Source organism: Albibacterium profundi (assembly GCF_042159835.1).
GTDB lineage: Bacteria > Bacteroidota > Bacteroidia > Sphingobacteriales > Sphingobacteriaceae > Albibacterium > Albibacterium profundi.
On sequence record NZ_JBBVGT010000002.1, the window covers coordinates 1,902,253 to 1,959,923 of the forward strand.

Sequence of the window (57,671 nt, forward strand, 5' to 3'; positions counted from 1 at the left end):
GTTTTCTGGATACACTTGTAAAATTCATTAACGATGATACAAATATCAACGTTGACGATAAAGATTATACACGCTAGGTTTTCCACATTTGGCGATTTTTCAACAACCACCGAGTTTGTTGAAAAGAGTTGTGGAAAAGTGGTAATATTACATTAGAATAACTGAATAGAAATAAAAATAGTACAGAGCTCGATGAGAGTTAAATGATAAATTGATATGGCAGAATTAAAGTTCGAAATGATTAAAGAGCAAGCATCGATTATCAAAGTAATTGGTGTTGGTGGTGGCGGTGGAAACGCAGTCAACCATATGTACAGGCAAGGAATTAGTGGAGTAGATTTTATTATCTGTAATACTGACGCACAAGCGCTGGAACTTAGCCCCATTCCTAACAAGGTTCAATTGGGGTCGAGTCTGACCGAAGGGATGGGAGCAGGCTCTGACCCAGACGTTGGTGAAAATTCAGCGATCGAGAGTATAGAAGATATCAAACGTATGCTCGGTGTAAATACCAAAATGTTGTTTATTACAGCAGGCATGGGCGGTGGAACGGGTACCGGTGCAAGCCCAGTCTTAGCGAAGGCAGCAAAAGAGTTAGGTATATTAACGGTTGCGATTGTCACGACGCCTTTTACTTTTGAAGGAAAACGGAGAAAGATTCAAGCAGAGGAAGGCTTGGAAGAGCTGAAGAAATACGTTGATTCTTACTTGGTGATATCAAACGATCGCCTTCGTGAGATATTTGGTAACCTGACGATGGGTGCAGCCTTTGCTAAAGCGGATGATATTTTGACTACCGCGGCAAAAGGTATCGCAGAAATTATAACCATTCCGGGTTATGTTAATGTGGATTTCAAAGATGTTCGTACGGTGATGAATGATAGCGGTGTAGCTATCATGGGTAGTGATAAAGCGGAAGGGGAAAATCGTGCGCAGAAAGCAGTTGAGGGTGCACTTGCTTCGCCATTATTAAAAGATAATGAAATTGAAGGTGCTCGATATATTTTATTAAATATCACTTCTGGTCAGAAGGAAGTAACCATGGACGAAGTTTCAGTCATAACTGATTTTATTCAGAGTCAAGCTGGAATGACCGCCGATTTGATCTGGGGTAATTGTGTGGATGAAACGCTGGAAGAGTCGCTCTCGGTTACGATTATTGCCACCGGGTTCCAAACTGCAGAAGACAGGTTGAAAGAGAAAGAAAATCAGCGCATCGAAATTCCTTTAGAGGAGGTTCCTTTAGTGCGTCCGGTAAATCAGATTAACACCGCGGCTAAAGAAACAGAGAATATTTCATCTTCGGATGTAAAAGCCGAACAGCAAATCAAAGCGGCCGAGGCTGATTTAGCTACACCTAAAAACGAAAAGATAGAAGCGACACCAACAGACTTGTTCAGTCATTCTTCAAAAAAGCCTCATTCAGAATCAGCTGAGCGTCCCATTGTTCGACATACCTTAGTTGAAGAGGACTTAGAGGATCGCGAAGATGATGAGACGAAAAATGACGAGTATGTGTTGAAGGAAAGCGAAACGCAGTTTTATTTTGACATTCCAAAGGAAACTGAAGAAAAAGAAGAGCTGCAACAAGCACATCGTGCACCTGTTGAGTCGGAGCGAAGGATAGCAAATCCCGATGCTGACAGAACAGAAGAGTCGGTTGAAGAACAGTTAAGAAAGGCTAAAGAACGAATTTTACGTTTACGGGATTTAGGTATTAAATTGCGTTCTGCTAGTGGTTTGCAAGAAATCGAAAATGAACCAGCTTATAAGAGAAAGCAAATGGCATTAGAAAACGTTGTCCATTCGTCAGAGTCGCACGTGTCTCGATTTACCTTGTCAAAAGACGGTGATAACGATGAAACGGGGATACGCCCAAATAATAGCTTTCTGCATGACAATGTAGACTAAGCAGCTAGAATACCTAAGACAAAAAAAGCTGTGATGTATTCACGGCTTTTTTTGTCTGTCATTCTTTTCTTTATGACAGGTTTTTTTTCCGGAGCCGTCCGGCTCGGATGTTTTGATTAAAAAAACCTATATTTGTACAGAATTTTTATATTGTATTAACAAAAAATAACTATACTTTGGATTTATTTGAGAAGATATCAAAGAACCTGGGACCTCTTGGCCAACACCATAAATGGTCGCACGGGTATTTTTCTTTTCCTAAACTAGAGGGAGAGATTGCCCCACATATGATCTTTAGAGGAAAGGACCATTTGGTGTGGAGTCTTAACAATTATTTGGGACTGGCCAATCACCCTGAAGTCAGGGAAGCGGATACACAAGGCGCAATTGAGTATGGTCTGGCTTATCCGATGGGGGCTAGAATGATGTCTGGTAATTCGAATCAGCATGAAATGTTGGAGCAAGAGTTGGCGGAGTTTGTTGGGAAGGAAGATGCGTTTCTGTTAAACTATGGTTATCAAGGAATGGTTTCCATTATTGATGCGTTAGTTGATAGAAACGATGTAATTGTTTACGACGCTGAGTCTCATGCTTGTATTATTGATGGAGTGCGCTTGCACATGGGTAAACGTTTTGTTTATCAGCACAATGATATAGAGAGTTGCCGGAAGCAGCTAGAACGTGCAACAAAACTAGTTGAACAGACCGGAGGAGGTATACTCTTGATTACAGAAGGAGTATTCGGTATGTCTGGTGCTCAAGGTAAATTAAAAGAACTTGGCGAGCTTAAGAAGGAGTTTCCTTTTCGAATGTTGGTAGATGATGCGCATGGCTTTGGAACAATGGGTGCAACAGGAGCGGGAACACATGAAGCGCAAGATTGTAATGAGGCGGTAGATATCTATTTCGGTACGTTTGCTAAGTCTATGGCTGGTATTGGTGCTTTTGTGGCCGCAAAAGAGGAAATTGTTACATTCCTTCGTTATAATATGCGTTCGCAGACCTTTGCTAAATCATTACCGATGCCAATGGTTATTGGTTTGAGAAAGCGTCTGGAACTCTTAAGGAATCATCCTGAGCTTCGTGAGAAGTTATGGGAGATTGCAAGAGCTCTACAGGACGGCCTACGTCAGCGAGGATTTGATATCGGTGATACCAATACAGTTATCACGCCGGTATTCTTAAAAGGTGATTTAACTGAAGCAACTTCACTGACAATGGATTTGAGAGAGAATTATGGGATTTTCTGTTCGATCGTAGTTTATCCGGTTATTCCGAAAGGGCAGATAGAACTACGTATGATTCCTACTGCAACTCACTCCTTAGAAGACGTTCAAAGAACACTAGAAGCTTATACCGAGATTAGTGAAAAATTGAAACAAGGATACTATAAACAGCAAAATGTAGTGTCTACGTAAAGAAAAAGCGATTTTTAATGTAATTTATAGCGTTTTTAGTTTTTTTTTTCGAAAAAAGATTCTACTTTTAGGCATACATTCATTATTAACTTAATTTATAAATTTAAAAGGAGTAATTAATTATGGCAAGTATCGAAAAATTCAATGAATTAAAAAGTCTTTTAGAAGGACTAGAACCTGATGCAGATAAGTTTTTTAACAAAGGAAATAGCGCTGCAGGTACACGTGTAAGAAAAGGTCTTCAAGAGTTGAAGAATCTTTCACAAGAACTTCGTTTGAAAATTCAAGAAGCTAAGAACGCTGGAAAATAAGAAATTAATAAATAAGAAGGTCAATCATTACGATTGACCTTTCTTATTTTTAAGTTGTTCTACCTCTTGTTTAATCTGCTGTCGCGTAGGTTCCGTTACTGGGATCAGTGGCAGTCTTGTTCGTTCAGAACACTTTCCTATCTGATTTAGAATCGCTTTAATTCCAGCCGGATTGCTTTCCGTGAAGCATAATTCAAATAGCGGACTCAATGCAAAATGGATCACTCTGGCTTCGCTCCACCTATTTTCTAAAGCAAAGTCCGTCAGTTGCTTAATTTCTTTAGGGAAAGCGTTCCCCGCAACTGATATCAAACCAACAGCTCCTAAGGAGACCATCGGTAGAAAATTTGCATCGTCACCTGATATTAGATGAAAGCCAGCTGGTTTCTCCCGCATAATCATATTGTATTGTTCGAAGTCTCCACTAGCATCTTTAACTCCGACGATGTTATCGAAATCATTAGCTAAGCGCACAATAGTCTTGGCATTTACGTTGCTGCCTGTTCGGCCCGGTACATTATATATAATAATAGGTGTATTCGTTGCTTCAGCTATAGCGGCATAATGCAAATAAATTCCCTCCTGCGTCGGTTTGTTATAATAAGGGCTCACGGAGAGGATGGCTGCATAGGGCGATAAGTCAATTTCGTTTATGCTATTTAGCAACTCTCCAGTGTTGTTGCCGCCGATTCCCGCTACCAGAGGAATCCTGCCGTTTACCTTCTTTGCTACATAGCTAAAGATTTCTTTCTTTTCATTCATCGATAAAGTAGCAGTTTCTCCAGTGGTACCTAATATTACTAAGTAATCTACCGCTCCTTCTATCTGAAATTCAATCAGCCGTCCTAACGTATCAAAATCAACCTTATTATTTTCATCAAATGGAGTAACTAAGGCAACTCCAACGCCGATAAGTGTATTCATTAATTTTTTTATTATTATTCTGCAAATATGGCTATTTTATTATCATTTTTAATAGCTGTTCGTAGGAAATTATATCAATATTCAATTTTTCGGCCTTAGCGAGTTTGCTCGGTCCCATGTTATCACCCGCAACTAAATAGTTTAATTTGCTTGATATGCTGCTTAGCATTTTGCCACCGTGTTTTTCAATCTGTTCTTTCAGTTCGTTTCTACTGATAGTCTCAAAAACCCCTGATATAAGAAATGTTTTACCGTTTAGTTGATCGCCCAATATTTCCGTTTGTGTTTTCACGGTTTCAAAGCGAAGCCCTAAGGCTTTTAGTTTTTCTATTTCGTTTAAATGCTCATCATCACCGAAGTAGTTTACTAAACTGTCAGCAATTCGTTCGCCGATTTCATGGATACCCATTAACTCTTCAATGCTTGCTTTGCTTAGTTTTTCTATCGTTTCAAAGTGATTGGCAATTTTTTGTGCGACGGTAGAACCAATATGGCGGATTCCTAGACCGAAAAGAATCCTTTCGAAAGGTTTTTCTTTCGATTTCTCAACGCCTCTTAACATATTTTGTATTGACTTTTCACCCAGTCTCTCTATTCCGGACAACTCTTTAGTATGTTCCTTCAGTGTGTATAAATCACTAATTTTTTTTACTAAGCCGGCGTGATATAAGGTAACGATGGTCTCGTTCCCGATTCCGTTAATATCCATAGCTCCTTTACTCACGAAATGTTGGAGCCTACCTAGAATTTGTGGGATACAATAACGATCGTTAGGACAGAAATAGATGGCTTCTCCCGCTTCGCGTATCAGGGTAGTGCCACATTCGGGGCAGCTCGAAGGATAGATAACAGGTTTTGCATTTTTTTTGCGCTTTTCTGTGTCAACAGAAATTATTTTCGGTATGATTTCACCACCTTTCTCAATTAATACCGTGTCCTGTTCGTGTAGATTGAGTCGTTCAATTTCGTTCGCATTATGTAAAGTTGCCCTTTTAACCGTTGTGCCAGCTAGCAATATCGGTTCGAGATTGGCAACGGGGGTCACCGCACCCGTCCGTCCGACCTGGTATGTTACTTCATTTAGTACTGTGTATACTTCTTCGGCCTTATACTTGTAGGAAATTGCCCAGCGGGGTGATTTAGCCGTAAATCCAAGATCATCTTGCTGAATATAGTTGTTTACTTTAATAACGATTCCATCAATATCAAAGGACAGCGAACTCCGATTTTTTTCCCAATATTCAATAAACTCCCAAACTTCATCCATGTTTTGACATACCGACGTGTGTTTGCTGGTATGGAAACCCCAATTTTGAAGTGCTTTCAAACTTTCGGAATGGGTTTTAAAGAGTTTTTCACGATTATCAGCGTATAAAAAATAAAGGAAGCAGTCTAACGGCCTTTTAGAAACCTCACTTGAGTCTTGTAATTTAATTGTCCCGGCGGCAAAATTGCGAGGATTCGCAAAGGTTTGTTCTCCTCGCTCCCTGCGGTCATCATTGAGACGCAAGAAAGCAGCTCGATGCATAAAAATCTCACCTCGTATCTCAAAAAAATCAGGGAATTTGTCGCCTTTTAATTGTTGAGGAATACTACGTATTGTTCTGACATTGGCCGTTACATCGTCACCTTGTACGCCGTTGCCTCGGGTAACAGCTCGAGTCATTTTTCCATACTCATAGCGTATGCTGATAGAGAGGCCGTCAAATTTAAGTTCGCAAACGTATTCTACTTGATCGCCTATCGCCTTTCTTACTCTTGTGTCAAAATCTTTTAGTTCCTGCTCATTATAGGTATTGTTCAATGACAGCATGGGCCAAGTATGTGTTACCACCTTGAATTTTTTAGTTATCTCTCCGCCCACTTTCTGTGTAGGTGAATTAGGGTCAAAAAGTTCTGGATTTTCGTTCTCTAGCTTTTCTAAGGTCTTTAATTTCTGATCGAAATCGAAATCTGAAATCGAAGGTTGAGCAAGTACGTAATATTCGTAATTATATTGATTTAGTTCTTTCCGTAGAGCGTCTATTTTTTCCCTAAGTGATGTGTTTGCCATATCACGAAGTTACAACATTCGCATGAAAATATATTATATAGGATTCTTGGAAACTTTGACCTTTTTGGACGATATTCTCCCTGCTACGATAAGTACCAAATAGCTTGATACGGCACAAAACGCCATAATTGCTGTCATTGGGACTGAGGTGTTGTTATGCAAAAGACTAACCATTGCTGAAGCGACCGCGCCAATCGATAGCTGAATGCTTCCAAGCAGCGCAGATGCGCTACCCGTTGATTTGGTGAACGGGTTCAAGGCTAATGCCGATGTATTTGGAAACACAAAGCCTTGACAGGCTAAAAAGCAAAAGATTAATGCTATGATACCAAATAAGCTTAACATATCAAGTACTGCGAACAGAAATAAAGCAAAACCAATAAACGCTTGCATCATCAATGCGTAATGGGCGACGCTAGCGCTGCTATGCCTTTTAAGAAGTAAATTGTTTAATTGACTCGCCGTAATTAACCCAGCAGCTACCAAGCCAAATACCCATCCATATTGTTGTTCGGTTAAACCGTATACATCCATCATGACAAAGGGTGATCCTGATAGATAAGCATACATCCCGGAAGATGCTGTACCTCCAGTCACTGCATATATTATAAACTCTCGAGTTTTTAAGACTTGCCAAAAGCTTGTGATGATGGGTTTTGGCATCAGCGACAGATGAGGGTTAGGTTTGCTTTTTGGAAGAATAAAAATCACACCTAAAGCGATAATTGTTGTCAGGATGGCGAGAAATGCAAATATGAAATGCCACCCCCAAAGGTGTATAACATATCCACCCAATGTTGGCGCTAGAATGGGGGAAACTCCGATAACCAACATCAACATGGAAAATATCTTTGCCGTTTCAGATGCCGGAAAAAAATCACGTACCAAGGCTCTAGCGGCTACCATTCCGGCGCAGCTTCCTAAGGCTTGTATAAAACGAAGCAGAATAAGTCCCTCTGCCGTTTGAATAAAAACGCAGCCAATAGACGCTGCTACATATATAAATAAACCAATCACAAGAGGAGTCTTGCGACCGAAACGGTCTAACAGAGGCCCATAAATAATTTGCCCCGAGGCGATGCCAATAAAAAAACTTGTCAGCGACATTTGTATCTGCTCGATATTCGTACCCAAGTCTGTGGCGATAGCCTGAAAACCGGGCAAATACATGTCAATAGAAAATGGGCCGAGTGCAGAAAGCAACCCGAGTAATAATATGATAATAAATCTCTTGTTTTTTTCTATCGTCATTCGGGGTTGCTTAATCCTGTAATTTTATTAGTTGTTCATTAATAAAATTGGCTAGTTCCTTTACGTACATTTCGTCGAAATTAAACTGGATGCCTGCGGCCCGATATATTTCAGGGATCGTTTTCGTGTAACCTAATTTCAAAGCATTCATATAACGGTCTAAACCTTGTTCGGGGTTTTCGAGATATTGTTTCCAAATAGCAATTGCACCCAATTGAGCCATTCCGTATTCAATGTAATAGAATGGGACTTCAAATAAGTGTAATTGTTTTTGCCATAAATTTTTACGAGCGTCGTCCAAGCCAGTCCAATCAGCAAAGTGATGACCGAATCTATTAAATATAGATATCCATTCTTGTTCCCTTTCTTCTACCGTGTGTTCTGGATTTGTATAAATCCAATGTTGGAAGCGGTCGATTGTTGCAACCCAAGGCAAGGTTTTCAGTACATCGATCAACTGTTCTCTTTTAGCTCTTTTTAAATCTTCGTCATTGTCAAAGAAAACATCCCAGTACGACATGGAGATTAACTCCATCGACATGGAAGCTAGTTCTGCCACTTCGCTCGGTAAGTGTTTAAAATCATTAAGCTCCAGGTGGGATGAAATAAAGGTGTGTAACGCATGTCCACCTTCATGAACCATCGTTGTAAGATCTCGGAACGTATTAGCAGAGTTCATGAAAATGAACGGTGCACCGCTTTCAGAGAGTGGGTAGTTATATCCTCCGGGTGCCTTACCTTTTCGGCTCTCGACGTCAAACAAGCCATTGGCTTCCATGATTTCGATACGTTCACCAATGTATGGATGTATTTTTGTAAAGCAAACCTTTGTTTTTTCTATTAGTTCATTTCCGCCATGGAATGGACGTAGAGGGGGTAGTTTGTCTGGGTCGACATCCATGTCCCAAGGTTTCAGTGTTTCGACATCCAAGCTGTTTTTCCGCTTTGAAGCATTCTCTTTTAAAATAGGAACGATATTCCGTTCTATAGCATCATGAAATTTGAAACAATCTTCAGGTGTATAATCAAATCGGCCCATTACCTGAAATGCATAATCTCTGAAGTTGTCATAGTTAGCGTTCAAAGACACCTGATGGCGTAATGATCGCAGCTTATCGAACAAGGTATTTAGTGCATCTCTATCTTCCAATCGCCGGTTTGTAATTGTATCCCACGCGGATTTTCGTTTAGATCGATTTAAATCTTTCATGAAAACTGCTGCTTGTTCCAACGTATACTCCTTTCCATCCAAGCGAACCGACATCGCACCAGTAATTGATTGGTATTTTTGTTGTTCAATTTGAATTTGCGTCTGTAAGGGAATGTTTTCTTCCCTAAAGAGTTCTAATGATTTCTGAACACTGCGCAGGTAGATAAAATACTTCTCTTTGTCAAGTTGGTGAATAAATGGGCTGTTAATCAATTTCTTATTGAGCTCATTATTCAGAGGGGCGATTTTAGGCTCTATTTCCGTAGCAAAGTATTGAAAATTTTTCAGAAGAGTTTCATCGCTTGTATTACAGGTCATTTTGATATACCGCCATGCCGCGTCCTCTTCGAGCATCGCTTCAAGTTCGCTACGATCTGCCATCCATTTTTCCAGCTCCTGTACTGTGTGGATTTCCCTTGCCTTTAAATCTTCAAAAAGTGGGGCTAGATCTCCCCAAACGACGTCTAATTTTTCTGGGACAAAGGTTCTATTCTTTTTTACGATTTTTAGTTCTTTCATTTTTCTATTTTTGAATCCAAATGTCTAGTAAAAAGAAGATAGCGAATACGACAGAAGCGATTCCATTAGTAGTCATAAATGCTCGGTTCACTCTTCTTAAATCGGTAGGGCTAATTATAATATGCTGATAAGTCAGTAAGGCGATATAGAAAATAACTCCTAGGTAATAAAGCCAGCCAAAGCTCATATAATAGACTGGGATAATGACAAAGATAGCGGAGAATACGTGGAAAATTTCTGATATTCGTAGTGCTCTCTTTTTACCGAAAAAAGCGGGTATTGAATACAAATCTTTCGCTTTATCAAACTCTTCGTCTTGTAGAGCATAAATAATATCGAATCCACTAACCCAAAAGATGACCGCTAATGAGTACAGTACAGGTACGATATCAAAGGAGCCGGTTACCACAAGATACGCTCCTAAAGGAGCCAGCCCGAGTCCAAGTCCTAAAACCAAGTGACAAAGTGCCGTAAAACGTTTTGTATAACTATAACCTAAGATAATCAAAAGCGCAACAGGAGAGAGGTAAAAACAAAGAGGGTTGATGAAATAGCACGCAATGACGAAGCCTATGCAGTTTATCATGGTGAAAACTATTGCTTGTTTAGGTGATACCTTTCCCGCTGGGATATCTCTATTCGAAGTTCTGGGATTTAAGATGTCGATATCCCGGTCGATATACCGATTAAATGCCATAGCTGCATTACGAGCAAAGACCATACAAAGTAACATCAATATAAACTTGATTAGACTGAAATTCAGATCATTGCTTGTTGTCGCTAGAAAAAAACCAATAAATGCAAATGGTAATGCGAAGATGCTATGAGCAAATAAAACCAAAGAAAAATACTTCTTCATTTCAGATAATAAATAATTATATTCTAACTTTCATTTGGGTTGTACCCTTGATTGATATGCTGGATTTCCTTTAATAACTCCTCACATCCTTCTTGAGTTTCTGACGAGGTTAAGAAGACGGGCGGGACTTCTTCAAACCAATTCAATAGTGCTTTTTTAAATTTTTCAATATTTTGAGTTGACTTTAGGGTTGATTGTTTATCAGCCTTTGTGAAGACAAGTAGAAAGGGGATACCGTTCTCACCCAACCACGTGCAGAATTCCAGATCTAACTTTTGTGGTTCGTGACGACTGTCAACGAGTACAAAAATGCATTGTAAATTTTCACGTGCTCGTAAATAACGTCGAATGAATTTTTCCCACGCTGCCCGGTTCGTTCTAGAGGTTTTCGCATAACCATAGCCAGGGAGGTCCACAAGATACCACGTGTTATTAATTAAGAAATGATTAATTAACTGTGTTTTTCCGGGCGTTTGTGATGTTTTAGCTAAATTTTTTTTATTTGTTAGTGCATTTATCAATGAAGACTTGCCCACATTGGAGCGGCCGATAAAAGCATATTCTGGTAAGTTTGGCGGCGGTAGTTTGTCTGTTCTTGTATTACTACATAAAAATTCGGCGCTTTTGATAATCATTGTACAAAGTTAAACATTAAAAACTAGGAAATCTTTATACTAATTTATAATTTGGGCTTCGTATCTTTGTGTAGTATATGTCAAAAACGGTTACACCTTATGGACAGTCTGATACTGGTAAAAAGCAACAGGTCGCTGTCATGTTCAATAACATATCAAAGGAATATGATTTTTTAAATCATTTTTTATCATTTGGAATTGATAGATTATGGCGACGCAAGGCTATCTCAAGCTTGAAGAGATTGAAACCTGAAAGAGTTTTAGATGTGGCGACCGGTACCGGTGATTTTGCATTGGAGTCTATTAAGGTCTTAAAACCGAAGCAAGTCGTCGGGGTCGATATTTCAGAAGGTATGTTATCTATTGCAGAAGAAAAGATCAAAAATCAGGAGCTAGAAAACGTGTTTACCGTGGAGCATGGCGACTCAGAGAACTTAAGGTTCGAAAATAACTCTTTTGATGCGGTAACCGTCGCCTTTGGTGTTCGAAATTTTGAAAATTTACATCACGGTTTGACAGATATCTGTCGTGTTCTTAGACCAGGGGGACAAGCTGTGATATTGGAGTTCTCGAATCCGAAGAAATTCCCCATCAGGCAGCTATATTCTTTTTATTCTAAATATGTACTGCCCACGATTGGCAAATTGGTGTCGAAAGATAATCGTGCATATACCTATTTGCCGGAGTCTATAGCCCAATTCCCCGATGGTGCCGAATTTACGAATTGCTTAAAAGAGGCAGGTTTTCGGGAGGCGTTGAGTCGGCCGCAAACTTTTGGTATCTGTACGATATATATAGCAACTAAATAATAAGAATATGTCGAAAATTGCAATGATTACCGGAGCAAGTGCTGGAATAGGGGAAGCTTGTGCAAGAATTTTTGCTGAGAAGAAGTACAATTTATTGTTAGTAGCGCGTCGGCGCGACAAGCTTGAACAGTTAAAGACTAATCTTGTTGACACTTTCGGTATCGAATGTAAAACTATCGAGCTCGATGTTAGAGAGAGAGAACAAGTGCAATCAGCTTGGGATAACTTGCCAAAACAATGGCAGCAAATTGATGTTTTAATAAATAATGCCGGATTGAGCCAAGGATTAGATCCTATTTACGAGGGTGATTGGGGCGACTGGGATCGGATGATTGATACGAACGTTAAAGGATTATTATATGTGAGCAGACTAGTTCTTCCGGGTATGAAAGAAAGACGAAAGGGGCATATCATTAACATTGGATCAATCGCCGCAAAAGAAGTATATCCTAATGGTAATGTTTACTGTGCTACAAAGCATGCGGTAGATGCCTTGAGTAAAGCCATGCGTATAGATCTTCTTCCTTATGGAGTAAAAGTTTCGACCTTACATCCCGGTGCAGTTGAAACTGAATTTTCGGTCGTTCGTTTCAAGGGTGATGTCGAGCGGGCTGAACAGGTTTATCAGGGTTTCGATCCGTTATTAGCAGTTGATATCGCTGATGCTGCGTGGTATATCGTTTCAAGGCCAAAGCATGTGAATATTAATGACTTGCTGATTATGCCAACAGCTCAAGCCAATGGAACTATGTTCAATAAGGATAACTGTCAATAGAAATAAGTAATTTCGCTTATATAAATCATAACGAAATGTCATTAAAAGATACAATTGATCAAGATATAAAAAGTGCAATGCTAGCTAAAGATCAAGCCAAATTAAGAGGGCTTCGAGCTATTAAAGCAGCAATTATTGTAGCGGAAACAGAGAAAAATGCTGGTGTGTTCGGATCGGAGGAAGAAATTAAAGTATTGCAGCGGCTCGTTAAGCAACGCAAGGAATCTGCTGAAATTTATGAACAACAACAGCGTGATGATCTCCTTGCCATTGAAAGGGAAGAGATAGAAGTAATTGAAAATTATCTGCCGAAGCAGTTGAAAAGAGAAGAAGTTGAATCTAAAGTATTGGCGGTAGTTGCGCAGCTCGGTGCTAGTTCGATGAAAGATATGGGTAAAGTGATGGGCGTGGCAAATAAGGAGCTCGCTGGAAAGGCGGATGGAAGGACCATCTCTGAAATTGTTAAAGAAGTTTTATCTGTATAAAAACAGCATGTTTTTCTGATGTAAATTATTACATTTAGAAAAATTATGTAAATATTTTTAAGTGATACATCATAATATAAGGAATAGCGAAAATAAACCCTATGGATTTTACCATAAAAGAAGATAAAGAATACAAGTATATTGACGAAGGCGAAGGGGAAGTTATCGTGCTTCTTCATGGTCTGATGGGAGCATTGAGTAATTGGGAAGCAGTAGTCAATGAATTTAAAGGACAGTATAGGGTTATAATTCCCATGTTGCCTGTATATGAGATGCCTATTATAACTACGGGTGTAAAGACGTTATCGAAATTCTTAGCGAAGTTTATTCGACATATGGGATTAAAGGATTTTGTCCTTGTTGGTAATTCACTTGGAGGGCATGTCGGTTTAATGTACTGTGTGGCATCTCAGGAGAATGTCAAATCCCTCGTATTAGCAGGAAGTTCAGGCCTATACGAAAACTCATTCGGTGGTAGCTTCCCAAAACGCGGAAGCTACGAATATATTAAAGAGAAAGTTGAATTCACATTCTATAGTCCATTGACTGCAACTCCAGAATTGGTGGATGACGTGTATGCGACTGTTAATAATAGAGAGCGTGTTATTCGAATATTGGCGATGGCAAAATCCGCTATTCGTCATAATATGGCGAAGGACCTTCCAAAGATCAAGATACCGGTTTGTATAATCTGGGGAAGACAAGACCGCGTTACACCTCCTGATGTGGCGGAACAGTTTCATGAGTTAATTCCAAATTCAGAACTGCATTGGGTAGATAAATGTGGGCATGCACCTATGATGGAACAACCTGAAGAGTTTAACGTTCTGCTTAGAGATTATCTGAATAGATTAAACTAATCGCTGTAATAAGCGTTTAATATATAAAGAACGATATGGTTGCACAAGATATGATTTCCGATACGATTTATCCAGCGAAGGCTTCCGATAGCCTTCAGTCTGTGCTGAATCGTATGAATGAATACAAGGTAAAGCAGCTTCCATTTGTTCGTTATAACCAATTAGTCGGCCTAGTTCAGGAAGCGGAGATCAGATCGGCACTTAACGAGGATGAAACACGTAAACTTAAAGACGTAGCTCACGACCTGGTGTTTGTTTTCGGTAGCCAGCATTTTTACGATGTTGTAAGACTTTTTTTTATACATCAATTGGATGTTTTGGCAGTCGTTGACGAAAAGCATAACTATTGCGGCTGTATTACTGTACATGATGTTATCCAGACCATGGCACGGATCACTACATCTGATGAGCCAGGAGCTATTATCATTTTAGAGGTCAATAATAGAGATAATTCCCTTTCACATATCGCGCAAATCGTCGAGTCTGATAATGCACAAATCCTCAGCTCTTATGTAAGACGGTTTCACGACTCTACACGCATGGAGGTTACCATAAAGCTGAATCGTACGGACGTGGCATCTATTGTTGCGGCTTTTTTGAGGTATGACTACCATGTAAAAGCAACCTTCAATGAGCTTAAAGTAAATGATTCTTCGAGTGATCGATATGAACAACTTATGAACTATTTAAATATGTAAATGAAAGTTGCAGTCTACGGTATCGAATTTCAATCTTCAGTAATACCTTATGTCGAACAGCTGTTTAAACTTCTCAAGGAAAGAAGAGTGGAACTTTGGGTATACAAGCGATTCGATACATTTCTTTCTTCGTCGGTTACATCCGGCGCATGGCACGTGTTTGACAACAAGGACGAGCTTCCCAAGGATATTGATTTTATGCTAAGTTTGGGCGGAGATGGAACGATGTTATCAGCCGTTTCTATCATTCGAAATTCTGAGATACCGATTACCGGAATTAATTTAGGTCGCCTTGGTTTTTTGGCCAGTATTAATAAAAATGATATAGCGACAGCCTTAGACAGACTGTTAGAAGGTGATTATGGAATTGAAAAGCGTACCTTGTTATCGGTAAAAGCAGAAGGTAAAAACCTGTTTAATGGTGATAGTTTTGCATTGAATGACATTACTGTTTTGAAAAGACGTTCATCCGCGATGATTACCACTAGTGTTTATTTGAATGGAGAGCTTCTCAATGCCTATTGGGCAGATGGTATTATTATAGCAACACCAACCGGATCCACGGCATATTCATTGAGCTGTGGAGGGCCTATAATTTTACCCGATTCAAATAACTTTGTAATTACCCCCATTTCGCCTCATAATCTAAATGTACGACCCCTAGTTATTTCAGACCGTGACGTTCTGACGCTCGAAATAGAAAGTCGTAGTAATGAATTCCTGTTATCATGTGATTCTAAGACGACCGATCTCCATACGGATACGAAGTTGACCGTAGCGAAAGCAGACTTTCTAGTCAACCTGATCCGATTAAAAGATGAGAATTTTTTGTCTATCTTAAGACAAAAGCTGCTATGGGGTATCGATAGCCGAAACTATTAAATATTTTAAGAATTTAGAACATTCTACTATCTTTGTTCCTGATTTTTCCGGTTTCAGAAGAGGAAATAATAAGAATATCTGACACTTACCGACCGGCAACAAAAAAATAAATGGAACTCAAGGAGAAGCTTAACCTAGATAAATTACCGCAACATGTCGCTATTATTATGGATGGTAACGGGAGATGGGCGAAAGAAAAAGGTAAATTAAGAATCTTTGGGCACAATCAAGGCGTGGAGTCTGTAAGACAAGTTGTTGAGGCTGCGGTTGAAATTGGAGTGCCTTTTTTAACTCTGTACGCTTTTTCAACAGAAAACTGGAAGAGACCTAAGTTTGAAGTCAGCGCATTGATGGAAATTCTTGTCAACGCCATTAATAAGGAAACCAAAACCTTGATGAAGAATGGTGTGAAGCTCAATGCTATTGGTGATATCGATCAGTTGCCAGCCTCATGTTCACGGCTTTTGCGTAAGACAATCGAGAAAACTTCAACTAATAAGAACTGTACCTTGACCTTGGCATTGAGTTACAGCTCGCGTCAAGAAATCGTAGAAGCCACAAAAAGCATTGCAAAGCAAATATTGGATGGTAAAATTGAGTTGTCGGATATCGATGCCGATCTTTTTGCCGGTAACTTACAGACAGCTAACATCCCAGATCCGGAGTTGATGATTAGGAGCAGCGGAGAGCAGCGTATTAGTAATTTCTTACTTTGGCAAGTAGCTTATTCAGAATTGTATTTTGTAGATAAACTTTGGCCAGATTTCAATAAGCAAGACTTTTACGAAGCCATTATCGCATATCAAAAGCGAGAGAGACGGTTTGGCTTAACGAGTGAACAGCTCTCTTAAAAAGATATACGTCAAAACATGCAGGATTGTGGATTTTTTCCACTTTTTTTGCAAAAAAATATTTTAACAAAAATTAACAACTGTTTGCGCTACATTAGCAGCGTTAAATTACATAAATGAAGCATCTACTAATTATACTCTGTTCACTACTACTGGGAAGCACTTTTTCTTTTGCTCAAATCCAAATGCCTACCAATACCAATTCTTCTGGAAGTTTATTACAACAAATCCAAGATGAGGATATTAGTTATTTGCGACCTAAAGAATACACGATCGGTGGTGTTAAAGTGACAGGAACGGAATACTTAGAAAATGATATTTTGATCACGATTTCACGACTAAATGTAGGTAATCGGATCGAAGTTCCTGGAGAAGCTATCACATCAGCAATTCGGAATCTCTGGCTGCAGGGACTTTTTGACGATGTTGCAATCAATGTTGATCGAATCGAAGGTAACCAGATATTCCTAGAAATCGCTGTCGTAGAAAGACCGCGTTTAACACGTATCGACATCAATGGGCTCAGTAAAACACAAACTGAGGATATTAAAGAACGGGTGGATGGGAGCGCAAACAAAATCATAAATGAAAACTTGTTAACAACCACCGAGGGGACTATCAAACGCTATTTGGCAGAAAAGGGATATTTATATCCTACAATAGAAATGACCCAAGTGAAAGATTCTACGGAAGCGAACAATCAGATATTGGTAGTGGATGTGGATCGTAATAAAAAGGTTAAAGTTAACCAGATTAACTTCGAAGGCAATGAGGTTTTCTCTGATCAGAAACTTCGTAAGTTTATGAAGAAAGTAAAGCAAAGAACTTGGTGGCGATTCTGGGGGCCAGGGAAGTTTACTTACGAAAAATACGATGAAGCAAAGGAATCTTTGATTAGCAAGATCCATGCTGAAGGCTATCGCGATGCCAATATTATTTCGGATACAGTGAGAAAGGTGAGCGATAAACATATTGAACTAGATTTGGAGATTTATGAAGGGAAGCAGTATTATTTTGGTAATATTAATTGGTCTGGAAATGCCAAATATTCAGATACGGTATTAAATCAAATTCTTGGAATCCGAAAAGGAGATATATTTTCTGAAGAGAAATTAATGTTAAAACTGTACGGGCCATCACGATCAGAGGCGGATGTCTCTACTCTGTATATGAATGATGGTTATTTGACCTTCAATGTGGATCCGGTCCAAACAAAAGTATATGGAGATACGATCGACCTGGAATTGCGGATGTACGAAGGGCCACAGTATACTGTTAGTAAGGTGACAGTAAAAGGAAATGATGTAACGAATGACCGTGTAATCCTACGTGAAATTGCAAATAAACCAGGTCAGAAATTTTCGAAAGATTTGGTGATGCGGACAGTGCAAGAAATTGCACAATTAGGTAACTTTGATGAAACCAAAACCAACCCTGTTCCTATACCAAATCCGTTAGAAGGAACGGTTGATATGGAATACCACGTGGTTGAGAAGCCATCCGATCAGATTGAGCTTTCCGGTGGTTTTGGCGGGAATCGCATTATAGGAACTTTGGGTCTAACATTTAATAACTTCTCTACGCGTAAATTATTTGATAAAGACGCTTGGAAGCCTCTACCTAGAGGAGATGGTCAGAAGCTGAGTCTCCGTGGTCAAACCAATGGGAAGCAATATCAATCTTATAGCTTCTCATTCTCCGAACCCTGGTTGGGTGGAAAGAAACCCATTTATTTTGGTCTGAGTGCATTCACCTCTTCGTCATCTTATGGATACAATCCTTGGACGGGACGTCAAACGGTACCTGACGAAGATATGCAGCGGATTCAAATGGATGGAGTATCTGTTAGTTTAGGTAAGCGATTAAAATGGCCAGATAATTTCTTCAGAATCAACTATGCGCTTAATTTCCAACGCTATAAGCTTCAAAACTGGCGAAATTATTTATTTGAGACAGGAACGTCGTATAACGTCAACCTTACTCAAGAAATCAGCCGTAACTCATTAGATGCGTTAATTTATCCGACCTCCGGTACGAACCTACGGTTTAGTGTACAAGTTACGCCACCTTATTCGTTATTCAATAAAACAAATTATGCAACGGCGCCCGATTCCGAACGTTATCGTTGGACGGAATATCATAAATGGAAATTTGACTCACAATGGTTTCAACGTATATCAGGGAAGTTAGTTTTAAAAGCACAGGCACAATTTGGTTTCTTAGGAACTTACAGCAGTGTAACCGGTCAGCCAGCGTTTGAACGCTTTAAGTTGGGGGGCGACGGGATGCAAGGTTTCGATTTCATCCAAGGTTCTGAGATTATCGCCATGCGTGGTTATGCCAACGGTTATGTAATTCCTGAAGGAGTTGATGTCAATACGGCGATCAATTCGGGTAGCCCTATATACGCTAAATACCAGTTAGAGCTTCGTCATCCAATCATGTTGAATGATCAGGCAACTGTATTTGGTTTGGTCTTCGCCGAAGCGGGAAATACATGGAATAACTTCAAAGATTTTAATCCTTTCAATGTTCGTAGAACTATTGGGGTTGGTGCAAGGGTGTATCTGCCAATCTTTGGAATGCTTGGGATCGATTATGGTCATGCATTTGATCCAGTTCCATTACCAGCAAGTATTAGAGATAACTGGCGACAAACCTTTACGTTTAGTATTCAGCAAAATATTGGTGGCTTCTAAAAACATTAGAAGTGCTTAAAAATAAAAAGGAGGTTGTATCATGGTGCAACCTCCTTTTTATTTTGGATCATGTGCGAGCGGATTGTTGATGGATTGTATCCGCATTGTATCCGCATTTTTATAGGAAAAATGCGGATACAATGTAGGTAAAGTGTTCAGCGAATTAGCTTGGGAGGAGAACAAGTGTACCTTGTTTTAAAGTTAATACTTTTCTGAATTTCTTTATTATTTAAGGTTATAATTTCGTACTTTAGGCATTATTTCAAAAGCCTTGAGGGCTTTGGTGCTAACCCTTTGTTAAATTGATCTAAAATATGATGCAAAGACTACTCTTATTTACTCTTAGTTTCTTTATTCCGATTGCTGTTTTTGCGCAGTCACAAGTTACGGGGACCGTGACCGCTGCAAATGGAGATCCACTTATAGCAAGTGTGCAAATAAAAGGAACAACACAAGGACTTTCTACGGATGCGGAAGGTCGCTTTGTCTTAACAGATGTTCCTGATAACGCTGTTCTCGTAATTTCTTCCGTTGGTTATCACAGCCAAGAGATAAGTGTCAATGGTCGAAATGTTGTTAACGTTGTCCTCGAAATTTCTGATCAAGCACTGGATGATGTTATTATTGTTGCCTATGGTACATCAACTAGGGGCACCTTTACAGGATCGGCATCTACCGTAGACCAAGAAGATATTAAAGACGCTCCGTATACATCATTTGAAAGCGCACTAATCGGAAAGGTTCCCGGGATGCAGGTTACAAATTCATCGGGGCAAGCTGGTTCTGTATCGAGTATTCGTGTTCGGGGAATTGGTTCGATGAACGCATCTAATGAGCCTTTGTATGTGATCGACGGTGTGCCAATGGTATCTGGAAGTAGTGGTCAATTAGGTAGCTATATCTATACGACCAATAATATAATGAATTCAATTAACCCGGCGGACATTGAATCTATAACCGTTTTGAAAGATGCTGCTGCGTCTTCATTGTATGGATCGCGAGCAGCTAATGGGGTTATCCTTATCAATACAAAAAAAGGGAAGCTAGGAACACCAACTATCAACTTTAGATCATCGGTAGGCTTTACACCTTCATGGGCTACTGATAATTATGAACCTGCTGGGGTACAAGAACAGGTAAATATGTTATACATGGTTTTTCATGATTATAACACATCTAATGGTGAATCGGATGCAGATGCCAATAGTGATGCATTACGAAGATTGAATGGCAAATTCAACAAACATGGCTACTATTTTGAAACAGCAGGTACGGGCCTTTACGATAATGTGAATATCTTGGGAATGACTGATGGAATTGTCAATAGGGAAGGACGGTATTATGACTGGGATGATGCTCTCTTCCGCACCGGGATGTACCAGACTAACGACCTTTCTGTGAGTGGAGGAACCGATAAAACAAAGTATTATTCATCTTTATCATATAGTAAAAATGAAAGTCGTATTAAGGTGAATGCATTTGACCGGATTACAGGTCGTGTGAACCTCTCTCAAAAAATAGGTGATTATGTTGAGTTTTCATCTAATATTAATATCGCTAGGACTGAGCAAGAAGGTTTTAACGATACGAGGAATACGAGTTCTAATTATTTTATGCAAACTCGAAATCTACTTTGGCCATTATACTGGCCAACGGATTATATGACTGGAGACCCATGGATGGCTCGTTATGGGAGTTACGCTCAGAACAATGTCTTTTATGATGACGAGTGGGAAAATACATCGAAGACTTTTCGTGTTTCCGCCATTGAAACATTGAATATTCAGTTGCTGCCTGAGCTTAATTTTAAGACTGTATTTTCTTATGATGAGTCTGAAGTTAAAGATCATATCTATTATAGTGCTGTTCATTATAATGGTTCGAATACAAATGGCTCCGTATCTGAACTGAGTACGAATATTAAGAAAATTGTTTCTTCAAATACCTTGACCTATGATAAGCAATTTGGCCTGCATGGTTTGAACCTCTTGGTTGGTTTTGAAGCAGAAAAAAATCAAACTGATTTTTCAAGAGCGTCAGGGACAGATCTTCCTTCCAGTGCTTTGCATACAGTTGCAACTGCTGGAGAAACGACTGCGAGTGCATATTTTTGGGGCGGTAATATGCTGTCTGTCCTATCGAGAGCAGAGTATAATTATGACCAAAAGTATTTAGCTTCTGCGTCGTTTCGTCGCGATGGTTCATCTAGACTTGGTCCAGATACTCGCTGGGGTAACTTCTGGTCGGTCGCCGGATCATGGCGGTTGAGCCGAGAAGCTTTTTTGCAGGATGTTGACTATCTGAGTGATCTTAGACTGAGAGCCTCTTATGGAGTCAACGGTACATTGCCATCTTCAAACTATGGATGGCGGTCTATGACTTCATATACTTCTAAATATATGGAGCAAGCTGGTGGTGGTATAAGTACAATTGCAGATGCAAATTTAACTTGGGAAACCAACTACACGTTTAACCTCGGGCTGGAATTTGGATTGTTAGACCAGCGAATTTATGGTACGATAGAATATTTTAATCGCGACTCCAGAGATTTATTACAAAACGTTCCGATTTCACGAGTTACGGGCTTTGGTAGCACGTTGAAGAATGTTGGAGAAATGAATAATCGTGGTATCGAGCTCGAGCTTGGTGGTGATATTATTCGTAACGAGGATTTTCGTTGGAGTGCTAGTGTAAATGGCTCATTCATTAAATCAAAAATCACGAAACTGTATAGCCCGGAAGGCGAGGGTGCTCAGGATATTGTCTGGTGGGATCCAACGGGAAGCGATTCCCGAGCCCAGTATATTTACCGCGAAGGAGAGCCTGTATTATCTTTCTACGGTTATGAGTGGGCGGGTGTAGATCCTGAAAACGGCAGGAATGTTTGGTATGTGAACGATCCGTCGAATCCTGGAGGCGACTTTATGTTCAACGGAAGAGGTGCTAGTTATGATTATGGAAACGCCCAAGATGTAATTTTGGGTAGTGCCCTTCCGGATGTATACGGTGGATTGAATACGGATCTGGTTTATAAGAATTTTGCTTTGAGTATTAACTTCAATTATAAAGTGGGAGGCTATATCTATGATGGGGCTAACCGAGATGTTGCTGATGATGGTTACTACTGGGAGCGTATACGTTCGCAAAACTATTACGATAACATGTGGACCGAGTCAAATCCGAATGGTAGTCTGCCAAAAATTGACGGAAATGACTTGACGGACGCTATACAATATAGTAGTAGACAGATGTTTGATGCTAGTTATTTGCGATTAAAGAATTTAAGTTTAGCATATAACCTACCGAGTCGTTTGATAAATAGAATCGGTGTGTCGAATGTTAGAGTGTACGCAAATGGCACAAATTTATTAACTTTTTCGAAGTATAAAATAGCTGATCCGGAGGTAAATCAATATGGCACGCGTGGATGGGAAACACCGTTTGGAAAAACATACACGTTTGGTGTTGAATTTAGTTTTTAAAGAAAATAGTCATGAAAATAAGAATATTTAATATACTAATGCTAGCTCTGCTGGTATCAAGCCTGTCGTCATGTGAAGGTTTTTTAGATGTAGAACCTAGTAATTCTGGAGATTCAGAGACGTCAGTTTTGACTCCTGCCGATGCAGAGGTAATGATAAACGGACTCATGAGTAAGATGACCGACTTTGACTATTATGGTCGCAACTTTATAATGTATGGTGATGCCAAGGGTGGTGATTTGACTATTTACTCGGCAGGTCGTGGACTGGATGGGCTATATACATTCAACCATTCTGCTTCGAGTGGTAGCTATTCGGGGTTTTGGATCCAGATGTATCATTGCATATTGCAAGCTAATAGTCTTTTAGCAAGTATAGAAAGTTTAGAAGCAGAGGGCACTGAATATGACTTCAGTGACTATAAAGGACAGGCACTTACGGCTCGTGCTTTGATGTATTTTGATCTTGTTCGCTTGTACGGTAAAGCTTATAGTGATGATAAGTCAGCTTATGGAGTGCCGAATGTTACTGAACCTTTAGACGCTTCTGCCCAGCCGCTTCGAGCGAGCGTTGAAGAGAATTACACGCAAATTATTTCTGATTTAAAGGCAGCAGAGCCATTGTTATCGACATCTAAATCAAACGGCTATCTGAATTATTATGCAAATCTTGCATTACAGGCGCGAGTATATCTATACATGGAGGATTATACTGCGGCACTCTCAGCAGCACAAACAGTGATCAATGAGGGACCTTATGAGCTTTATGAAAATGGCGAATGGGTGGCTTCATGGACTGAGCAATTTGGTTCTGAATCTATATTCGAACTAGCGATGTATCCAAGTGAAGGTGACCTAGGGACGGCATCTCTTAGTTTTTACTTACGGAGAAAAGGCCATGGCTCCAGTAGTGCAATGGGCTGGTTTATGGCAAGCGACTATTTTCTTGATCGCCTCGGCGCAGATATGGATGATGTACGATGGGGGGTAATGAGTTACGATGAGAGTGGGGAAGATCGTTTGGGGGCATGTTACAAATATAGCGGTAGTGTGAACCTTGACGGAGATGGCAAAGCTACGGCAACTGCTGTAAATATTAAGGTAATCCGTCTATCAGAGATTTATTTAATTGCCGCCGAAGCTGCATTTCATACTAATAAAAGTTTAGCTGCGGAATATTTAAATGAGATCCGTAAGAGATCTCCTAATCTGGCACCGGCAACAGCGGGCTCTATTACGATCGATATGATTTTGGAAGAACGCAGCAAAGAGCTTTTTGCCGAGGGACACCGATTCTTTGATATGATTCGCCTTGATAAATCGATTACTTTTAACGATGATTTTCAAGGAGTACCGGTAGCACACCGAGAGAAAACGATCGACCGGAGCTTTTTCAAAACCATATTGCCGATTGCTGATTCGGAAATAAAAGCTAATCCCGGTTTGAAAAGTCAGCAAAATTCGGGTTATTAAAATATCCAAAAACTATCTGGCATATAGACCGTAGTGATGTTATGTGAATCGTAATGTCACTATGGTCTTTGCAGAGTTAAGTTGGCGCGATCGAATGACAACTTATAGAACGATCGTTGTTGTTGTCAGAATTTTATTAACATTTATTAACAAGAATTTAGAAAAAATAGCATTACTTTTGCTTTCATTGCTTATTATGGGGAAGGATAAATTATGAGAAATAAGAAGATTTGGATTATTATATTGTTAATGGCAGTATCGTCATTTACATTCGCTCAACGTTTTGCCTATGTTGACAGCGAGTATATTTTTCAGCGCATTCCTGAGTATACTGCTGCACTAAAGCAATTGGATGAACTGTCAGTTAAGTGGCAGAACGACGTAGACGCGCAGTATGCAGAAATAGAAGAGATGTATCAAGCATACCAGGAAGATCAAGCGAATATGAGTGAACAGATGCGTCGCCGGAGAGAAGATATAATTGTCAATAAGGAAAAGGAAGTGAGAGAGCTGCAGCGCTCCAGATTCGGATTGGAAGGCGATTTGTTCAGGGAACGTGAACGACTACTAAAACCTATTGAAGAACGAGTGGAAAAAGCTATTCAGGCAATCGCTGAACGACAAGGTTTGGATCTTATTTTAGATAAAGGAACCGAATCCTTCTTGTATTCAAATCCGAAGTTGGATCGCAGCGATGATGTTATAAAACAACTTGGTTATTAACCGAAATAGAATAAATAAGAAAAACAATTAAACTAAAAAAACAGACAATTTGAAGATGAAAAATGTAGTAAAAGCGATAGCTATAGTTGCCGTATTTTTTTGTACGATAGGAGCAGTAAGTGCTCAGCAGAAGGTAGCGCATATTAACTCAAATGAAGTGTTGCAGGCGATGCCAGAGGTGACAGCAGCTGACGAGTCTTTTGAAGCATTCCGTAAGACGAAATTGGGAGAGCTTGAGGCGGTAGACAAAGAGCGTCAGGCTAAGATTGCAACTTTTCAAGAAAAATATCAGACATTGAACGAGGAGAATCAAGAAGTTTTAGGAAAGGAATTAGAAGGGTTAAATCAAGAAATTCAAGCAATTGAGCAACGCATTGGCGAATTGGATCAAAAGGCACAACAGGAATTGGCTCAAAAAAGAGAAGAGTTATTTAAGCCAATTTTAGCGAAAGCACAGGCTGCCATTGCTGCCGTTGCAAAGGAGCAAGGTTATGCTTATGTGTTTGATACCCAAAATCAGGCCTTAGTTTATTTTGAAGGCGGAGAAGACATTACTGACCTTGTTAAAACGAAACTTGGTATTCAGTAGACATTGCTAAGCGAAAAATAAAAAGAGCCATTTCACAGTGTTGAAATGGCTCTTTTTATTTTTATTGCGGTTGTTATTAAATAATACTTTTCTAGGCGTTAATAAATACTTAATTTTGCACTTCAATTGATGCTATGAGTGACTCAATCAAACACGAATGCGGAATCGCACTAATTCGTCTTCTAAAACCACTATCCTTTTATCAAGAGAAATACGGAACTTCCCTCTACGGCCTTAATAAGCTGTACCTTTTGATGGAAAAACAACACAACAGAGGACAAGATGGAGCTGGTATTGCTACGATCAAACTAGATGTTAAGCCCGGCCATCGTTATATAAGCCGGTATCGAGCATTAGGTAAAAACGCGATATCTGAGATATTCGAGTATGTGCAACGGAAATTTGCAGTTGTCCAAAAGTCGAACCCAGAGGAGTTTTTAGACAGCCAGTGGCTAAAAGAGAATATGAGTTTCACCGGTGAAGTACTCATGGGGCATTTGCGTTATTCTACTCAAAGTAATAATAGTCTGGAGAATTGTCATCCGTTTTTGCGTCAAAATAACTGGAAAACTAGAAATCTTGTTATCGCTGGCAATTTTAATATGACGAATGTGGACGAGCTATTGGAGCAGTTATTCGAACTCGGTCAACATCCCAAAGAACAGGTGGATACAGTTACTGTTTTGGAGAAAATAGGTCATTTTTTGGATACGGAAAATAATGCACTCTTTGATCAGTTTAAAAAGCAGGGCTATTCGAATGTTGAAATTAGTGAGCTAATTGCACAAAACTTGGACGTCGCTAATATTTTAAGACGGTCGGCGAAGACATGGGATGGGGGGTATGCAATTAATGGTATTTTTGGACATGGAGATGCTTTTGTGATGCGCGATCCGGCTGGGATCCGTCCGGCGTATTACTATCAAGACGATGAAGTTGTCGTAGTAACATCTGAGCGACCAGCTATTCAGACAGCCTTTAACATTCCAATCGATGAAGTTAAAGAGATAGATCCCGGTCATGCATTGATCATTAAAAGAGATGGACGTGTTAGTTTAGAGCAGTTTATTACTCCTACTGAAAAGAAAGCATGCTCATTCGAGAGGATATATTTTTCAAGAGGCAGTGATGCGAGTATTTATAAGGAGCGGAAAATGCTAGGTCAATTGCTTTGTGACTCGGTACTTAAGTCAATTGATTATAATATAAAAAAGACAGTTTTTGCTTTTATTCCAAATACAGCCGAGATCGCTTATTATGGACTTCATGACGGTGTGAATAAATATGTGAAAGAGTTGCAGGGAAGAAAACTGTTACGTCGTTCAGATAAAATATCTGATGATGAGATGAGCGAGATGCTCAATATCTCTCCGCGCTTTGAAAAGCTTGTGATAAAAGATGCTAAGCTGCGAACGTTCATTACTCAAGATGCCGACCGGCAGGATATGGTCGCTCACGTTTATGATACTACGTACGAGGTGGTGAAACCGCATGAAGACACCATTGTAGCGATTGACGACTCGATTGTACGGGGAACGACCTTGAGACAAAGTATCCTTAAGATCCTTGATCGTTTATCACCGAAGAAAATTATCATTGTTTCTTCTGCGCCTCAAATACGATATCCCGATTGCTATGGTATTGATATGTCTAGAATGGGCGAATTCGTTGCATTTGAGGCAGCTATTTCATTATTGAGACAACGTGGTATGGGCAATATCATCGAAGAAGTTTATCATAAATGTATTCTTTCGTTAAGCCAGGAGAAAGAAGAGGTCATCAATCATGTAAAAGAAATATACGAACCCTTCACTTATGATGAAATCTCGAAAGAGATAGCTCGTATCATTACACCTCACGATATCAATGCAGAAGTTGATGTCATATACCAAACGCTCGAAAATCTTCATGTAGCATGCCCAGATCATCGTGGAGATTGGTATTTCTCAGGGGACTACCCAACCGCCGGTGGAAACAAAGTTGTTAATAGAGCATTTATGAACTGGGTTGAGGGTAAGACCACGCGCGCTTATTTCTCAGCTTAAACATGAAAGAGCCTCATCATGATTAAGCCGAGCTTTGACAAAATTTTTATGAATCTGGCTGAAGAGCTATCGAAAAGATCACACTGCATCAAAGCTCAAGTTGGTGCAGTTCTTTCTAAAGATACGCGGATTATATCGATCGGTTATAATGGACCTCCGTCAGGCACCCATAACTGTGATGAAGAGTGGCCGGATAAAGGATGTGCTAGGGATAGTAAGGGGAGCTGCTCTCTGGCACTGCATGCTGAACAAAATGCAATCTTGTATGCAGTTAAAAATGGAGCATATCTAGATGGTGCCACACTTTATACTACCTTATCGCCTTGTTTACCTTGTGCACGTTTAATTTATTCAGCAGGAATCGTGCAAGTGTTTTACCGACATTCGTACGCAGAATATAAGGGCCTTTTGGAGGACGAAGGGGTTTCTTTTCTTCAAAAATTTGGCGTAAAAACATCACGAATATAATTTCTTTGCAGTTTTATTTAGGTTATCTTTACCCTTATTTAAAAGGTAAACATGGCGTATAAAAGCTTAGAGGCCTGTGTTCAGGATTTAGAGAAAAATGGGCACCTAATTCGAATAAAAGAAGAGGTTGATCCATTTTTGGAGATGGCAGCTATCCACGTGCGAGTATATGAGAATCAAGGCCCGGCACTTTTCTTTGAGAACATCAAGGGAAGCGACTTTCCTGCAGTGTCTAATTTATTTGGAACGATTGAGCGTTCACGCTATCTTTTTCGCGACACCTTGGAACATGTTAAACACTTGGTGGAATTGCGATCTGAACCGTTGAAAGGCGTAAAGTCTCCCTTTAAATCATTACGTTCACTAGGAGTAGCTCTTGGCGCACTTCCATTGAAATATCGATCTAAAGCACCGATTTTATTCGGCAAAACACAAATCGATAAATTGCCTCAAATTGTTAACTGGCCTGATGATGGAGGAGCATTTGTGACGATGCCGCAAGTTTATACCGAAGATGTTGGAAGGCCAGGTCCAATGAATGCTAACCTCGGAATGTATCGCATTCAACTGGGTGGCAATGATTATATTCCTAATGAGGAGATTGGCCTACATTATCAATTGCACCGCGGCATCGGTGTTCATCAGACGAAAGCTAATCGACTTGGAAAGCCATTAAAAGTGAGTGTTTTTGTCGGTGGTCCCCCCGCTCACCCATTGGCGGCGGTTATGCCGCTTCCTGAAGGGTTGCCTGAATTAACCTTTGCTGGCGTATTAGGGAATAGGAGGTTTCGGTATTTCTATGATGAGGATGGTTTCTGTATATCTGCTGATGCCGACTTCGTAATTACTGGCACCGTGTATCCCAACGACAATAAGCCGGAAGGGCCTTTTGGGGATCACCTGGGTTACTACAGCTTAGTTCATCCTTTTCCGGTTATGAAAGTGCATAATGTCTATCATAAGAAAAATCCGATCTGGTCATTCACGGTAGTAGGTAGACCGCCCCAGGAAGATACCAGCTTTGGAGCGCTAATCCATGAAATAACCGGTTCGGCGATACCAAAAGAGATTGACGGGCTACGTGCGGTCCACGCTGTCGATGCAGCTGGTGTGCACCCATTGCTTTTTGCGATTGGAAGTGAGCGTTATACCCCGTATCTAAAAGAAAAACGCCCACAGGAAACATTAACGATAGCGAATCAAATATTGGGCAAGAATCAATTGAGTTTAGCCAAGTTTCTTTTTATTTCTTCCTATGACGATAATCCTAGTTTGGATATTCACGATGTTCCGGCGTTCTTTCAACACATTTTGGAAAGGATAGACCCGACAAGAGACTTACATTTTCAAACAAGGACAACAATTGATACACTTGATTACACCGGTGATGGGTTAAATTCCGGATCTAAAGTCGTTATAGCGGGCGTTGGCGATAAAAAACGAGAATTGACCATCGAACTTCCTGGAGACTTCCCGACGATTAGAGGCTTTAGTGATTCCAGGTTCGTCATGCCCGGCGTTCTGGCGGTAGAGACTGTCCCATTCACAAGTTATGAAGACGCAGAGACGAATATCAGTGCTTACGCTGATATTTTGAAGGATAAGATGTCTATATTAAGAGGCATCACTCTAATTGTATTGTGTGACAACGCAGATTTTGTGGCCGAAAATGTAAATAATTTTGTTTGGGTAACTTTTACTCGAAGTAACCCTTCTCATGATATATACGGTGTCGATAGTTTTACAGAGCATAAGCATTGGGGTTGTCATGGCCCGGTAATCATTGATGCACGAAGGAAACCTCATCACGCCCCTGAGTTGATAAAAGATCCGGTTGTTGAAAGCCGGATTGATAAACTGGGAGCCGCAGGTGGATCTTTATATGGAATAATATAGATTTTTATTTGGACTCATTACAAATAAACTATATATTCGCACCCAGATAATGGGAATATATGTGCATCCAGTTTAATCAACTAGAAGAATTATATAAGTCGGATATTGGTGAATTCTACCAGTGTAGTTTTAATAATTGCTATTGTCTCAAGTTTAGAGGCGAACAGTTCGCGCTTACAGTATCCGATTTCCTTTGTTTCAAAAAGGAAATAGACGCCATTGATATTGTTTCTCTCTTAAACGACTCTACAAGTCGGTCTGACGTTGTCATTATTCATTCGTTTCGAACGAAACGGTTTCTCCTTTTGAATACATTAGAGCTTATACAGCTGAAAGAACTCTTGGCTGCTGCGAAGTTTATGATTGAGTTGAACAGCGTGATTCACGAATGTTTCAGCACACCATTTACTTGTCCTTTGGTTGATCAGCATCTTCATGCGAATCAGTAGAATGTAAAAACAAGCGTTTTCTTAATTAGATTGAATTTGTATTACGTTTATAGTTAACAAATTAGCTTGTTGTTTGTTATTTTTGTACTATACAAACACGATGTAGTGTTGTAGTTAATAAATAGCAATCATGAAAGATTTACTTCGTTTAAAAACGTCACTTCGAGAAGATATAGAAAATTTATTGAATGAGCAGATCCAACTAGAGGCCCATTCTTCATCGGTTTATCTAGCTATGTCCTCATGGTGTGATGATCAAGGCTTGGACTTTAGCTCTGGTTTTTTTGAAAGACAGTCTGCCGAAGAAAGGCAACATATGTTGAAGATTTTCAAATATGTTAATGATCGCGGAGGTAGAGCTGTCTCGCCAGAAATAAAAAATATTCCTAACGACTTTGAGTCATTTAGGTCTGTATTTGAATCGGCTTTGGAACAGGAGATGCATGTAACACAACAGCTGAATAATATTGCTGACAAATGCATGAAATCCAAAGATTACGTGACGTTTCAATTCTTACAATGGTTCTTAGAAGAGCAAATTGAAGAAGAATACGTTGCAAGACGAATTTTGGAGATGTTTGATGTCATCGGCGAAGAAGGGACTGGTCGCTGGGAAATTGATAAACATGTACAAAAGGTTGCTTACGAGGAAGAGTAATCAGCAATACCTAATACAAAAGAAAAGGGGCGTTATTTTCGAATGACGACCCTTTTCTTTTGTATTAGAACAAAGAAAGTTCTATATTTCGACAAATTCGATAACGCTAAATATTTTTACCATATGATGAAATCTTGACCTAATTTTTGATACTCTTTATGCGTTTCAGTATATGTTTCTTTTTAATCTCTTTGTCGTTTCTGAGCTATGGTCAGCAAACGAGATCGGTTAGTGGAACTGTACAGGATACCGCGAATGTGAACTTAGATGGGGTAACAGTCAGACTAGTATCGGTTTCTGATACATTAACTACAACTACTGATGCGGATGGAACGTTTTATTTTGATCGTGTAACTTCCTCTGAATTTCGTTTAGTCTTTAGCTTATTTGGTTTTCAACTGCAAGACAATTTTTACAGGGTGAATCCATTATACCTAACTAACCAACTAATAACCGTTATATTACAGCCACAGCGGAATATTTTAAAGGAGGTTGTAGTATTCGCGGTTCCCATAGAGATAAGAGGAGATACTGTTCAGTATAATGCGGCAGCCTACCAATACGGAGAGGGTGCGTTATTAGAGGAGCTATTAAAAAAACTGCAAGGTGTTGAAGTAAAACGATCCGGGAGAGTGGTTGCCCACGGTGTTCCAGTCTCACGTATAAAAGTTAACAATAAAGAGTTTTTTGGTGGTGATGTGTTAACTGCGACAAGGAATTTACCCGCTGAAATCATTGAGAATGTTCAAATAATAGACGATTATGGCGATCAAGCTAATTTTACTGGAATAAAAAATTCGTCACCAGAAAAAATCATCAATATTACAATAAAAGAAGATCGGAATCGCGGAATGTTTGGTCAGGTGACGACCGGTTTGGGTACCGATCATAGGTATATTGGAAGTGTATCAGCAAACAGTTTTGATAATGACAAGCAACTATCCGTTTTAGGATCTGTAAATAATACCAATGCGAGCTTATTCAGTTTCGGTGATATAACTGGGGCTGGCGGCCGAGAAAGTAGTAGTTCAGATCTAAGCAGTATGATAGAAATGGATGATGGAATCAACAGGACTAATTCCGTGGGTATGAATTTCCGAAATACACTTTCTGAAAAAATCACCATGTATGGTGGTTACGTCTTTGTAAACCGGACTAATGAAACATACGGGACGACTGATATTACGAGTAATTTTCAATCTGGAGCAATTGTCAGCGAAGAGACCAGCAACTTACATTCTGTTAACGATCGTCATAGCCTTACGTGGAATGTCGAATCTAAATTATCTGATCGTACCTATCTGAAAATTAGTCCTACACTAACCTATCAGACGAATGATGGAGATTCAGATGGAGTCAGTACAGTTGAAAACGGACTTCTGACCACTTCTGGACAAATTTCGAGTATTGATGAATCGTTTACTCCTCGAGGTGAACTAGATATGTTTTTTAACCATCGATTTAAAAAAGAGGGTCGGCGTTTTAGTATGACAGTGCACGGGGACCTAAGCGAAGATGATAAAGAAAATAGTGTTAGTGAATATAACGTTCATATAGATTCAAGTTATGCTGCTCCGTTGAGAAGAATAGAACGGTATAGTCAGTCGCTATTTAATGATCGAGATGTGAAGAATTTTTCCTTGCGGGCTTCTTATATTGAGCCGATTGGTGAAAAAAGTCTTATTGAGATAAACTATGAACATACTTATGCGTCATATAAGAATAGTAGAAAGACGTTTAACATAGGTAGCTTTGGTGCGAATACGCCGGTGTCTGACTCTACGATATTGGACTACGCGTATCAGTACCAACTAAATCGCGCCGGCTTTAATTTTCAATATAATGATGACCGAACAACCTATACAATAGGCTTTGGACTACAACCAACAAGGCTCGTCGGTTATTATACTCATAGTCCAGATACTGCTACAAATAAGAATTATCTGAATTTTGTTCCCAGCTTGCGGGTGGCCTACAAAATCAATAAATTCAGTAATTTTTCTATCCATTATCAGGGAAGGAACAATCAGCCAGATTTTGCTCAAATACAACCAGTCCAAGATCGCACGAATTCGCAAAATATTATTTTTGGTAATCCATTATTAAAGAGTGAGTTCATTAATCAATTAAGCTTGCAGTATCGAAGTTTTGCACTTAAATCAGGAAACTCTTTTTTTAGCAGCCTTACGTTTCAAAATATTAAGGACAAAATTGTCGTTAATCGAGTATCGGTTCCGAATACTACAAAGCAATGGACCAGCTACCAGAATACCTCTGGGTATTTTGATGCGAATGCCTATTATTTGTATTCACTTTCATTAATTGAAGAGGTATTAAATGTAAACTTTAGTGGTTCGGCGATATACACCAATAATATATCCTATATTAATTTTCAAAAAAACAAAGGAAGATATTTGGTGTATACTCAGGGGCTCCAAGCTTCCGTGATGCAAGACGATTGGCTCGATATCGATTTTCGAGGATCCTATACTCTTAACCACACTAGTAATTCACTCGTTTCTCTACATGATAATGTTGCTAGTACGTGGATGTTCGGTGTAGGGGGAAAGACGTATTTTGGGAAATGGGCATTCAGCTTTGATATATCGCAACGCGTCAATAATGGGTATAGCGACTTTATTAACGCTAACCCAACCTTGTTGAATGCATATTTTGAGAGAACATTCTTGAAAAACAATCGAGGAGCAATACGAATTCAGGCTTACGATTTGTTTAATCAAAACACGGGCTTTAGTCACGATGTTTATGGGAATGAGACTTATCAAACAAGAAACAATAGGTTGGGAAGATATTTTTTGGTTTCATTGAATTTCCGATTGCAAAAGTTCCCAGACCTTAAATAACATGAAAGTTATACCACATGAAAGTAATACAATATGACCGACCGGGTGAGGCGGATGTTTTATATGTTGCTGAGCTAAGCTCCTTAATATGTCAGCGAACAGAAGTATTAATTCAAGTGATGGCTTCAGGCATCAACCGGCCCGATATCTTTCAACGACGAGGGAACTATAATGCACCTGAGGGAACTGTGCAAAATGTGCCTGGGTTAGAGCTGAGCGGGATTGTGACAAAAGTTGGGGATGGCGTCAGCCGGTGGAAAGTCGGCGACGAAGTATGTGCTATTGTCAGTGGCGGAGCGTATTCTAGTATGATATGTGTGGACGAAAGCTTATGTATGCGAAAGCCATCCAATCTCTCATTTATTGAGGCTGCTTCATTGCCTGAGACCGTATTAACGGTATGGCATAATTTATTTCAGCGCGGGAGGCTGTCGGCTGGTGAACATGTTTTAGTGCATGGTGGTAGTGGTGGAATCGGAATTACAGCTATACAATTAGCCCAGATTTTTGGAAGTTACGTATACGTTACAGCTGGATCCGCTAGAAAATGTGAGATATGTATGGAGTTAGGTGCTACCGAAGCAATAAACTACAATGAAGAAGACTTCGAGGATGTATTGAACAGTCAGCGAATCGATGTCATATTAGATATCATTGGCGGTGCTTATTTTGAAAAAAATATACGCATCCTTCACGATGACGGAAGACTCGTCAATATAAACGCTGTCGACGGTGCCCGGGTGACGCTTAATATCATGCGAGTGATGCAAAAACGACTATCAGTTTCGGGGAGTACGCTAAGGAATCGTGATATAGAATTTAAAAGCTCTCTTTGTCGAGAAGTAGAGAAGTATGTGTGGCCAAAAATAATTAATGGTCAATTTAGGCCGATTGTTGATCGTGTATTTTCATATGACCAAGTCGTAGAGGCACATCGGTATATGGAGAGTGGACAACATTTCGGAAAAATTGTATTGACATGGTAAGTGAATCAATAGGATTTCCTAACTTTGAGCCCATGCAAGAAAAGATTATTATCCTCGATTTCGGGTCGCAATACACCCAGTTAATAGCTCGTAGAGTAAGGGAGTTAAACGTCTATTGTGAGATTCATCCCTTTAACAATCCACCTGCAATAGGAGCGGATGTGAAGGGTGTTATCTTGTCCGGGAGCCCGTATTCAGTTCATCAGGAGGATGCTCCTGCATTTGATTTTTCACACGTTCACGGTAGCTTACCATTATTAGGTGTGTGTTATGGAGCTCAGTACATGGCGAGTCATTCAGGGGGGACGGTCACGCCTTCTGAAATTCGGGAATATGGTAGAGCTAACTTACAGTTCGTTGACGATACCAATCCTCTTTTTAGTAATATTCAATCAAACTCACAAGTATGGATGTCACACGGTGACACGATCTCCGAACTTCCTTCGAATTTTAGTATTATAGCGAGTACGAATCATGTTCGCGTTGCGGCATATCAAGTTGACGGTACACAGACTTATGGTATTCAGTTTCATCCCGAAGTCACCCATAGTATGGATGGAAGAACATTGCTAGAGAATTTCTTAGTTAATATTTGCAAATGTAGCCAGGATTGGACACCGGATGCTTTTGTAGAGGAGACTGTTAGTACGCTAAAAAAGGAATTGGGAAATGATCATGTGATTCTTGCTTTATCTGGCGGGGTTGATTCTTCTGTTGCTGCCGTGTTATTACATCAGGCAATTGGCGAACGTTTGCATTGTGTATTCGTCGATAATGGATTGTTGAGAAAGAATGAATTCGAACAAGTGCTTGATTCTTATAAACATATGGGTCTAAACATCAAAGGTGTTGACGCAAAAGAAAGATTTTATAAGCAGTTAGAAGGCGTTAAAGATCCAGAGAGAAAAAGGAAAATTATCGGCGGCATGTTTATTGATGTGTTTGACGACGCAGCGCATGAGGTTGATAGTCAATTGGCGGACGGTGAGACGGTGAAATGGTTGGGACAGGGCACAATTTACCCTGACGTTATTGAGTCTATTTCAGTAAACGGTCCTTCAGCGACGATCAAATCACACCACAATGTAGGTGGCTTACCTGATTTTATGAAACTGAAGGTTGTTGAGCCGTTGAAAACGTTGTTTAAAGACGAGGTAAGAAGAGTTGGTAAAGCTTTGAATATGGATCCTAGTATATTGGGTCGACATCCTTTTCCTGGTCCTGGTTTAGCAATCCGTATATTAGGAGATATTACGGCAGAAAAGGTGAGAATTTTACAGGAAGCAGATGCGATTTACATTCGCAACTTAAAGGAATCGGGTTGGTACGATCAGGTCTGGCAAGCTGGAGCTATTTTCCTCCCAGTCCAATCTGTAGGGGTTATGGGTGATGAAAGGACCTATGAACACGTGATTTGTTTACGAGCGGTGGGCTCTACAGACGGAATGACCGCCGATTGGATACATTTGCCTTACGAGTTGCTATCGAAAATATCTAATGAAATAATTAATCATGTCAAAGGGATCAACAGAGTTGTATATGACATCAGTTCAAAACCACCAGCTACGATCGAGTGGGAGTAGAGTACTTGTTGTTTTTGTACTGTTAGCATTTTTAAGCAGTTGTTCAATTTTCAAACCAACGCCCCCTCCGGTAATACCAGAACCAAAAGAGGAACCGATAGAGCCGGAAGAACCAGTAGATACTGAGGAAGAGGTTGGAGTTGAGCCTGAAGTGAATTCGGTAGTTTTGCTGTTACCTTTTCAGTTGAATCGGATTGCCGGTGAGCCGAGTCGTGAAGACATACAGCGAACTTCGGTTCCTTTAGATTTTTATCAAGGATTTAAACTGGCAATGGATAATCTCACACAGCGTGGGAACAATTTCAAGTTAACCGTTTTAGATTCTAGAGATAATGTAGCAGAAAATAGGCGTATTGCAGTCAGCCCCGAAGTACAGTCTGCTGATTTAATAGTCGGACCGATATTCCCTCAAGAGATTTCTGCATTTTCCAGTGCTTCTAAGTTAGGTTATGCACTTCAGGTATCTCCCTTGGCCGCGACGAGCCCGTCTCAGTTCATGTCTCCAAATTTAGTGAGCTTAATTGCTCCTATCAATTTACACAGCTTCGGTATAGCCGACTATATAGAGGAGATATACAAACGGGATGATCATATTATTTTGATTAACAAAGCGGATGAAGAAAGTATCGAATTTCTTAGCCCGTTGAAAAGAAGTTTTTCGGAAAAGGGTATAAACTTTAAGGAAATTAATGATGTGGACCAAATTCGTGACTTGGTTAATCTCATTGGAAATAACATCATTGTGGTAGGATCCACGAATAAATATACGGTGAATTCAATTCTAACAGCGCTCGTTGATCTTAAAAATGAGCTAGATGTCAACATTGACCTATTTGGGCATCCGAGCTGGAGTAGGGGTTCTTTTGATACGTTTAACCTGGAGGTTCTAAATGCCAAAATATCTACATCTTTCTATGTGAATTCGGCTAAAGGAACTGTTCGAGATTTCCAACGTAAATATAAGGAACAATTTAAAATTGAACCAACGGAGTATGCTTATAAGGGTTTTGATACCGGTTACTTCTTTGGCTATATGCTTGCCAAATATGGCCCAGAATATCCCGAACATTTATTAGAAGAAACCTATGCGGGAGTGCAAACCGACTATCGGTTCGAGAAAGATTCACGGTGGGGTTATGTAAATACTTTCGTGCGAATATTGGAATTTAATGGCTTTAAATATGTTCCGGTTAACTAAAGGCCTAAACCCTGATTCATGAATGAGAAGCGGTTAGGTCAACAAATCAGTATCTTTAAAAATATACTAGGTCAGTATCATCATGAGATCCCCTTAGCTCGTTTCCTTAGTAGTTATTTTCGACGAAACAAGCAAATGGGATCCAAGGATCGAAAGATAGCAAGCCGGTTAATATATAATTATTTTCGATTGGGGGCCGGTTTGCCCAATCTGCCGATTGAGCGCCGTTTGGCTATAGCTGAATTTCTTTGCACTACTTCGAGTGATTTTGTTGCGCTGTTAGAACCATTACTTCTTCCTCATATCCAGAAGAACATAGAAGATAAAATGATGCTTCTGGAAACGGAGTATCAGTTTAAGCTTGAGCAGATATTTCCTCTATCACATAGAATTTCCCCGAAGGTGAATAAAGAAAAGTTCTTGCAGAGTCATTTTCAGCCGCGGGATTTATTTATCAGACTACGTTCGGGACATGAACGTTTTGTTCAGGAAGTACTTGTCAAAAATAACATTGAGTATAAGTCGATTGGGCAAAAAACCCTGCAATTATCGAATGGCAGTCAATTAGATAAAATTAAAGAGATTGCCGGATATTATGAAGTTCAAGATTTAAGCTCACAGCAAATTATTAACCTCTTGAAGCCGAACGATGGCGAAAGCTGGTGGGATGCTTGTGCAGCCTCAGGTGGTAAGTCGCTACTGTTAAAGGAGGTAAACCCGAATATAGAACTAATGGTTTCGGATAGTCGCTTAAGTATACTTAGAAACCTAGATGAGCGTTTTGACAAAGCTGGAATCAATTCTTATCGAAAAAAGATAATCGACTTAACGAAGAATACCGCCAATGTAATTGGTTACGAAACGTTTGATGGAATTATTGTCGACGCTCCATGTTCAGGTTCGGGAACCTGGGGTAGGGCGCCCGAGCATCTGTCCGTTTTTGACAATGATAAGCTGATGTATTATCAACAACTTCAACGAGATATATTAAATACAGTTGTAAAGCACGTCAAACTTGGTAAGCCACTAATTTATATTACCTGTTCCGTTTATAAATTAGAAAATGAAGACCAAGTTGCACATCTTGTCGAAAAGGGTTTTCAGGTTGAGTCAATGGATTACTTTGAAGGTAGTACAAACGGAGCAGATACATTATTTGCCGCTAGGTTGACGATCCCCCGTTAAATTCCCGTATTCGAACGAAATAATTTTATAGCAATTGCCAGTAGGATAATCCCGAAGGCTTTTCTAAGTACGCTCAACCCGTTTTTGCCGAGCATTCTCTCAAGTCGATATGTGTTTTTCAACACTAAGTATACGACAATAAAATTTAAAATAATTCCAATAATAATATTTTGAGTAGCAAACTCTGCCTTGAGTGATAAGAGTGTTGTTAAGGTGCCTGCACCGGCAATTAAAGGGAATGCTAATGGTATTATTGAGGCCGTCTCATGACTGTCTTCCTTGAAGACCGTAATCCCCAGTACCATTTCCATCGCTATGAAAAAGATGACTAATGAACCTGCTATAGCAAAAGACGCTACATCAACGCCAATTATGTTTAGAAGCTCTTCTCCAATAAAAAGAAAAGCCAACATGATTCCCATGGCTACCAAGCACGTTTTTTCTGATTGAATCTGTCCGACCTTTTGCCGCAGATCGATAATGATAGGTATCGATCCTAAAATATCAATTATCGCAAACAGTATCATTGACACTGACAGAATCTCTTTGAAGTTGAAATACATATAACCTATTGACGAATAATATTATTCTTTTGTAACTATTTATGCATTAGATGATTTGATATTACCGCTGTTTGTTTCTTATCTTACTATGTTTTTTACCGTAAAAGAGATAAATAGCAATTCCAAGCGCCATCCATATTCCTAATCGTTCCCAACTTTCAATCGGAAGCGATCCCATCAAAAGCACACACACTATCACTCCTAATATTGGTATTACAGGAACAAAAGGTGTTTTAAACGGTCGATGCGCATTGGGGTCTGTTTTTCTTAGAATAACAACTCCGATACAGACTAATGAGAAAGCAAAAAGCGCACCAATACTAACCATGTGTCCGAGGTCGGATATCGGAACAAAGCCAGCAAACGCGCTCACGAAAAACATAAAGATTAGGTTAGTTTTCCAAGGAGTTTGCTTTCTAGATAAATCTGAAAACAATGATGGAAGCAATCCATCCTTACTCATACTATAGAAAACACGACTTTGCCCCAAGAGCATTACGAGTATTACTGACGTATAACCCGTCAAGATTGCAATCATCAGAAATTGATTTAAGAAGGTATAACCCGTAACTGCAAAAGCTGTAGTAACCGGGCTAGCATCATTTTCGAATTGGGTATAATTTGCAAGTCCGGTCATTACGAACGAGAACAGGAAATAGATAATTGTACATACAATTAAAGAGCCGATAATACCAATGGGCATGTCTTTCTGAGGATTTTTAGCCTCTTGTGCTGCTGTGCTAACGGCATCAAAGCCTATAAATGCAAAGAAGACGACCCCGGCACCCCGCATAATTCCGGTTATGCCGTATTCTCCAAAATAACCTTCTTTAAAGAAATCAAAAATGCCAATTTCACCAGATTTTAAGAGCTCTTCGCCGGTATTCGTCGGGATAAAAGGGCTATGGTTGGCAGGATTCATAAATGACCACCCTAGGCCTATGAAAATAAGGACAACAGCAAGCTTAACTATTACTAAAAGATTGTTTACGAATGACGACTCGGCCGTTCCTTTCATTAGAAGCAGCGATAATATACAAACAATCGCAATGGCCGGCAGGTTGATAATTCCAGTTTCGGTAAGACCGTTGATAGTTTCATAAGACTCCCATGGTCCATGTAATAGTGAGTTCGGAATATGTATTCCAAAGCCACTTAGAAATTGACTAAGATATTGGGACCAGCTGACCGCTACAGTGGCGGCGCCTAAAGCATATTCCAATACGAGGTCCCATCCGATAATCCAAGCAACCCATTCTCCCATGGTTGCATACGAGTAAGTGTATGCGCTTCCGGCGACTGGAATCATCGATGCGAATTCTGCATAGCATAAGCCAGCAAGACCACAGACGCATGCGGCAAGGACAAATGACAGGGTGACGGCCGGACCTGCATTCTCTGCTGCAACAATCCCTGTCAATGAAAATAATCCAGCGCCAATGATAGCACCGACGCCTAGAGCAACCAGATGATAACTTGTTAATGTTCGTTTTAGAGTTCCTTCACCGATTTCTTTTGCTTCGGCGACTAATGCAGGTATTGATTTTTTAAATAACATAGGCTTTGGTTGACTCTTAGCTGGTTTGTTTTTATTTCAGTTCAAACGTACAAATTTTTGAGTGAAAATATAAAAAGCGACCTTTTTTTCGTAAGTCGCTTTTTATATATCATTTATCAAGTTTTAGATAACTAGCTGTGTACTACAACCGTTCGGGTTCTGTTTCATTTAAATTGACCACAATCTCGATTGGTTCGGGTTCTTTTATAATGTTTTTAGCTTCCTCTACATTGGCTTCGTTTATGTGTGGAGCAATGATTAACGATACGATGGACATTAACTTAATTAAGATGTTCATCGAAGGACCGGAAGTGTCTTTAAATGGATCACCAACCGTATCACCTGTGACCGAGGCTTTGTGAGGTTCAGAGTTCTTGTAGTGAGTCTGACCGTCGATTTCAACACCCTTTTCAAACGATTTTTTGGCATTATCCCATGCTCCTCCGGCATTATTTTGAAATATCCCCATCAATACGCCTGATACGGTTACCCCTGCTAAAAGACCTCCAAGAACTTCTGGTCCGAAAAGAAAGCCAATAATAACCGGAACAAGAAGAGCAATCGCTCCAGGTAATATCATTTCCCTAAGCGAGGCCTTAGTTGAGATTGCTACACATTTTTGATATTCCGGTTTTGCTTTGTATTCCATTATACCGGGTATTTCTCTGAACTGTCTTCTAACCTCTTTTACCATTTCCATAGCAGCACGTCCGACAGCCGAGATACAAAGTGAAGAGAATATGAACGGAATCATACCACCCACGAATAAACCCGCTAAAACATCCGCTTTGTATATATCAATCTGATCGATACCTGCAAGTCCAACAAAAGCTGCGAATAGAGCGAGGGACGTCAATGCGGCGGAAGCAATCGCAAAACCTTTGCCGGTTGCTGCTGTGGTGTTGCCTACCGCATCAAGGTTGTCTGTACGATCACGAACCTCATCGGGAAGTTGACTCATTTCGGCAATTCCGCCGGCGTTATCTGCAACTGGGCCAAATGCATCTATGGCTAATTGCATGGCTGTTGTAGCCATCATACCCGCCGCCGCGATGGCAACGCCATAAAAACCAGCAAAGTGATACGAGCCATAAATACCGCCTGCGAGTACCAAGATAGGAATAACAGTAGACTCCATACCGATTGCCAACCCGCCGATTATATTTGTAGCATGACCCGTTGAAGATTGTTTAATGATCGACATTACAGGGCGTTTGCCCATGGATGTAAAATACTCGGTTACATAGCTCATCAAGGCGCCTACGATGAGACCTACCATAATAGAGAGAAAAACATCCGTATTGGTAAATTCATATCCACGCAAGATCATGCTTTCCGGCATTATCCATTTGACGGCAAAGAAAGATGCGATGGCCGTTAGAATGATAGACGCCCAGTTTCCAAGATTAAGAGCGCTTTGAACATTGCTTGTCTCGTTCTTAATTTTAACAAGAGATGTTGAGATAATCGAAAAGAGTAGACCCAGACCTGCAATGACCATAGGCAATAATATAGGAGCTATTCCATCGAAATTATCATTTGAAATAATCTCCCTTCCTAGAACCATTGTTGCAAGTAGGGTTGCTACAAAAGAGCCAAATAGATCGGCTCCCATTCCTGCAACATCGCCTACATTATCACCCACGTTATCGGCGATGGTCGCTGGGTTGCGCACATCATCTTCTGGGATTCCAGCTTCTACTTTTCCTACGAGATCCGCACCGACGTCGGCAGCTTTTGTATAGATGCCACCACCTACACGTGCGAAAAGAGCAATTGATTCTGCCCCCAATGAAAAACCGGCTAAGACTTCTAAGGCTTTTTCCATTTCTAAACCGTTTACAGAGCCTCCGGTGTTAATAACATATAATTGGTAGAATACAATAAACAAACTTCCTAATCCAAGTATAGCTAAGCCTACGACACCGATGCCCATCACGCTTCCTGCCGTAAAAGAAACTTTCAGAGCTTTTGCCAAGCTCGTACGAGCAGCTTGTGTAGTGCGGACGTTGGCTTTCGTGGCTATGTTCATACCTATATATCCTGCAAACGCAGATGTAAAGGCACCAATAATGAAAGAAACAGCTATCACCCAGCTCGATGTTTCAATTAATGTTCCAGAGTAGCCAAGAATTAATGCAGCAATAATTACGAAATATGAAAGTACTTTCCACTCTGCTTTTAAAAAAGCCATCGCGCCCTCTGCAATATAACCTGCTAGTGTACGCATATTGTCGTCGCCCGCTTCTTGCTTCGAGACCCAAGCACTTTTCGTGATCATCACGATAAGTCCAATGATACCGACAAGCGGTATGGCATAGATAAGATTGTTTTGTAAAAATTCCATTAATAGTTAGTTAAAATCTAGGTAAAATAGTTCGTCAGTTGTGGACTGAGAATACCAAAAATAAGACGGTTATTCTAATATTCAAATTTATTTTCAACTATTTGTTATTTATCGCGCTGAATTGCCTAAAATAGAAGGCGAGTCTAGTTTGTTTTTTAAAATAATAAATACTTGATATATAAAGAGATTTCCTATATCTTTGCAGTCCTAAAAAGTAAATAGGAATAAATAAATTTAAAAAACACTAAATGCCTACTATTCAACAACTAGTAAGAAAAGGTAGAGTAGCTTTGGTTGACAAGAGTAAGTCGCCAGCATTGGACAGCTGTCCACAGCGAAGAGGTGTATGTACTCGTGTGTACACCACTACCCCTAAAAAGCCAAACTCGGCTATGCGTAAAGTTGCACGTGTACGTTTGACAAATGGAAAAGAAGTAAACGCTTATATTCCTGGAGAAGGACACAATTTGCAAGAACACTCAATTGTATTGATTCGCGGAGGTCGTGTTAAAGATCTTCCAGGAGTTCGTTATCACATTGTTCGTGGTGCGTTAGATACATCGGGCGTTGCCGGTCGTAACCAGCGTCGTTCTAAATACGGAACTAAACGTCCTAAACCCGGACAAGCTGCAAAGTAATTAAATTTTAGGAGAAATTAAAGATGAGAAAGTCAAAACCAAAAAAACGAATCATTTTACCTGATCCAAAATTTAATGATGCTCAGGTAACGCGTTTTGTGAACAACATGATGTACGATGGAAAAAAATCTATCGCATATTCAATATTTTATGATGCAGTTCAGTTAGTTGAGGATAAAACTAACGAGAACGGTCTTGAAGCTTGGAAAAAAGCTTTAAACAATGTAATGCCTTCTGTAGAGGTGAAATCTCGTCGTGTAGGTGGAGCTAACTTCCAAGTTCCTACTGAGGTTCGTCCGGAGCGAAAAATTGCTTTAGGAATGAAATGGCTAATTAGCTACGCACGCAAAAGAGGTGAAAAAACTATGCATGAAAAATTAGCAGGAGAAATCATCTCTGCATCCAAAGGTGAAGGCGCAGCGGTTAAGAAAAAGGAAGATGTACACAAGATGGCCGAAGCTAACAAAGCGTTCTCGCATTTTAGATTCTAATCTTAACACTTTATGTTCGATATTATCACACCGACAGTTTTTTTCTCTATAGGGAGAAGACTGTCGGTGTGATATTTTTGATACGAAAAACGAAAAAAATAAATCATGTCAAGAGACTTAAAATTCACTAGAAATATTGGTATCGCTGCCCACATTGATGCCGGTAAAACTACAACTACTGAGCGTATTCTTTTTTATTCTGGAGTTAACCACAAATTAGGAGAAACTCACGAAGGTTCTGCTACTACAGACTGGATGGCGCAAGAGCAGGAGCGTGGAATTACCATTACTTCCGCGGCAGTAACAGTGGGATGGAAATATAGAGACAATCAGTATCACATTAATATTATTGATACGCCAGGGCACGTTGACTTTACTGTAGAGGTGAACCGTTCACTTCGTGTTTTGGACGGATTAGTATTTTTGTTCTCGGCCGTTGACGGTGTTGAGCCTCAATCTGAAACAAATTGGCGTTTAGCAAATAATTACAATGTACCTCGGATTGGTTTTGTTAATAAAATGGACCGTTCGGGCGCTGATTTCTTAAAAGTTGTTGGTCAGGTTCGTGAAATGTTAGGAAGCCACGCGGTTCCTTTGCAATTGCCAATTGGATCAGAAGATACTTTCAAAGGAGTGGTTGATTTAATTAACAACCGAGGCATTGTTTGGAATACCGAAGATAAAGGAATGACATTTACTGAAGTTCCGATTCCTGATGAATTATTAGAAGAAACAGCAGTTTGGAGAGAAAAGCTTTTAGAAGCTGTTGCGGATTATGATGAGACCTTAATGGAAAAGTTCTTTGACGATCCTGATTCAATTACTGAGCGTGAGATTCTAGATGCACTTCGTGCAGCTACTCTTGACGCTAAAATTGTTCCTATGGTGTGTGGTTCATCCTTTAAAAACAAGGGTGTGCAGACTATGTTAGACTATGTAATGGAATTACTTCCGTCTCCACTTGACGTTGAAGCAATTGAAGGAACAAATCCTAAAACTGAAGAAGTAGTTGTACGTAAACCTGATGTAAAGGAGCCCTTTGCAGCCTTGGCATTTAAGATTGCAACAGATCCATTTGTTGGACGACTTTGCTTTATTCGCGTATACTCAGGTAACCTAGAAGCGGGTTCTTATGTATATAACACCCGTTCAGACAATAAAGAGCGTATTTCTCGTATTTTCCAAATGCATGCGAATAAGCAGAATGCTATTCCTAATGTTGGAGCAGGAGATATTGCGGCCGTTGTTGGATTTAAGGATATTAAAACTGGAGATACTCTTTGTGATGAAAAAAATCCAATTGTATTAGAGTCTATGGATTTCCCTGATCCTGTAATTGGTTTGGCTATTGAACCAAAAACTCAAGCGGATGTTGATAAGTTAGGTATGGCTCTTGCTAAATTAGCAGAAGAAGACCCTACATTCCAAGTAAAAAGCGATGATGATACTGGTCAGACTGTGATTTCCGGAATGGGTGAATTACACCTAGATGTATTAATTGACCGTTTGAAACGTGAATTTAAAGTCGAAATCAATCAAGGTGCTCCGCAAGTAGCATACAAAGAGGCTATTACCGGAACAGTTCAACACCGAGAAACTTATAAGAAACAAACTGGTGGACGTGGTAAGTTCGCGGATATCCAGGTAGTAGTATCTCCTATCGACGAAGGTAAAACTGGTTTACAGTTCGAGAATGAGATCGTTGGTGGTGCTATTCCACGGGAATATATTCCTTCGGTACAAAAAGGTTTTGAGACTTCAATGGTTAACGGTGTGTTAGCCGGATTCCCAGTTAGCGATATGAAAGTTCGTCTGATTGATGGATCATTCCACCCCGTGGATTCAGATTCATTGTCATTCGAGATTGCAGCTCGCGCAGCATTTCGTAATGCCCTTCCTAAATGTTCTCCTGTTTTAATGGAGCCTATTATGAAGATAGAGGTTTTAACTCCAGAGGAGAACATGGGTGATGTAATGGGAGATTTGAACCGTCGTCGTGGACAACTACAGGGTATGGATAGCCGCAATGGTGTTCAGGTAATTAAAGCACTTGTTCCACTTTCTGAAATGTTTGGATACGTTACACAGTTGCGTACCATTACATCAGGTCGTGCAACGTCGACTATGGAGTTTGATCACTATGAAGCTGCACCTAAAAATGTTCAGGAGGAAGTCGTGGCCAAAGCAAAAGGTAAAGTAAGCTCCGAAGATTAAAACGTAATAAATTACTGACTGTTACAAATTGCTCTAACAGTTGGTCGAAATAAAACAAATAAAATGAGCCAAAGAATCAGAATTAAATTAAAATCGTACGACTACAACTTAGTTGATAAGTCTGCTGAAAAAATTGTTAAAACTGTTAAGCCTACTGGCGCGGTGGTAAGCGGACCCATCCCTTTGCCGACCGAGAAAAAAATCTACACAGTTCTTCGTTCACCGCACGTTAACAAAAAAGCACGTGAGCAGTTTCAGCTGTGTGCATACAAAAGATTGTTAGATATCTACAGTTCTAATTCAAAGACGGTTGATGCTTTGATGAAGCTTGAATTACCAAGTGGAGTTGAAGTTGAGATTAAAGTTTAAGTAATAGCGATTTTATATGGAAAGCCAAGGCAAAATATGCTTTGGCTTTTTTTGTGCATGATATTTGCTAAAAAATATATACTTTTTCGTTGTTCTGCTTTAAAAAACCGACTTTTGTGCAAGTCAAATTTGAGAATTATGTAACGCTCTAAATTACTTCGTATGGATGAAATAGAAATGTTGACAGATCAAGTTGAATTGTTACTTGAAGAAGGGGATCCCGTTAAGCTAAACGAATACTTAGATAATCTGAACATTTCTGATGTTGAAGCTTTAATCGACGAGATTCCAGAGTACGCTGATACCTTTATTTCAACCTTAAGTATAAACCGAGCCGTTAATGTTTTTAGGATTCTCGACTTTCCTACTCAAGAGCGAATTGTAAAAAAATTATCAGGACCAAAAATAGCCGAATTAATAAACGAATTACCGCCCGATGATAGGACGTCATTCTTTAGTGAATTGCATGGCGATGCAGTAAAGAAATTGATTATTTTACTACCACCTGCTGATAGAAAAGAAGCTCTTTCGTTACTAGGTTATCCAGAAGAGAGTGTAGGTCGTCTTATGACTCCTGATTATATCACTGTAAAGGAGCACTGGAGCGTAGCGCGCGCACTTGAACATATCCGTAGATATGGAAAAAATTCAGAAACTATTGACGTTTTGTATGTGATCGACAGCGACGGGGTTTTATTAGACGATATCAGAATTCGCGAAATATTGTTGGTTAAACCAGACGTGCTCATTAGTGACCTAATGGATAATCGCTTGATTTCACTAAAGGCGATGGATCATCAGGAAGAGGCTATTACCGTTTTTAGAATGAACAATCGGGTTGCTCTCCCAGTTACTGATGATCAGCAGATTATGTTGGGCATCGTTACTGTCGACGACATTCTTTGGGTAGCTAATGAAGAGTATACCGAAGACATGCAGCGAATAGGGGGTACGGAAGCTTTAGATGAACCCTACATGGATATGTCTATCATTAACCTGGTAAAAAAACGTGCAGGATGGCTGGTGCTACTCTTCTTCGGGCAACTTTTTACGGCGTCGGTTATGGGGCATTATGAAGCGCAATTAGCGGGTGCTCTTATACTGGCTGTGTTTATTCCGTTAATTATGTCAAGCGGTGGAAATAGTGGATCACAGGCATCGACGCTAATTATTCAGTCGATGGCTATGGGTGATGTTACGTTAAGTGACTGGTGGAACGTTATGAAACGTGAGCTAATATCTGGTTTGTTGTTGGGTTTGATTCTGGGCGGATTAGGTTTTATGCGTATCTATTTTCAGCAACAGGCATTTGGCGATATGGGAGAACATTGGTATCTGATCGCAATTGTTGTTAGTTTATCGCTCGTCGGAGTTGTTACGTGGGGTTCATTAATAGGTTCTATGTTGCCGTTCATTTTGCGACGATTTGGGGCTGACCCCGCTACTTCATCCACGCCTTTCGTAGCCACACTTGTGGATGTGACTGGACTTATACTTTACTTCTCCATCGCGACATACATTCTGCGCGGGTTCCTCTTTTAACAATTCTTTGTTAATCGATTTTGAATACACAATATATTAGACATGGTTTACAATGCATGGGCAACAATGAAACATTTTGTTTGTTGACAGTATAAAGTTTAACTTGGTAAATTATTATTTCTATCCTCCATTATGAGATTAAAAGAGAAAAAGGTCGCCGTTATTGGTGGTGGCAGTTGGGCTACGGCAATAGTAAGAATGTTGTTAGATAATAGAGAATCAAAAGATTTATATTGGTGGATGAGAAGTGAGGAAGCTCGAAATTCGATTATAAAAGATGGTAGAAATCCCAACTATTTAAGCGCGGTCCAAATTGATATCGAGCCAGAAAATATAAGTAACGATATAAACTATATTATTGAAAAGTCGAATATTATCATTCTTTGCGTGCCAGCAGCATTTCTTATTGAAACACTGTCCTCGCTAAATCCTGAGAGCCTACAGGGTAAAATCGTTGTATCGGCAATAAAGGGTATTGTGCCGGAAACCAATCAAATCATTGGAGAATACCTTCAGGTTGAGTATAATATACCTGTTAATGATATAGCTGTTATCAGCGGACCTTGCCACGCTGAAGAGGTATCTCAACGGAAACTATCCTACCTAACTCTGGGATCGCAAGCAACTGAGGTAGCAGAGCTAATTGCGTCTTTGCTTCATACCAGCTATATAAAAACGACAATATCTGAGGATATTTACGGTATTGAATACGCAGCCGTATTGAAAAATATTTACGCTATAGCCAGCGGCATTTGTCACGGTGTAGGTTTTGGGGATAATTTTCAAGCAGTATTGATTTCAAATGCGATCCGAGAAATGGCATCGCTTTTAAATGTTGTGCATCCTATTCAACGTGATATAAATGAGTCTGCTTATTTAGGAGATTTATTAGTTACGGGATATTCACAATTCAGTAGAAATCGTACATTTGGGAATATGATTGCAAAGGGCTATACGGTGCGTTCGGCTCAATTGGAGATGAATATGGTTGCCGAAGGCTATTATGCCAGTAAATGTATCCACAGTATCATTAAAGAATTAGAACTCGATTTGCCGATATGTCGTGCCGTCTATGCTGTTCTTTATGAAAAGCACTCCCCAACTGTTGAGGCTCGACTATTAGCGGAATTGTTGAGTTAAATAGCGAGAAAATTATAAATAAATTGTGAAAAAAAGTCATTGATGAAACACCAGATTAACTCTAAAATATCCCTTGTTCTGATTGCTTTTATGGTTGTGCTCTCGAGTACGGGCTGTAAACTATTTCGAAAATCACCTGCTGTGAATGCGGGCGTAGAACAGGTCCATACTGAGACCGTTAAAGAAGCTACAAAGGAAGATGCCAGAGACCTTAAAGGATATAGAAATGGCATGGTTGTGTCCGCTCATCCGATTGCTTCAGAAGTTGGTCTTTCGGTGTTGAAAAAAGGAGGGAATGCCGTAGATGCTGCAGTTGCAGTACAATTTGCATTAGCAGTCGTTTATCCGAATGCAGGGAATCTTGGAGGCGGAGGGTTTCTAGTATATCGTTCTGCGTCAGGCGATATCGCTAGTTTAGATTTTCGGGAAAAAGCACCGGGAGAAGCCTATCGTGATATGTATTTGGATATGCATGGTGAACCAATCGTCGATTTATCATTAAGAGGGCAATTAGCATCAGGTGTGCCGGGTTCAGTCGATGGAATGGTTAAAGCGCATCAAAAATATGGTAAACTTTCATGGAAGGAATTAATCCAGCCGGCAATAGATCTGGCAAGTAAGGGTTTTCCGTTAACCGCGATGCAAGCTCGGGAATTTAATTCAAGACGAGATAACTTTTTAAAATATAACCCCGAAGGAACAGCATTTACGTCGACGGAGAACTGGTCGGGGGGGGACATATTTGTTCAGCTCGAATTAGCACATACCCTTGAGCTAATCAGAGATCATGGACGAGATGGATTCTATGGCGGAGAAACAGCAGAGAAGATTGTCGCAGAAATGAAAAGTGGTAACGGATTGATCAATTTGCAAGACCTTCGAGACTATGAAGCTCAATGGAGAAAGCCGGTTGTAGGTTCTTATCGTGGATATAAAATCATCTCTATGCCCCCGCCTTCGAGTGGAGGTATAGCTTTATTGCAACTGCTTCACAGTGTCGAAGCATTTCCGTTAAAGAAATGGGGGTTTCAGAGCGATTCAACAGCACAAGTGATGATAGAGGCAGAACGCCGTGTATATGCAGATCGATCTGAGCATTTGGGTGACCCCGACTTTTATAATGTGCCAGGCGACCAGCTGATCAATATCAAATACAATGCGATTCGGATGAGTGATATGAACTTTAATCAAGCTACTCCGAGCTCGTCGATTCAGGCAGGGAGTGTGTCTACGCCAGTTGAAAGCGAAGAGACCACGCATTTCTCGATCGTTGATAAGGAAGGCAATGCAGTTTCGCTGACAACGACGTTAAATGGCTCTTATGGTTCTCAAGTTGTCGTTAGTGGTGCTGGATTTTTGCTGAATAATGAAATGGATGATTTCTCTGTTAAACCCGGTGCTCCTAATATGTTCGGCCTAACAGGAGGAGTGGCTAACAGTATTGAACCTGGCAAACGTATGCTAAGCTCAATGACACCAACCATCGTTGAAAACGATGGTCAGTTATTTATGGTCGTAGGCACACCGGGAGGCTCAACGATTATCACATCAGTTTTCCAGACCATTTTGAACGTTATCGACTGGGGTATGGGTATGCAAGAAGCCGTGGACGCGCCGCGCTTTCACCACCAATGGCTTCCGGACCAAGTAGACGCGGAAGCAGCGGCATTTACTCCGGAAATAAGAGCTAGGTTAGATCAAAAGGGATATAAGATCCAAGACCGTGGATCCATAGGCAGAGTTGATGCAATATTGGTTTCAGAAGACGGAATTCTGACCGGTGGTGCAGATCCTCGCGGCGACGACAAAGCTGTCGGGTATTAACAATTATGTAAGAAGTCAGACTATAATAAAAAAAGGGAACTCGAAAGAATTCCCTTTTTTTATTATAGTTTGTTATGTTGTTACCAGCGTTTCTTCATTTCGCTTTTGCTTCTTCCTGAGAAGTCGCGAAAGCCAGAATCTTGCTTTTCTCTAGAACGTTTCTCATAGCCATTTCGAGGTCTTTCCCCTCCATTTCTTGATGAACCGTTTCGGGAAGAAAAACCATTTCTAGATCGAGATCCACCGCCGTTACGATTGCGACCACGACCGTCGCCTCCTTCACTCGGACGAGCACCGGCGTTCTCTATACGTACGTCACGACCATTAAATTCAATATTCTTAAAGTTGGCGTAAAGACTGTCAACATCTTTATCTTCTACTTCAAAGAAAGAATAAACGCCTTTTAGATCGATTTTGCCAACCGATTTGCCGCTCACTTTTCCATTGTTGCAGATAAAGCCTAGTAAGCTTCCTCTATTGAATTCATCTACAGAACCTAGATTTATAAACAAACGGGTAAAACCAACATTGGTTCCATTTCTTCTTCCAGAACGGCCAGATCTGTCGCCTTTTTCTTGAATGCGAACATTATCCGTGTTAACGTTTAAATCCTTAGCATTTTTGTAATATTCTAAGAAGCGATTAAATTCAACAGATGCGAAGCGCTTGATCAGATCTTCCTTGCTTAACTCCCCAAACTCTTCCATGATACGAGGAATATAGGGTGCAATTTGCTCGTCGTTTACCGTTACGTTATGAACTTTGTGAATCATTCCAAATAGTTGTTTTTCGCAAACATCGAATCCACTAGGTACATCAGCTTTTACAAACTTCTTACCTATAATCCGTTCTATCTGTCTAATTTTGCCAAGTTCTTTAACGTTAATAATAGAGATGGATACGCCTGATTTGCCTGCACGGGCAGTACGGCCACTTCTATGTGTATAATTCTCAACCTCATCAGGAAGTGAATAATTAATAACGTGCGTTACGTTATTAACATCAATACCGCGAGAGGCAACATCGGTTGCTATTAATAGCTGGATGCTACGGTCCCGATATTGCTTCATTACTTTATCACGCTGTTGTTGAGACAAATCACCATGTAAGGCATTGGCATTATAGCCGTCCTTAATCAAGGCTTCGGCAATATCTTGAGTTTCAATCTTCGTACGACAGAATACAATCCCAAAGATATCCGGATTATAGTCAACAATACGTTTAAATGTAGAAAACTTATCAGCTGCGCGTACCACGTAGTACTCGTGCTCAATATTCTCATTTCCAGTATTCTGAGTGCCCATGGTTAATTCCATAGGGTCAGTCATGTACTGTTTTGCTATTTTGCGCACTTCTCGTGGCATGGTTGCAGAAAATAACCAAGTTTTTTTCTCTTCCGGAGTGGTAGACAGAATATTGTTAATATCCTCTTGGAAGCCCATGTTTAGCATTTCGTCGGCTTCATCTAAAACAACATACTTTACATTTGAAAAGTCGATAGCATTTCTTCCGAGAATATCTAGCATTCTTCCAGGTGTCGCCACCACAACCTGTACGCCACGACGTATCTGACGGAGCTGATCGCTAATGCTTGCACCGCCGTAAACGGATACAATGTGTACATTGCTCATGTTTTTCGCGTACTTCTTCAAGTCGTTTGAAATCTGCAAACATAGCTCTCTCGTAGGGCATAAGATTAATGCCTGAGGATGTTTTTGCGAAAAGTCGAGTAATTCTAATAAAGGCAAGCCAAAGGCTGCAGTTTTTCCGGTTCCGGTTTGGGCTAATCCGACAAAGTCGTTGCTGCCTTCAAGTAACACGGGAACGGACTGTTCCTGAATAGGTGTAGGTTTTTCAAAACCTATCTCTGTTAAGGCATTAACAATATCATGACGGATCCCCAGTTCAATAAATGGGTTCATGATGTAAATAACACGATAGGCCTAATTGCCTAAGGCGGGTGCAAAGGTACTAGATTAATTTTTAAAATCCTAGTTAATAAATATTTATTTTCAACCTCGAAGACGATCTACGGATTTGATAAGTTTTTCATCTTTTCGTATACCTTTAATAGCAAGTAATATGAAAACACCAGCTATGGGTATTAATAAAGCTCCTATGCCTATATTTTCCAACTGAAGTGTTTTGTTAACCGTAGTTGTTGCTTCAGCGGCTGTAAAATAAAGCCATATTCCCATTAAAATAATTAAGAATAAATTGAGATAAGATAATTGTAATTGTTTTTTTCTATCTGCATAAAAGAAAATAATAACTAATGGTAATAGAGCTACTAGAACCGTTGCAATCGTCTGTAATATAAAAGACTCGGTCTGTATGATACCATCCGTTATACCCTGATAGATTCCCGTAATCTTAATGGCCATTGCTGTGCCGAAATTATCAAAATACTGTAAATATGGGAATAAGAAAAGGAGCAGAATCGTTAAGCTCGCCAGAAATAACCAGACAGTTTGAATACGTTGAATCATCGTTGATTTATTTTATACAATAAAAATACAAATATAAGATTAAGCCTCTTCCTTCAAAATTGTTTTCTATCGAACAAATAAATCGTCGCCATCAATTTCTAATAACAGAATTCTTATCTTTGCTACAGTGAGAGATGAACATCAAAGATACTGTATCGAAATCGCATATAAAGGGACCGCTTATCACGGTTGGCAAATTCAAGAGAACGCAGTTTCGGTTCAGGAATTAGTTGATAAGGCACTGACCACGATTTTGCGTCAGCATATTAAAACTGTCGGTTGTGGTCGAACGGATACTGGAGTTCACGCGAGACAGCTTTTTGCACACTTCGATATACACCACGGGCAAACAGATAAACTCGATATTGCTCGTGTTCTGAATGGTTTAAACTCATTGCTTCCAAACGATATCGTTATCAAAGATTTTTTCTCAGTGGCTTCGGATTTCCATGCGCGTTTTGATGCGATTTCAAGAAGCTATGAATACCATATTCATTTTGGCAAGAACCCTTTTTTACAAGGGTTTTCTTGGCAGTTGAGAGATAGGCCTGATGTCGGAAGAATGAATGCAGCAGCAGAAATTATGATGACCTATCGAGATTTTAGTTGCTTCAGCAAGTCACATACTCAGGTTTATACAAATAATTGTGAGATCACCTACGCGAAATGGCTGTGGGAGGCAGATGATGTACTGGTGTTTTATATCTCAGCCAATCGTTTTCTGCGTAATATGGTGCGAGCGATTGTAGGGACGTTGATTTCCATTGGAAATGATTCTACGAAGTCTGCTGATTCTATCCGGGAAATTATAGAAAGTAAAAACCGGTCACTCGCCGGCACATCGGTTCCAGCCTGTGGCTTGTATCTCACGAAAGTAAGTTATAAAGACATCGAAACATTAGACTCATGAGTGAAAAGGTAGCCGGTAAAACATATGACGTTCAACTACTGCGAAGGATTTTGGTCTATATGCGGCCATATCGTGGTATCTTTGTATGGTCTGTCATCTTAACCTTGGTCATGGCGGCTATCGCGCCATTGCTCCCTGTTTTGGTTGAACATACGCTTGATAATTATATTCTTCAAGCGGATTATCAGGGACTTTCTAAGATGGCATTGCTGATGCTCGGCTTATTATTATTTCAAACCATTGTTCGTTATTTTCATACATTATTGACCAACACGCTCGGGCAGTCGGTTATCAGAGATCTACGCAGTAATGTATTCAAGCATATATTGCAGCTCCGACTAAAATATTTTGACCGTACTCCGCTAGGGCGACTAATCACTAGAACCGTATCGGATCTAGAAACCATTTCTGATATATTTTCACAAGGGCTGATCCAGATTATTGGAGACATCCTTCAATTGGCTGTTATTTTGGGGGTGATGTTTTATACCGATTGGCGGTTAACACTAATTGTCCTTATTCCCATGCCGGTTATGCTAGTCGCAACCTATTATTTTAAAGAGGCGATGAAAGCATCATTCCAAGATGTACGGACTTGGGTATCGCGCTTAAACACATTCTTACAAGAGCATATTTCCGGAGTAGCTATTATTCAATATTTCGGACGCGAAAAACAGGAATTCGATAAATTCATACCTATAAACGCTGAACACCGAAACGCCCATATACGCGCTAACTGGTACTTTTCTATCTTTTTTCCCGTGATTGAAATTATTATGGCCATTGCGTTGGGGCTATTGGTATGGTATGGAAGTAAATCCGTATTAAATGAAACAACTTCTCTGGGAGTGGTCGTTGCGTTTATTATGTATATAAATATGATATTTAGGCCGGTTCGGGAGCTAATCGACAAGTTTAATACCCTGCAAATGGGTATGGTGGGTGCCGAACGTGTATTTTCTGTTCTAGATACAGATGAGAAAACGGAAAATAAGGGAACCCTGCAGCCTAAGAATATCGAAGGGAAAATAGAATTCTCTAATGTCTGGTTTGCTTATGATGAAGAGAAGTGGGTGTTGAAAGATATTTCGTTTACATTAGAGCCTGGTCAAACGCTTGCCTTGGTAGGTGCTACCGGGGCCGGCAAATCTTCTGTTATCAATATCCTAAGTCGTTTTTATGAAATCAACAAAGGTAGTATCAAAGTCGATGGTGTTGATATTCGTGAGTATGAACTAAACTATCTCCACAAAAGCATTGCTACCGTACATCAAGACGTTTTTCTCTTCTCTGATACGGTCGAAAACAATATCAATTTACTTGACCCTTCGATTAGTCGGGAGCAAATTATTGAAGCTGCTGAATCAATTGGTGCGGACAAATTTATCAATAGATTACCCAATGGTTTTGATTATCAAGTTCAGGAAAGAGGAGCAACCCTTTCATCAGGACAGTCACAAATGGTCTCATTTATCCGTGCATTGGTTCATCAGCCCAAAATTCTGGTTCTTGATGAAGCTACGTCTTCGGTTGATACTGAAACTGAAGAGTTAATACAGCAGGCAATTGAGAAACTGATGGAAAATCGCAGTGCTATTGTCATCGCTCACCGCCTTTCTACTATTCAAAAAGCAGATAAAATAATTGTGTTAGATCAAGGCGAAATCAAAGAAATAGGGAACCATCAAGAATTGCTTAAGAAGGACGGTTATTATAAGCGTCTATATGATTTGCAGTTTAATTCTTTAGGAATTTGATTTAAAATAGTTACTTTTGCTTAACAAAAAATATACCCATGAGTGTACTCGTAAATAAAGATTCCAAAGTTATCGTTCAAGGATTTACCGGAAACGAAGGGACCTATCACGCATCCCAAATGATTGAATATGGTACCCAAGTAGTCGGAGGTGTTACTCCAGGAAAAGGTGGACAACAACATTTAGACCGCCCCGTGTTCAATACTGTTCAGGAGGCTGTCGAAGCTACCGGTGCTAATGTGTCTATTATATTCGTTCCACCAGCATTCGCTGCTGATGCTATAATGGAAGCTGCCGCTGCAGGCATAGGCGTAATAGTATGTATCACCGAAGGAATTCCTACCAAGGATATGATTCAAGTAAAATCTTATCTAGCTGATAAAGATTCTCGTTTAATCGGACCAAACTGCCCGGGCGTTATTACTGCTGATGAGTCTAAAATCGGTATCATGCCAGGTTTTATCTTTAAGAAAGGTAAAGTTGGCGTTGTGTCAAAATCCGGTACACTAACTTATGAAGCTGTTGATCAAACTGTTAAAGCGGGTTTAGGAATCAGTACAGCTATCGGTATCGGAGGTGATCCAATCATTGGAACCACTACTAAAGAGGCTGTTGAGCTGTTAATGAATGATCCAGAAACCGAAGGTATTATTATGATTGGTGAAATTGGAGGTGGAATGGAAGCTGAAGCAGCTCGTTGGGTCAAAGAGCACGGGACTAAGCCAGTTGTTGGTTTTATCGCCGGACAAACAGCTCCTCCCGGACGCCGAATGGGTCACGCAGGTGCTATTGTTGGTGGTGCTGAAGATACAGCAGCCGCAAAGATGTCGATTATGAAAGAGTGCGGAATCCGTGTAGTAGAGTCGCCAGCTGAAATCGGCAGAGCGATGGCCGAAGAATTAAATTCAGTGACTATATAGAAACAGAGAACTAAATCTCTAGCAACATATTTTGTTAAAGATTGTTAATTAAAAGCCTGACATTTCGAATGTCAGGCTTTTTTCGTAACTTGTATCATGTCGGATTAGTTCTACATAATGAATGTCAGTTAAGATGAAGAGATTCGGTTTGTTTATTTCCA

48 protein-coding genes (2 of these 48 only partly in view) are annotated in these 57,671 nt (G+C 40.0%); 37 read left to right on the forward strand and 11 right to left on the reverse strand.

The window, feature by feature from the left end:
- The 4 genes from ftsA to WKR92_RS10000 form a co-directional block, all read left to right on the forward strand.
- Nucleotides 1–77, forward strand: the final stretch of a protein-coding gene (gene ftsA / locus WKR92_RS09985) for a cell division protein FtsA (RefSeq protein ID WP_375557685.1). The gene continues 1,267 nt to the left of window position 1, outside the view; the window shows 77 of its 1,344 coding nt (coding positions 1,268–1,344); the start codon falls outside the window, past its left edge; it ends in the stop codon at nt 75–77.
- 139 nt (nt 78–216) lie between these two features.
- Nucleotides 217–1,911 (forward strand): cell division protein FtsZ, encoded by a 1,695-nt coding sequence (gene ftsZ, locus WKR92_RS09990; protein ID WP_375557686.1) that lies wholly within the window; start codon nt 217–219, stop codon nt 1,909–1,911.
- A 176-nt stretch (nt 1,912–2,087) separates the two neighbouring features.
- Nucleotides 2,088–3,329: an aminotransferase class I/II-fold pyridoxal phosphate-dependent enzyme gene (locus WKR92_RS09995; RefSeq protein ID WP_375557687.1), complete on the forward strand. Its 1,242-nt coding sequence runs from the start codon at nt 2,088–2,090 to the stop codon at nt 3,327–3,329.
- Between the two features lie 122 nt (nt 3,330–3,451).
- Nucleotides 3,452–3,640, forward strand: coding sequence for a BF3379 family histone-like protein (locus WKR92_RS10000; protein ID WP_375557688.1), 189 nt, complete (start codon nt 3,452–3,454; stop codon nt 3,638–3,640).
- 27 nt (nt 3,641–3,667) lie between these two features.
- Here the strand turns inward: WKR92_RS10000 and dapA are convergent, their stop codons facing one another.
- Genes dapA through yihA form a run of 6 tightly spaced genes read right to left on the reverse strand, consistent with a single transcriptional unit; the run spans nt 3,668 to nt 11,091 of the window.
- Nucleotides 3,668–4,564, reverse strand: coding sequence for a 4-hydroxy-tetrahydrodipicolinate synthase (gene dapA / locus WKR92_RS10005; RefSeq protein WP_375557689.1), 897 nt, complete (start codon nt 4,562–4,564; stop codon nt 3,668–3,670).
- Nucleotides 4,565–4,595: 31 nt separating this feature from the next.
- Nucleotides 4,596–6,617 carry an NAD-dependent DNA ligase LigA gene (gene ligA / locus WKR92_RS10010; RefSeq protein WP_375557690.1) on the reverse strand — a complete coding sequence of 674 codons (2,022 nt, stop codon included), beginning with the start codon at nt 6,615–6,617 and terminating at the stop codon, nt 4,596–4,598.
- A gap of 33 nt (nt 6,618–6,650) precedes the next feature.
- Nucleotides 6,651–7,868 (reverse strand): multidrug effflux MFS transporter, encoded by a 1,218-nt coding sequence (locus tag WKR92_RS10015; RefSeq protein WP_375557691.1) that lies wholly within the window; start codon nt 7,866–7,868, stop codon nt 6,651–6,653.
- Between the two features lie 10 nt (nt 7,869–7,878).
- Nucleotides 7,879–9,597 (reverse strand): M3 family oligoendopeptidase, encoded by a 1,719-nt coding sequence (locus tag WKR92_RS10020; RefSeq protein ID WP_375557692.1) that lies wholly within the window; start codon nt 9,595–9,597, stop codon nt 7,879–7,881.
- A gap of 4 nt (nt 9,598–9,601) precedes the next feature.
- Nucleotides 9,602–10,456, reverse strand: coding sequence for a UbiA-like polyprenyltransferase (locus tag WKR92_RS10025; protein WP_375557693.1), 855 nt, complete (start codon nt 10,454–10,456; stop codon nt 9,602–9,604).
- Nucleotides 10,457–10,479: 23 nt separating this feature from the next.
- Complete coding sequence (gene yihA / locus WKR92_RS10030) at nt 10,480–11,091, reverse strand: ribosome biogenesis GTP-binding protein YihA/YsxC (RefSeq protein ID WP_375557694.1); 612 nt, start codon at nt 11,089–11,091, stop codon at nt 10,480–10,482.
- Nucleotides 11,092–11,168: 77 nt separating this feature from the next.
- Here yihA and ubiE point away from each other — a divergent pair, with 77 nt between their 5' ends.
- The 22 genes from ubiE to WKR92_RS10140 all read left to right on the forward strand — a co-directional run bounded on the left by ubiE (nt 11,169) and on the right by WKR92_RS10140 (nt 38,748).
- Nucleotides 11,169–11,900 carry a bifunctional demethylmenaquinone methyltransferase/2-methoxy-6-polyprenyl-1,4-benzoquinol methylase UbiE gene (gene ubiE, locus WKR92_RS10035; protein WP_375557695.1) on the forward strand — a complete coding sequence of 244 codons (732 nt, stop codon included), beginning with the start codon at nt 11,169–11,171 and terminating at the stop codon, nt 11,898–11,900.
- A 7-nt stretch (nt 11,901–11,907) separates the two neighbouring features.
- Entirely contained in the window at nt 11,908–12,675 is a 768-nt protein-coding gene (locus tag WKR92_RS10040) for an SDR family oxidoreductase (RefSeq protein ID WP_375557696.1), read from the forward strand.
- Nucleotides 12,676–12,710: 35 nt separating this feature from the next.
- On the forward strand, nt 12,711–13,160 hold the full coding sequence (locus WKR92_RS10045) for a GatB/YqeY domain-containing protein (protein WP_375557697.1): 450 nt from the start codon (nt 12,711–12,713) through the stop codon (nt 13,158–13,160).
- Nucleotides 13,161–13,261: 101 nt separating this feature from the next.
- On the forward strand, nt 13,262–14,020 hold the full coding sequence (locus WKR92_RS10050; protein WP_375557698.1) for an alpha/beta fold hydrolase: 759 nt from the start codon (nt 13,262–13,264) through the stop codon (nt 14,018–14,020).
- 35 nt (nt 14,021–14,055) lie between these two features.
- A complete protein-coding gene (locus WKR92_RS10055; RefSeq protein WP_375557699.1) occupies nt 14,056–14,718 on the forward strand; it encodes a CBS domain-containing protein in 663 nt (220 codons plus the stop codon).
- The gene (locus WKR92_RS10060) at nt 14,719–15,600 is read left to right on the forward strand and encodes an NAD kinase (RefSeq protein ID WP_375557700.1); all 882 of its coding nucleotides are present in this window, start codon (nt 14,719–14,721) and stop codon (nt 15,598–15,600) included. It begins immediately after the preceding gene.
- A gap of 110 nt (nt 15,601–15,710) precedes the next feature.
- Nucleotides 15,711–16,451 carry an undecaprenyl pyrophosphate synthase gene (gene uppS, locus WKR92_RS10065; RefSeq protein ID WP_375557701.1) on the forward strand — a complete coding sequence of 247 codons (741 nt, stop codon included), beginning with the start codon at nt 15,711–15,713 and terminating at the stop codon, nt 16,449–16,451.
- 116 nt (nt 16,452–16,567) lie between these two features.
- A complete protein-coding gene (gene bamA / locus WKR92_RS10070; protein ID WP_375557702.1) occupies nt 16,568–19,150 on the forward strand; it encodes an outer membrane protein assembly factor BamA in 2,583 nt (860 codons plus the stop codon).
- Nucleotides 19,151–19,464: 314 nt separating this feature from the next.
- On the forward strand, nt 19,465–22,632 hold the full coding sequence (locus WKR92_RS10075) for a SusC/RagA family TonB-linked outer membrane protein (protein ID WP_375557703.1): 3,168 nt from the start codon (nt 19,465–19,467) through the stop codon (nt 22,630–22,632).
- Nucleotides 22,633–22,643: 11 nt separating this feature from the next.
- Complete coding sequence (locus WKR92_RS10080; RefSeq protein WP_375557704.1) at nt 22,644–24,104, forward strand: RagB/SusD family nutrient uptake outer membrane protein; 1,461 nt, start codon at nt 22,644–22,646, stop codon at nt 24,102–24,104.
- A gap of 213 nt (nt 24,105–24,317) precedes the next feature.
- Entirely contained in the window at nt 24,318–24,827 is a 510-nt protein-coding gene (locus WKR92_RS10085) for an OmpH/Skp family outer membrane protein (protein ID WP_375557705.1), read from the forward strand.
- Nucleotides 24,828–24,882: 55 nt separating this feature from the next.
- Complete coding sequence (locus tag WKR92_RS10090; RefSeq protein WP_375557706.1) at nt 24,883–25,416, forward strand: OmpH/Skp family outer membrane protein; 534 nt, start codon at nt 24,883–24,885, stop codon at nt 25,414–25,416.
- A 134-nt stretch (nt 25,417–25,550) separates the two neighbouring features.
- A complete protein-coding gene (locus tag WKR92_RS10095; protein ID WP_375557707.1) occupies nt 25,551–27,461 on the forward strand; it encodes an amidophosphoribosyltransferase in 1,911 nt (636 codons plus the stop codon).
- A gap of 18 nt (nt 27,462–27,479) precedes the next feature.
- Nucleotides 27,480–27,929 carry a deoxycytidylate deaminase gene (locus WKR92_RS10100; RefSeq protein WP_375557708.1) on the forward strand — a complete coding sequence of 150 codons (450 nt, stop codon included), beginning with the start codon at nt 27,480–27,482 and terminating at the stop codon, nt 27,927–27,929.
- A 51-nt stretch (nt 27,930–27,980) separates the two neighbouring features.
- The gene (locus WKR92_RS10105) at nt 27,981–29,825 is read left to right on the forward strand and encodes a UbiD family decarboxylase (protein WP_375557709.1); all 1,845 of its coding nucleotides are present in this window, start codon (nt 27,981–27,983) and stop codon (nt 29,823–29,825) included.
- A 59-nt stretch (nt 29,826–29,884) separates the two neighbouring features.
- On the forward strand, nt 29,885–30,274 hold the full coding sequence (locus WKR92_RS10110) for a DUF6686 family protein (RefSeq protein ID WP_375557710.1): 390 nt from the start codon (nt 29,885–29,887) through the stop codon (nt 30,272–30,274).
- A gap of 130 nt (nt 30,275–30,404) precedes the next feature.
- The gene (locus WKR92_RS10115; protein WP_375557711.1) at nt 30,405–30,932 is read left to right on the forward strand and encodes a ferritin; all 528 of its coding nucleotides are present in this window, start codon (nt 30,405–30,407) and stop codon (nt 30,930–30,932) included.
- Between the two features lie 158 nt (nt 30,933–31,090).
- The gene (locus tag WKR92_RS10120; RefSeq protein ID WP_375557712.1) at nt 31,091–33,796 is read left to right on the forward strand and encodes an outer membrane beta-barrel protein; all 2,706 of its coding nucleotides are present in this window, start codon (nt 31,091–31,093) and stop codon (nt 33,794–33,796) included.
- 17 nt (nt 33,797–33,813) lie between these two features.
- The gene (locus WKR92_RS10125) at nt 33,814–34,782 is read left to right on the forward strand and encodes an NAD(P)H-quinone oxidoreductase (protein ID WP_375557713.1); all 969 of its coding nucleotides are present in this window, start codon (nt 33,814–33,816) and stop codon (nt 34,780–34,782) included.
- A 32-nt stretch (nt 34,783–34,814) separates the two neighbouring features.
- Entirely contained in the window at nt 34,815–36,365 is a 1,551-nt protein-coding gene (guaA, locus tag WKR92_RS10130; RefSeq protein WP_375557972.1) for a glutamine-hydrolyzing GMP synthase, read from the forward strand.
- Nucleotides 36,322–37,563 carry an ABC transporter substrate-binding protein gene (locus WKR92_RS10135; protein ID WP_375557714.1) on the forward strand — a complete coding sequence of 414 codons (1,242 nt, stop codon included), beginning with the start codon at nt 36,322–36,324 and terminating at the stop codon, nt 37,561–37,563. Before guaA ends, WKR92_RS10135 begins: the two co-directional genes overlap by 44 nt.
- Nucleotides 37,564–37,581: 18 nt before the next feature.
- Nucleotides 37,582–38,748, forward strand: a complete 1,167-nt coding sequence (locus tag WKR92_RS10140; RefSeq protein ID WP_375557715.1) for an RsmB/NOP family class I SAM-dependent RNA methyltransferase — start codon at nt 37,582–37,584, stop codon at nt 38,746–38,748.
- Here WKR92_RS10140 and WKR92_RS10145 read toward each other — a convergent pair.
- From WKR92_RS10145 to WKR92_RS10155, 3 genes are all read right to left on the reverse strand, one after another.
- Complete coding sequence (locus WKR92_RS10145; RefSeq protein WP_375557716.1) at nt 38,745–39,311, reverse strand: MarC family protein; 567 nt, start codon at nt 39,309–39,311, stop codon at nt 38,745–38,747. The genes WKR92_RS10140 and WKR92_RS10145 overlap by 4 nt on opposite strands.
- A gap of 61 nt (nt 39,312–39,372) precedes the next feature.
- Nucleotides 39,373–40,869 (reverse strand): amino acid permease, encoded by a 1,497-nt coding sequence (locus WKR92_RS10150; protein ID WP_375557717.1) that lies wholly within the window; start codon nt 40,867–40,869, stop codon nt 39,373–39,375.
- Between the two features lie 142 nt (nt 40,870–41,011).
- Nucleotides 41,012–43,216 carry a sodium-translocating pyrophosphatase gene (locus WKR92_RS10155; RefSeq protein WP_375557718.1) on the reverse strand — a complete coding sequence of 735 codons (2,205 nt, stop codon included), beginning with the start codon at nt 43,214–43,216 and terminating at the stop codon, nt 41,012–41,014.
- Nucleotides 43,217–43,464: 248 nt separating this feature from the next.
- Here WKR92_RS10155 and rpsL point away from each other — a divergent pair, with 248 nt between their 5' ends.
- The 7 genes from rpsL to ggt all read left to right on the forward strand — a co-directional run bounded on the left by rpsL (nt 43,465) and on the right by ggt (nt 51,434).
- Nucleotides 43,465–43,854, forward strand: a complete 390-nt coding sequence (gene rpsL, locus WKR92_RS10160) for a 30S ribosomal protein S12 (RefSeq protein WP_375557719.1) — start codon at nt 43,465–43,467, stop codon at nt 43,852–43,854.
- Between the two features lie 23 nt (nt 43,855–43,877).
- Nucleotides 43,878–44,345, forward strand: a complete 468-nt coding sequence (gene rpsG / locus WKR92_RS10165) for a 30S ribosomal protein S7 (protein ID WP_375557720.1) — start codon at nt 43,878–43,880, stop codon at nt 44,343–44,345.
- Nucleotides 44,346–44,450: 105 nt separating this feature from the next.
- Nucleotides 44,451–46,559, forward strand: coding sequence for an elongation factor G (fusA, locus tag WKR92_RS10170; protein WP_375557721.1), 2,109 nt, complete (start codon nt 44,451–44,453; stop codon nt 46,557–46,559).
- A 63-nt stretch (nt 46,560–46,622) separates the two neighbouring features.
- Complete coding sequence (gene rpsJ, locus WKR92_RS10175) at nt 46,623–46,928, forward strand: 30S ribosomal protein S10 (RefSeq protein ID WP_002993539.1); 306 nt, start codon at nt 46,623–46,625, stop codon at nt 46,926–46,928.
- A gap of 162 nt (nt 46,929–47,090) precedes the next feature.
- Nucleotides 47,091–48,470 carry a magnesium transporter gene (gene mgtE / locus WKR92_RS10180; protein WP_375557722.1) on the forward strand — a complete coding sequence of 460 codons (1,380 nt, stop codon included), beginning with the start codon at nt 47,091–47,093 and terminating at the stop codon, nt 48,468–48,470.
- A 132-nt stretch (nt 48,471–48,602) separates the two neighbouring features.
- Entirely contained in the window at nt 48,603–49,610 is a 1,008-nt protein-coding gene (locus tag WKR92_RS10185) for an NAD(P)H-dependent glycerol-3-phosphate dehydrogenase (RefSeq protein WP_375557723.1), read from the forward strand.
- A 42-nt stretch (nt 49,611–49,652) separates the two neighbouring features.
- Entirely contained in the window at nt 49,653–51,434 is a 1,782-nt protein-coding gene (gene ggt, locus WKR92_RS10190; RefSeq protein WP_375557724.1) for a gamma-glutamyltransferase, read from the forward strand.
- 80 nt (nt 51,435–51,514) lie between these two features.
- On the opposite strand, the gene WKR92_RS10195 is transcribed toward ggt, so the two are convergent.
- Together WKR92_RS10195 and WKR92_RS10200 are read right to left on the reverse strand one after the other, a co-directional pair.
- Nucleotides 51,515–53,356 (reverse strand): DEAD/DEAH box helicase, encoded by a 1,842-nt coding sequence (locus tag WKR92_RS10195; protein WP_375557725.1) that lies wholly within the window; start codon nt 53,354–53,356, stop codon nt 51,515–51,517.
- A 90-nt stretch (nt 53,357–53,446) separates the two neighbouring features.
- Nucleotides 53,447–53,923 carry a DUF4293 domain-containing protein gene (locus tag WKR92_RS10200; RefSeq protein WP_375557726.1) on the reverse strand — a complete coding sequence of 159 codons (477 nt, stop codon included), beginning with the start codon at nt 53,921–53,923 and terminating at the stop codon, nt 53,447–53,449.
- Nucleotides 53,924–54,050: 127 nt separating this feature from the next.
- Here WKR92_RS10200 and truA point away from each other — a divergent pair, with 127 nt between their 5' ends.
- The 4 genes from truA to WKR92_RS10220 form a co-directional block, all read left to right on the forward strand.
- Nucleotides 54,051–54,833, forward strand: a complete 783-nt coding sequence (gene truA, locus WKR92_RS10205) for a tRNA pseudouridine(38-40) synthase TruA (RefSeq protein WP_375557727.1) — start codon at nt 54,051–54,053, stop codon at nt 54,831–54,833.
- A complete protein-coding gene (locus WKR92_RS10210) occupies nt 54,830–56,590 on the forward strand; it encodes an ABC transporter ATP-binding protein (protein ID WP_375557728.1) in 1,761 nt (586 codons plus the stop codon). Before truA ends, WKR92_RS10210 begins: the two co-directional genes overlap by 4 nt.
- Nucleotides 56,591–56,628: 38 nt before the next feature.
- On the forward strand, nt 56,629–57,510 hold the full coding sequence (sucD, locus tag WKR92_RS10215; protein WP_375557729.1) for a succinate--CoA ligase subunit alpha: 882 nt from the start codon (nt 56,629–56,631) through the stop codon (nt 57,508–57,510).
- A gap of 133 nt (nt 57,511–57,643) precedes the next feature.
- A protein-coding gene (locus tag WKR92_RS10220; RefSeq protein ID WP_375557730.1) for a methionine-R-sulfoxide reductase crosses the window boundary here: on the forward strand, nt 57,644–57,671 show its start. Its footprint extends 503 nt past the window's final position; only the first 28 of its 531 coding nucleotides appear in the window; the start codon lies at nt 57,644–57,646; its stop codon lies off the right edge, out of view.

Bases quoted from the DNA above. Each gene is read 5' to 3' on its own strand.
- ftsZ (WP_375557686.1), top strand. From the start codon at position 217: ATGGCAGAATTAAAGTTCGAAATGATTAAAGAGCAAGCATCGATTATC.
- WKR92_RS10000 (WP_375557688.1), top strand. From the start codon at position 3,452: ATGGCAAGTATCGAAAAATTCAATGAATTAAAAAGTCTTTTAGAAGGA.
- dapA (WP_375557689.1), bottom strand. From the start codon at position 4,564: ATGAATACACTTATCGGCGTTGGAGTTGCCTTAGTTACTCCATTTGAT.
- ligA (WP_375557690.1), bottom strand. From the start codon at position 6,617: ATGGCAAACACATCACTTAGGGAAAAAATAGACGCTCTACGGAAAGAA.
- WKR92_RS10015 (WP_375557691.1), bottom strand. From the start codon at position 7,868: ATGACGATAGAAAAAAACAAGAGATTTATTATCATATTATTACTCGGG.
- WKR92_RS10020 (WP_375557692.1), bottom strand. From the start codon at position 9,597: ATGAAAGAACTAAAAATCGTAAAAAAGAATAGAACCTTTGTCCCAGAA.
- WKR92_RS10025 (WP_375557693.1), bottom strand. From the start codon at position 10,456: ATGAAGAAGTATTTTTCTTTGGTTTTATTTGCTCATAGCATCTTCGCA.
- yihA (WP_375557694.1), bottom strand. From the start codon at position 11,091: ATGATTATCAAAAGCGCCGAATTTTTATGTAGTAATACAAGAACAGAC.
- ubiE (WP_375557695.1), top strand. From the start codon at position 11,169: ATGTCAAAAACGGTTACACCTTATGGACAGTCTGATACTGGTAAAAAG.
- WKR92_RS10040 (WP_375557696.1), top strand. From the start codon at position 11,908: ATGTCGAAAATTGCAATGATTACCGGAGCAAGTGCTGGAATAGGGGAA.
- WKR92_RS10045 (WP_375557697.1), top strand. From the start codon at position 12,711: ATGTCATTAAAAGATACAATTGATCAAGATATAAAAAGTGCAATGCTA.
- WKR92_RS10050 (WP_375557698.1), top strand. From the start codon at position 13,262: ATGGATTTTACCATAAAAGAAGATAAAGAATACAAGTATATTGACGAA.
- WKR92_RS10055 (WP_375557699.1), top strand. From the start codon at position 14,056: ATGGTTGCACAAGATATGATTTCCGATACGATTTATCCAGCGAAGGCT.
- WKR92_RS10060 (WP_375557700.1), top strand. From the start codon at position 14,719: ATGAAAGTTGCAGTCTACGGTATCGAATTTCAATCTTCAGTAATACCT.
- uppS (WP_375557701.1), top strand. From the start codon at position 15,711: ATGGAACTCAAGGAGAAGCTTAACCTAGATAAATTACCGCAACATGTC.
- bamA (WP_375557702.1), top strand. From the start codon at position 16,568: ATGAAGCATCTACTAATTATACTCTGTTCACTACTACTGGGAAGCACT.
- WKR92_RS10075 (WP_375557703.1), top strand. From the start codon at position 19,465: ATGATGCAAAGACTACTCTTATTTACTCTTAGTTTCTTTATTCCGATT.
- WKR92_RS10080 (WP_375557704.1), top strand. From the start codon at position 22,644: ATGAAAATAAGAATATTTAATATACTAATGCTAGCTCTGCTGGTATCA.
- WKR92_RS10085 (WP_375557705.1), top strand. From the start codon at position 24,318: ATGAGAAATAAGAAGATTTGGATTATTATATTGTTAATGGCAGTATCG.
- WKR92_RS10090 (WP_375557706.1), top strand. From the start codon at position 24,883: ATGAAAAATGTAGTAAAAGCGATAGCTATAGTTGCCGTATTTTTTTGT.
- WKR92_RS10095 (WP_375557707.1), top strand. From the start codon at position 25,551: ATGAGTGACTCAATCAAACACGAATGCGGAATCGCACTAATTCGTCTT.
- WKR92_RS10100 (WP_375557708.1), top strand. From the start codon at position 27,480: ATGATTAAGCCGAGCTTTGACAAAATTTTTATGAATCTGGCTGAAGAG.
- WKR92_RS10105 (WP_375557709.1), top strand. From the start codon at position 27,981: ATGGCGTATAAAAGCTTAGAGGCCTGTGTTCAGGATTTAGAGAAAAAT.
- WKR92_RS10110 (WP_375557710.1), top strand. From the start codon at position 29,885: ATGTGCATCCAGTTTAATCAACTAGAAGAATTATATAAGTCGGATATT.
- WKR92_RS10115 (WP_375557711.1), top strand. From the start codon at position 30,405: ATGAAAGATTTACTTCGTTTAAAAACGTCACTTCGAGAAGATATAGAA.
- WKR92_RS10120 (WP_375557712.1), top strand. From the start codon at position 31,091: ATGCGTTTCAGTATATGTTTCTTTTTAATCTCTTTGTCGTTTCTGAGC.
- WKR92_RS10125 (WP_375557713.1), top strand. From the start codon at position 33,814: ATGAAAGTAATACAATATGACCGACCGGGTGAGGCGGATGTTTTATAT.
- guaA (WP_375557972.1), top strand. From the start codon at position 34,815: ATGCAAGAAAAGATTATTATCCTCGATTTCGGGTCGCAATACACCCAG.
- WKR92_RS10135 (WP_375557714.1), top strand. From the start codon at position 36,322: ATGACATCAGTTCAAAACCACCAGCTACGATCGAGTGGGAGTAGAGTA.
- WKR92_RS10140 (WP_375557715.1), top strand. From the start codon at position 37,582: ATGAATGAGAAGCGGTTAGGTCAACAAATCAGTATCTTTAAAAATATA.
- WKR92_RS10145 (WP_375557716.1), bottom strand. From the start codon at position 39,311: ATGTATTTCAACTTCAAAGAGATTCTGTCAGTGTCAATGATACTGTTT.
- WKR92_RS10150 (WP_375557717.1), bottom strand. From the start codon at position 40,869: ATGTTATTTAAAAAATCAATACCTGCATTAGTCGCCGAAGCAAAAGAA.
- WKR92_RS10155 (WP_375557718.1), bottom strand. From the start codon at position 43,216: ATGGAATTTTTACAAAACAATCTTATCTATGCCATACCGCTTGTCGGT.
- rpsL (WP_375557719.1), top strand. From the start codon at position 43,465: ATGCCTACTATTCAACAACTAGTAAGAAAAGGTAGAGTAGCTTTGGTT.
- rpsG (WP_375557720.1), top strand. From the start codon at position 43,878: ATGAGAAAGTCAAAACCAAAAAAACGAATCATTTTACCTGATCCAAAA.
- fusA (WP_375557721.1), top strand. From the start codon at position 44,451: ATGTCAAGAGACTTAAAATTCACTAGAAATATTGGTATCGCTGCCCAC.
- rpsJ (WP_002993539.1), top strand. From the start codon at position 46,623: ATGAGCCAAAGAATCAGAATTAAATTAAAATCGTACGACTACAACTTA.
- mgtE (WP_375557722.1), top strand. From the start codon at position 47,091: ATGGATGAAATAGAAATGTTGACAGATCAAGTTGAATTGTTACTTGAA.
- WKR92_RS10185 (WP_375557723.1), top strand. From the start codon at position 48,603: ATGAGATTAAAAGAGAAAAAGGTCGCCGTTATTGGTGGTGGCAGTTGG.
- ggt (WP_375557724.1), top strand. From the start codon at position 49,653: ATGAAACACCAGATTAACTCTAAAATATCCCTTGTTCTGATTGCTTTT.
- WKR92_RS10195 (WP_375557725.1), bottom strand. From the start codon at position 53,356: ATGAACCCATTTATTGAACTGGGGATCCGTCATGATATTGTTAATGCC.
- WKR92_RS10200 (WP_375557726.1), bottom strand. From the start codon at position 53,923: ATGATTCAACGTATTCAAACTGTCTGGTTATTTCTGGCGAGCTTAACG.
- WKR92_RS10210 (WP_375557728.1), top strand. From the start codon at position 54,830: ATGAGTGAAAAGGTAGCCGGTAAAACATATGACGTTCAACTACTGCGA.
- sucD (WP_375557729.1), top strand. From the start codon at position 56,629: ATGAGTGTACTCGTAAATAAAGATTCCAAAGTTATCGTTCAAGGATTT.